We start from the raw sequence: 56,919 nt of genomic DNA, 5'->3' as shown, positions 1-56,919 counted from the left end.
TCGCGCCCACGGTGGAGTTCCTGGTCGCCTTCCGGCTGGCGCAGGGCCTCGCGGGCGCGGCGGCGATAGTGATCGCGCGGGCGGTCGTACGCGACCTCTACGACGGTGTGGCGATGGCCCGCTTCTTCTCGACCCTCATGCTCATCTCGGGCGTCGCCCCGATCGTGGCCCCGCTCATCGGCGGCCAGATCCTGCGCGTGACGGACTGGCGGGGCGTGTTCGTCGTGCTCACGGTCCTCGGGGTGCTGCTCGCCGGGGTCGTCTGGCGCAAGCTCCCCGAGACACTCCCACCGCAGGACCGGCACAGCGGCGGCGTCGGCGAGGCGCTGCGCGCCATGCGGGGCCTGCTCGCCGACGGGGCCTTCGCCGGGTACACGCTGGCGGGCGGCTTCGCCTTCGCCGCCCTCTTCGCCTACATATCGGCGTCGCCCTTCGTGATCCAGGAGATCTACGGGGCCTCGCCGCAGACCTTCAGCCTGCTGTTCGGGCTCAACTCCGTCGGCCTGGTGATCGTCGGCCAGATCAACGGCAAGGTGCTGGTGGGGCGGGTCAGCCTGGACCGGGTGCTGGGCGTGGGCCTGGCGATCGTCATCCTGGCGGCGACGGCGCTGCTGCTGATGTCGCTCGGCGTCTTCGGCGAGGTCTCACTGGCCCCCGTGGCCGCCGCGCTCTTCGTCCTGATGTCGGCGATGGGCGTCACCCTCCCCAACACCCAGGCCCTCGCCCTGCTCCGCACCAAGCAGGCCGCCGGGTCCGCCTCCGCGCTCCTCGGCACCTCCTCCTTCCTCATCGGCGCGATCGCCTCGCCCCTCGTGGGCATCGCGGGGGAGGACACCGCCGTCCCGATGGCGGTCGTCCAACTGGCCGCAGCACTGGTGGCGCTGGCCTGCTTCATGGGAATGTGCCGTCCCTGGAACAAACGTACGGATGCGGAGGGAGCAGAGAACTGAGCGCGCCGAGACTGCGCGGGGACACGCCGGAAAGGGCCGGACTCGACCCCGAGGAGATCCGTCACCTCGTCCGAGAGGTCCACGACCTCACCACCGGCCCGCGCCCCTGGGCAGCCGGGACCGTGCTGGTCGTCGGGCGTGGCCCGTACCTCGCCGTCGAGGAGGCGGCGGGCTGGGCGGTGCGGTACGCCGCCTACGACGAGGAGAAGGACGCCGGGGTGGAACTGCCGCCCGAGGCACAGATCCCGATGACCACGGACACGCCCTTCGACCTGGCCTCCCTCACCAAACTCTTCACCGCCGTCGCCGCCGTGCAGCAGATCGAACGCGGCACGCTCGGCATCGACGCCCGGATCGGGGCGTATCTGCCGGACTTCCGCGGGGCCGCCCGGCACGACGTCACGGTGCGCCAGCTGCTCACCCACACCTCGGGGCTGCGCCCCGAACTCCCGCTGTACGACTGTGCCGACGACGCCGAACGGCTGGAGCGGCTGCGGGCGGAGGTGCCGGTCGGGGTGCCCGGCACGTACTGCTACTCGGACCTGAACCTCCTCCTGCTCCAGCACGCCCTGGAACGCATCACCAGCCGCACGCTCGACGTCCTCATCCACGACGGCATCACACGCCCGCTCGGCATGACGGCGACCCACTTCGGCCCCTGCCCCCGGGCGGCGGCGACCGAGGACCAACGGCGTCCCTGGGCCAAGGCGGACCGGGGGATGCTGCGGGGTGCCGTCCACGACGAGAACGCGTGGGCGCTCGGGGGCGTCGCCGGCCACGCGGGCCTGTTCTCGACCGGCCGCGACCTCGCGGTGTTCTGCCGCGCCCTGCTCTCCGGCGGCGCCTACGGCCCCGCCCGCATCCTCGGCCCCGACTTCGTGGAACTGCTCCTGACCCCGCCCGGGTTGGGCTTCGCGGTCGACCAGCCGTGGTTCATGGGGGAGCTGGCGGGGCGGGGGGCGGCGGGGCACACCGGGTTCACGGGGACGTCGCTGGTGCTGGATCCGGTGACGGACGTGTTCGTGGTGCTGCTGGCGAACACGGTCCATCCACGGAGACGGGCGCCGGACAGCGGGCCTCGGGCGGGGGCGGGGACGCGGGTGGCGCGGGCGGTACGGGAGCTGTAGCGAGACCGGGTTTCTCGCCCCCGCCGCCCCTACCCGTCCCATCCCAGGGGGCTCCGCCCCCTGGACCCCCGCTCCTCAAACGCCGGAGGGGCTGACGTACTCAGCCTGTCCGGCGTTTGAGGACGAGGCCCGTCAGGGCCGACGGCGGGGGTCTGGGGGCGGCAGCCCCCAGGGGACGGGAATGGGTAGGGGCGGCGGGGGCGAGGAAAACTGAGGCCCACCCCGACGCCGCGCACCCCCGTAGAATCACCGGGTGAACGCCCCCGTATCCCCGGCAGACGCCCTCCGCACCAGTCTCGCCACCCTCCTCGACGGCCTCCCGCCCCGCCAGGCCACCCAGGCCGTCGACCGGCTGATCGCCAATTACCGGGGCACCACCCCCACCGACGCCCCCATCCTCCGCGACCGCGCCGACGTAGCCGCCTACGCCGCCTACCGCATGCCCGCCACCTTCGCGGCGGTCCACTCCGCACTGGAGGCGTTCGCCGAGGCAGTACCGGACTGGACCCCCACCAGCCACACCGACGTAGGCGGCGGCACCGGCGCCGCGACCTGGGCGGTCACAGCCACCTGGCCGGGCAGGCGCAGCGTCACCGTGCTCGACTGGGCCGAGCCCGCCCTCGCCATCGGCCGGGAGATCGCCACCGCCAACCCGGCCCTGAAGGACGTCCACTGGCAGCGCACCCGGATCGGCTCCGCGCTCACCCTCGATCCCACCGACCTGGTCACCGTCTCCTACGTCCTCAACGAGCTCACCGCCCACGACCGCACCGCCCTCCTCGACACCGTCGCGTCCGCCGCGCAGACCGTCGTGATCGTCGAACCCGGCACCCCCGACGGCTACACGCGCGTCATCGAGGCCCGCGACCGCCTGATCGCCGCCGGCTTCCACATCGCCGCCCCCTGCCCGCACAGCGCCGCCTGCCCCATCGCCCCCGGCACGGACTGGTGCCACTTCTCGGCCCGGGTCAGCCGTTCCTCCCTGCACCGCCAGATCAAGGGCGGCTCGCTCGCCTACGAGGACGAGAAGTTCAGCTACGTCGCCGCCACCCGCCTCCCGGTCACCCCGGCCCCGGCCCGCGTCGTACGCAAACCCCAGATCCGCAAGGGCCAGGTACTCCTCGACCTGTGCGAAACCGAGCCCTCCCTACGCCGCACCACGGTCACCAAACGCCACGGCGACCTCTACAAGACGGCCCGCGACACAACCTGGGGCGACACCTGGCCCCCGGCGGCACCAAGCCGGTAACGCGTCCACATCCCCAGCCCAGGCGTTCGAGGACGGGGCCGCACAGCCATTCCGGCCCGTCCGGCGTTTGAGGACGAGCCCCGAAGGGCCGAAGCGGGGGTCCAGGGGGCGGAGCCCCCTGGGAACGGGGTCGAAGGGGCGGAGCCCCTGGGGATGGGACGGGTAGGGGCGGCGGGGGCGAGAAACCAGGCGTCCCGCTACACCCCGCGGCGAGCGAGACGCTCCGTCTTGCCAACCTGATAAATTCGCCCCATGGCAGCCCAGAAGTCCGCCCAGTCCACCCGCTCCAGCCAGCCCACCCCCAACTCCACCCGCCGCAGCGAGCGATCCCGCCGGGCCATCTACGACGCCGCCCTCGCCCTTGTCGGGGAGATCGGCTACCCGAGGACCACCATCGAGGGCATCGCCGCCCGCGCAGGCGTCGGCAAGCAGACGATCTACCGGTGGTGGCCGTCGAAGGCCGAGGTGCTGATGGAGGCGTTCCTCGACCTCGCGGAACAGGCCGCACAGGAAGCCGGCCAGGAGCCGTACGTCATCCCGGACACCGGAGACCTCGCGGCCGATCTGAAGGCCGTACTGCGTCTCACCGTCGACCAGCTGCAGGACCCCCGCTTCACCGCCCCGTCCCGCGCCCTCGCCGCGGAGGGGCTGGTCAACGAGCCGCTCGGCCGGGAGTACGTGGCCAAGCTCCTCGAACCCTCCCTCCAGCTCTACGTCGACCGGCTGCGCTCCGCACAGGAGGCCGGCCAGATGCGCCCCGACCTCGACCCGCGCATCGCGCTCGAACTCTTCGTCTCGCCCCTCGCCCAGCGCTGGCTCCAGCACACGGGCCCGATCTCGTACGAGTACACCGACACCCTCGTCGACTACGCGCTGCACGGTCTCGCTCCACGCTGAGCCCCCGCACCCCCCACGCGCCGCCCCCCACGCACCCCTCGCGCACACGGGGCCCCGCACTAGGGGGGTAAATCCCGCCAAAACACCCCATGCCGTCTGATTCAGGTGCCGTGTACGCCTCGCCCCACCTACCCCGGTTGTCCGCTACCGCCCCCCGGAGCGCACGATGGTGGGACCATAGGGCATGCTGTTCCGCACGACAGCGAGGCGAGGGGATAGATGAGCGCGGAGTTGGGCGGCCGGACCGGCCTGCGGGGCAAACTCTCCCAGTGGCTGCGCGGAGGCCGCCCGAAGGACGCCGCCGCGGACGACGGCGGCCGGGAGGCCCTGCTGATCGCCGCCGCCGCGACAGGACTGCCGCTCGCGCCCGCCGCGCACCCCGCCCCCGGCTACCGATGTTCCTGCGACCGGGTCGGCTGTCCCACCCCCGCCCGGCACCCCGTGTCCTTCGCCTGGCAGACGCAGTCCACCACCGACCGCGCCCAGATCGAGCGCTGGGCCCGCCACCAGCCCGAGGCCAACTTCATCACCGCGACCGGCATGGTGCACGACGTCCTCGACGTACCGCTCGAGGCCGGGCGCGCGGCGCTGGAGCGGCTGCTCGGCGCAGGGATCGAGGTCGGGCCCGTCGCCGAGAGCGACGACGGCCGTCTGCTGTTCTTCACCCTCACCCGCGGCACCCCCGAGGACGAGGACGAGTGGTGGCCCTGCGAGCTGGACTGCCACCCCGAGACCATGGACGAACACCACGGACTGCGCTGGCACTGCCGCGGGTCCTACGTCCTCGTACCGCCGGCGCGACTGCCCGGCGACGGCCAGGGCGTGCACTGGGTGCGCGGGCTCGAACACCCACTGCCCGACCCGCTGAGCCTGCTGGAAACCCTCACCGACGCCTGCGCCCGCTACGCCGGCCAGGAGCCGGACCACGTCTCCGCGGCCTGGCCCCTGCGCCACTGAGCTGTCACTGAGCTGCCACCGAGGCGCCGCAGCGGGCGGCGTTACTCGCCCTTCGCCGACGTCAGGCCCTGGGTACGGCCGATGACCTCCACCTTCCCCGATCCCTTCGGGATCAGGGCCACCTCGTTCGAGACGATCTCCATCGTCAGCGACTGCTTTATCTCGCCCTTCGTCAGCGCCTCCACCCCCTTGCCCGGGGAGGGGACGCTGGTGCCCGCATAGGCCGTCTGCTTCTCGTAGTAGCGCGTGGTGAAGAACACCATCGCGCCGCCGTCCGTGGTGCGCAGCGCCAGCGGGGCGTAGTCGCCGCTCGTCAGCGGCTCGTCGATGAACTGGCTGACCAGACCCGGCCTCTTCGCGGCCTTCGCCCGGTCGGCACGCCACCCGCTGGTGTGGCGGCCGGGGGCGAAGACGCCCTTGCCGTCCTTGAGGTAGGCCGCGTAGTCCTTGCTCAAGTCCCCAGGGGGTACGGCCAGTTCGGCCGAGTTCGCGGCGACGGCCTCGGCCCAGCCGTCCTTGTCGGTCTTGAACTTCGGTACGTCGCCGGGGGCCACCAGCGTCAGATACGCGGCTTCCCACGGCTCGTTCAGGCCGCCCCGCGTGAACGCGAAGATCCAGCGCGCGGTGCCGAACTTGTTGCCGGCCGCGTCGGCCACGAACCAGCGTGGCCAGCCCGCCTTCTTCGGGATCGTGTACTTGACGTCCGACAGCACCAGCGGGGTGTGCGCCGAGTTGCCGCCGGGGCTGAGCGCCTTGCCCGCCTTCAGCCGGGCCGCGTCGATGTCGCTGAGGGCCCCGGCGACGTAGTCGGCGTCGAGAGAACTGTCGTACGCCTTGTCCGCCTTGTTGTACGCGGTTGTGAACTGCTGGAGCGCCTTGGCGGCCTCCGCCTTGGTGGCCGAGGGGAGAATCTCCTTCTCCCCGTGGACCACCACGCATCCGCTCGCCGTCAACGACAAAGCGGTCACTGAGGCCGCTATCAGTGCGCTCCGGTCAAGCCTGCGGAGCTTTCGAGGGCCGCGATCCCTGCTCATCAGGTTGCTTCACCTTCCCCTTCCCGGAGGCGAACCCTACCGGGGCCAGGAACAGCGCGAGCGTCGGGATCAGGTACAGCAGCCACACTGTGACCTGGAGGACGGTCGGGTCCGGCTGGAAGTTGAACACGCCCTTCAGCAGGGTGCCGTACCAACTCGACGGATCGACGGTGTCGCTGATGTCGAAGGCACGGTCGCTCAGGCCGGGCAGCCAGCGCGCCTCCTGCAGGTCGTGGAAGCCGTACGCCAGCACGCCCGCCGCCACGACGACCAGCATGCCGCCGGTCCAGGTGAAGAACTTGGCGAGGCTGATGCGCAGCGCGCCGCGGTAGAACAGCCAGCCCAGGACGATCGCCGTGGCGATGCCGAGGGCGACCCCGACCAGGGGGCGCGGGCTGCCGTCGCCGGCCGCGCGGACCGACGCCCACACGAACAGGGCCGTCTCCAGGCCCTCCCGGCCGACCGCCAGGAACGCGGTCGCCACCAGCGCGCCCGTGCCCATCCGCAGGGCCGCGTCCAGCTTGCCGTGCAGCTCCGCCTTCAGGTGCCGGGCGGTGCGCCGCATCCAGAACACCATCCACGTCACCAGGCCGACCGCGAGGATCGACAGGGAGCCGCCGAGGGCCTCCTGCGCCTCGAACGTCAGCTCCTGGGAGCCGAATTCGAGCGCGCAGCCGAAGCCGAGCGCGAGGGCGACGGCGACGCCGATGCCGATCCAGATGGGCCTCAGCGCGTCCCGGCGTTCGGTCTTGACCAGGTAGGCGATGAGGATGCAGACGACGAGGCTGGCCTCCAGCCCTTCGCGCAGGCCGATCAGATAGTTGGAGAACACGAGTCCTCACGCCTCCTTGGCGAACAGGGTGCTGCCCCACCAGTCGTCCTTGTCGCGGACGCCGGGCGGCACCGCGAAGAGCGCCGAACCCACGTGCTGGATGTACTCGTTGAGCGAGTCGAGGGCCAGGTTGCGCTGGATCCGGATGAACCCGGTGCGCGGGTCCTTCTGGTAGGCGAGGAAGAACAGGCCCGCGTCCAGCCGCCCCAGACCGTCGGTGCCGTCGGTGAAGGAGTAGCCGCGGCGCAGGATCGTCGCCCCGTCATTGGAATCGGGGTGAGCGAGCCGGACGTGCGCGTCGGGCAGCATCGCCTTCAGGAACGGCTCGTCGCGCTCCTTGGCCTTGCCGACCGGGGCGCCCTCGCCCTTGTCGCGGCCGATGATGTCCTCCTGCTCCTGCAGGGAGGTGCGGTCCCAGGTCTCGATGTGCATGCGGATGCGCCGGGCGACGAGATAGGACCCGCCGGTCATCCACCGCGGGCCGTCCTTCCCGCCGACCCACACGAACTTCTCCAGCCGGTCCGTCTGCGTCCCCGCGATGTTGCGGGTGCCGTCCTTGAACCCCATGAGATTGCGCGGGGTCTGCTCCTCGGGGGTCGTGGAGGAGGTCTTCCCGAAGCCGAGCTGGGACCACTTGATGACGACCTTGCCGAAGCCGATCCGGGCCAGGTTGCGGATCGCGTGCACGGCGACCTGCGGGTCGTCCGCGCAGGCCTGGATGCACAGGTCGCCGCCGCTGCGGTTCCTGTCGAGGTTGTCGCCGGCGAACTTCGGCAGCTCGACGAGGGCTTCGGGGCGGGCGTCCGCGATGCCGAACGCCTCGCCGTACTTCTCGAACAGGGACGGTCCGAAACCGATCGTCAGCGTCAGCCGCGACGGCTTCAGACCCAGCGCCTCACCGGTGTCGTCCGGCGGCGCCTCGGCCAGACCGCCGTACGCGCCCTCGCCGACCGCCTGCCCGGCGGTCATCCGGCGCGCGGCCGCCGTCCAGTCCTTCAGCATCTGCACGAACTCGGCGCGGTCGTCGGTCTTCACGTCGAACGCGGCGAAGTGCAGCCGGTCCTGCACGGGGGTGGCGATACCGGCCTGGTGAGCGCCGTGGAAGGCGATGGCGGCGCCCGTCTCGGCGCCGGCCGGGGCCGCGTCGCCGGAGTCGCCGTCACGGGCCATCGCCACCGCACCGCCGGCCGCGGCGGCGCCGAGCGCGAGCCCGGCACCGCCCCAGCCGATCAGCGCACGCCGGGACGGTGACTGCGAGGTCTCGGTCATGGGGGTGCCCCTACTTCACGACGACGGCGGCGGCGAGCTTGGACAGCGGCTCCGCGAGGGAGTTGACCCCGTCCGACAGTTCCTTGCGGTCGGCCTCGCCGACCTTGTCGTACGAGGTGAAGTCGTACTGTGCTGCATTCGAATCGTCCGCCCGGAACTTGTCGAGCAGCGTGTTCAGCGCGCCGAACTGCTTGTCGAGCTCGGTGACCAGCGCCGGGTCGTTCTCCTTGGCGACCGGCTTCAGCAGCTCGTACGCCTTCTGCGCGCCCTCGACGTTGGCCTTGAAGTCGACCAGGTCGGTGTGCGAGTAGCGCTCCTCCTCGCCGGTGACCTTGCCGGTGGCGACCTCGTCGAGGAGTTCCTTGGCGCCGTTGGCCATGGAGGTCGGGGTGATCTCGGCCTTGCCGACCCGGTTCTGCCAGTCCTTCAGATCGGTGATGAGCTGATCGGCGAGCTCCTTCTCCCGGTCGCCGATCTTCTTGTCCTGCCACAGCGCCTTCTCCAGGCGGTGCCAGCCGGTCCAGTCGGTGGCCGGGTCCTGGCCCTCCTCCAGGCCGTCCTCGCGGACGTCGACCTTGGGGTCGATGTCGCCGAACGACTCGGCGACCGGCTCGGTGCGCTCCCAGCCGATGCGGGAGGGGGCGTACGCCTTCTTCGCGGCCTCGATGTCGCCGTCCTTGACCGCCTTCGCGAACGCCTCCGCCTTCGGCAGCGTCTCGTCGGCCTGCGCCTGCGCGTACTCACGGTAGGCGGCGACCGCCTTGTCCAGGCGCGGGTCGCGCTTGGCGGCCGCTCCCTTGCCGGTGGCCTTGACCGCCTGCCGGATGCCGTCGCCCTTCATGCCGGGCTTGCAGGCGATGGTGTAGTCGCCCGCCTTCACCTCGGCGGTGACGGTCTGCTTGGTGCCGGGGCCGATGTTCTCGCGCTCGGTGACGATGCGGTCGTCCGGGAAGAGGATGTAGACCTCGGTGACCTTGGAGCCCTTGTTCTCGATGGCGAGCTCGACGTGCCCGGCCGGGAACTCCTTCTTCGACACCTCGCACTTGTCGTCCGTCGCGGTCACGTTGACGACCCGGTCGCCGCCCGCCGCACTGCCCTTCTCGGTGCACCCCGTGACGGCGGCCAGAGCCGCCGCGGTGGCTATGGCAGTGGTGACGGAGAGTCTGACGGCTCGCATGAGGGCTCCAGATGGCCGAAAGTGTGCGTGACGGGCCTCACAGAGAACCAAGGTGAGGCTTGCCTAACGCCCATAAGGATCGCCTAAGTGGCCAAAAACGCACCCATAGAGAGGTCAAAGGGAAGTCAAAGGTTCCGTAGTGGGGTCACCAACAGGCCGCCCGTTCGAGGGTGCGAGAGCACTTCGACGGGCTGGTCGTACACCTCCGACAGCAGCTGCTCGGAGAAGACCTCGGCGGGCGCCCCGTCCGCCGCCACCCGCCCGCCGCGCAGGACGGCGACCCGGTGCGCGTAGGCCGCGGCGAGCCCCAGATCGTGGAGTACGACCACCACCGCGTCCCCGGCCCGCGCCCGTTCCCGGCACAACCGCAGCACCAGTTCCTGGTGCTTGAGGTCGAGGGCCGCGGTCGGCTCGTCGAGCAGCAGCAACGGCGCCCGCTGGGCCAGCACCCGGGCGAGCGCGACACGGGCCCGCTCGCCACCGCTGAGCGCGGAGAACGGCCGTAGGGCGAAGGCGGTCACCTCGGTGGCGGCCATCGCATCGGCGACGGCGAGGTCGTCCTCGGCGGGCGAGGTGGCGTGGGGCGCGCGACCCATCCGTACGACCTCCTCGACCGTGAAGGGGAAGGAGAGGTTCGCCGACTGGGGCAGCACGGCCCGGCGCAGGGCGAGTTCGGGCGCGGACCACTCGCTCGCCGGGCGGCCGTGAATCCGTACGACGCCCTGGGTGGCTGGGAGGTCGGCGGCCAAGGCGCTCAACAGGGTGGACTTCCCGGCGCCGTTGGGTCCGACGAGGGCGAGTACTTCGCCGGCGCGGACGATCGCATCGACGCCCTGGAGTACTTCGCGCCCGCCGAGCCGAACATGGAGCGACTCGGCGCCGGCGAGGACATCGCCGGGTGCGGAGGGGGCGGGAGGGGTCGGACGGTGACGGAGGAGTCTCACGAGAGGGTGTCCTTCGGCGGAGGGTCACGTGCTATCGCGGGTGGGGGTAATGCTTTTAGGGGCGCGGGGAACTGCGCGACCAGCCCCCACACACCCGCACTCGGCCTACGACCTTCAGGCCCACCCCCCTTGCCGCCGCCGAGTCCGCCGCAGCAGCCAGAAGAAGAACGGACTGCCCAGCAGAGCCGTAAGCACCCCGAGCGGCAACTCCGCAGGCGCCGCCAACGTCCGCGCAGCGAGATCCGCCGCGAGCAACACCACCGCTCCCCCCAACGCACTGCCCGGGATGAGGAACCGATGCCCGGGCCCCGCGGCCATCCGTAGCAGATGCGGCACGACAAGGCCGATGAAGCCGATGACCCCGGACACGCTCACCGCGGCAGCGGTCAGCAGCGCGACGACCAGGATCAACGCGACCCGCATCCGCTCCACGTCCACCCCCAGATGCCGGGCGGGCCGGTCGCCGAGCGCGAGCAGGTCCAGGCGGCGCGCGTACAGCGGCGCCACCACCAGCCCCACGACCGCGCACGGCAGGACCGCCGTCACCTTGGGCCAGGTGGACTGGGCGAGGGAGCCGAGCTGCCAGAAGGTGATCTGGTTCACCGCGGCGGTGTCCGCGAGGAAGATGAACAGGCCGATGAGCGCCCCGGCGAAGGCGTTGACGGCGATGCCCATGAGGATCAGGGTGACGACCTCCGTACGGCCGCCCGAGCGGGACATCACGTACACCAGCAGCACGGTGCCGAGCCCGGCGACGAAGGCCATCGCGGGGAGGGTCCAGTTGCCGAGGAAGGTCAGCCCGAGCGAGATGGCGGCCACCGCGCCGACCGCCGCGCCCAGGGAGACGCCGATGGTGCTCGGCTCGGCCAGCGGATTGCCGAACACGCCCTGCATCAGGGCTCCGGCGCACCCCAGCGAGGCGCCGATGAGCAGCGCGAGCACGATCCGCGGGAAGCGGACGTTCCACAGCACCGACTCGGCCACCCGGTCCAACTCCCCGCCGCCGAGCCCGACTTTGTGCTGCACGGAGGCGAGGACGTCCCCGACCGGGATCGGATAGGCGCCGATGCCGGCGGCGACCGGGACGAGGGCGAGGAGGGCGACGCTCATGCCGACGGTCAGCAGCCAGGCGGTGGTGTGCCGTCTGCGGGGCGGCGGCGCTGCGGCCACGGCTTCGGGCGCGGCCTTCTCCAGTACGGTCATGCCGTATCCCCCTCTTCCACGTCCGATGGGCAGAGCTTAGGTTAGCCTTACCTTCAGGTGGGCGACCCTGCGAGCCGCTGGCGCTGCCACCTGGGACGACCTCGCCGCCCGCGTGATGTTTCAATTCCCCCGTGACTGACTACGACGTCCTCCGCGTCTTCTGCGGCCCGACCGGCGGATACGGCAACGAACTCGGCGTCGTCCGCGAGGGCTCCGTGATCCCCGAGCGCAGTGACCGGCAGGCGTTCGCCGGGAAGCTCGGTTTCAGCGAGACCGTGTTCGTGGACGACCCCGAGCGCGGGGTCATCGACATCTACACGCCGACCCTGCGCCTGCCCTTCGCCGGTCACCCCTGCGTCGGCACGGCCTGGCTGCTCGACGTGCCCGAACTGGTCACTCCGGCGGGCGTGGTGGGCGCGCGACTGGACGGGGAGTTCAGCTGGATCGAGGCGCGCGCGGAGTGGGCACCGCCGCGTACATTGCGGCAGTACGCGACGGCCGCCGAGGTGGACGCCCTTCCCGTGCCCTCTCCCGGGGAGTGGATCTACGCCTGGGCCTGGGAGGACGAGGCGGCCGGCCGGGTTCGGGCCCGGGGCTTCCCCGGCCGTGACGACGGCATCGACGAGGATGAGGCCACGGGTGCGGCGGCGCTGCTCCTCACGGACCGCCTGGGCCGCGCCCTCAACATCACCCAGGGCGCCGGGTCGCAGATCCTCACGGCCCCGCAGCCGGGAGGCTGGGTGGAGGTCGGCGGCCGGGTGTTCCTGGAGCATTAGGGTGGGTCCGACAGGGGGCCCGGCCGCTTCAGGCGCTCAGCGGGAACTCCTCGCCCAACGCCCGGAACACCGCCGTGTTCAGCGCGAACGCCCGCTTGCACTCCGCCACGATCCGCTGCTTCTCCAGGTCGTCCGCGCGCACCGCGTCCAGCAGTTCGCGGTAACTCCGCTTGAACGCCGCCGGGTTGGAGATCTCCTCGAAGACGTAGAACCGGACTCCGTCGCCCTTGCGCGCGAAACCCCAGGTCTTCTCCGCCTTGTCGCGGATGATCTGGCCGCCGGAGAGGTCGCCGAGGTAGCGGGTGTAGTGGTGGGCGATGTAGCCGGCCGGCCAGTCGCGGGCGCACTCCCGCACGCGGTCCGCGTAGGCCCGCGTCGCCGGCAGCGCCGACACCCCCGCCCGCCAGTCCGGACCCCGCAGATGCGCCAGGTCCCGCTCCAGCGACGCCAGCCGGAACAGCTCCGGCTGGATGAACGGACCGGTCACCGGGTCCGACGCCAGCCGCTCTGCGCCGCTCTCCAGCGCCTCGTACACGAACCACAGCTGCTCGGTGTAGCGCGCGTACGCGTCCACCCCCAGCCTGCCGCCGAGCAGATCGCTCATGAACGTCGAGGTCTCCGCCTCCACATGCTGCTCGTGGGAAGCGGTGCGGATGACTGTCGAGAAGGAGTCCATGGGTCCATTTTCTGAGGTTAGGCTTGCCTAAGTCAATAGGTTTGCCGACGCCATGTCGGTAAAAGCGTACCGAGAAAACCCGCCCTCCGCAGAGGACGGGTTCTTCGGCGACTTCGGCGACCGCCGGGGTCAGGGGAGGGTGAGGATCTCCGTCCCCGTCTCCGTCACCACCAGCGTGTGCTCGAACTGCGCGGTGCGCTTGCGGTCCTTCGTGACGACCGTCCAGCCGTCGTCCCACATGTCGTACTCGTGCGTGCCCAGCGTCAGCATCGGCTCGATCGTGAAGGTCATCCCGGGCTGGATCACCGTCGTCGCGTGCGGGCTGTCGTAGTGCGGGATGATCAGGCCCGAGTGGAAGGACGAGTTGATTCCGTGGCCGGTGAAGTCGCGGACCACGCCGTAGCCGAAGCGCTTGGCGTACGACTCGATCACGCGGCCGATGACGTTGATCTGGCGGCCCGGCTTGACCGCCTTGATCGCCCGGTTCAGGGACTCGCGGGTGCGCTCCACCAGCAGGCGGCTCTCCTCGTCGACGTCACCCACCAGGTACGTGGCGTTGTTGTCGCCGTGCACCCCGCCGATGTACGCCGTCACATCGAGGTTGATGATGTCGCCGTCGCGCAGCACCGTGGAGTCGGGGATCCCGTGGCAGATCACCTCGTTGACGCTCGTGCACAGGGACTTGGGGAAGTTGCGGTAGCCGAGCGTGGAGGGGTAGGCGCCGTGGTCGCACATGTACTCGTGCGCCACCTTGTCCAGCTCGTCCGTCGTCACACCGGGCGCGATCAGCTTCGCCGCCTCGGCCATCGCCCGAGCGGCGATACGGCCGGCGACGCGCATCGCCTCGACGGTCTCCGGGGTCTGCACCTCCGGACCCGTGTACGGCGTCGGCGCGGGCTTGCCGACATACTCGGGGCGGCGGATGTTTCCGGGCACGGAACGGGTGGGAGACAGCTCCCCTGGGACAAGCAGCGACTGGCCAGACATGCCAGCGAGTCTAACCAGCGGGCGTGGGGGAACATGTGGGTGGCGAGAGGAGCCGCTCATGGCCTTGTTCAAGAAGCGCACGGTCGGTAAACCCGGCGAGTGGTACTACTGCCTCGTGCACAAGAAGGTCGAGGAGGGGCCGGAGTGCCCGGCCAAGGACCGCTTCGGGCCGTACGCCGACCGGCAGGAGGCCCAGCACGCGATGGACCTCGCGCGGGAACGCAACCTGGAGTGGGAGAACGACCCCCGGTGGCACGACGCCCCGACCGGCCCGGCGGACGACGACTGATCAACCTTCCGCGGGCGCCGGCGCGGTTGCCGCCGCCGCCCGCCGCTCGCGCAGCCGTACCGCGTGCTCGTTCGTCCGCGCGTCGTACGTCAGCAGCTTCGGCAGGCACAGCGCCAGCACCCCCACCGCGCCCACGCACAGCAGTCCGCCCGACCAGACGGACGTGCGCACGCCCTGCCAGGCGGCCACGCCGCCCACGTAGGTCTGGCCGAGCTGCGGGCCGACCGAGTACGACAGCAGCTCGATCCCGGCGAGCCGCCCCCGCAGCTCGTCCGGGATCGTCTGGTTCCACATCACCCCGCGGAAGATGCCGCTGACCATGTCGGCGGCGCCGCCGAGGGTCAGGAACAGCAGCACCAGCCAGACGTTCCCCGAGATACCGGCGGCCGCGATCGCCACGCCCCACAGCGCGGCCGACAGCACGACGACCCGCCCGTGCCGGTGCACCCGCGAGGTCCAGCCGCTGGTCAGGCTCACCAGCATCGCGCCCGCCGGGACGGACGCGTACATCAGGCCGAGCGACCACGGGGCGTCCAACTCGTCCGCGAGGAACGGCAGTACGGCGAGCGGCATCGCGAAGAGCATCGCCGCGATGTCGATGACGTAGGTCCCCAGCAACTCCTTCCGGCTCCAGGCGTACCGGGCGCCCTCGGCGATCGCCTTGAGGGACGGCTTCGCGGCCTCGTGCGAGGCGGGGGAGGCGGCGATGCCGAGCGTGAGCAGCACGGAGACGACGAAGGTCAGCAGATCCGCGCCGTACGCCCAGCCGGCCCCCGCGTACGCCACGACCACACCCGCCAGAGCCGGGCCCGCTACGCCACCGACCTGCCAGCGCAGGGCGTTGAGCGAGCCGGCCGCCGGGAGGTGCTCATGGGCCACGATCCGGGGCCACAGCGAGTCGAGTGCGGGCCGCTGGACGGAGACGAGCGCCGAGGACAGGGCGGCGACGGCGTACAGCGGCCAGATGGCGGGGCTCGGCAGCAGGGCGTTGACCAGCAGCGCCGCGCTCAGCACCGCCTGCCCGGCCTCCGTCCACACGATCAGCTTCCGCTTGTCGAGGGCGTCGGCGAGCGCGCCGCCGTACAGCCCGAACACGACCAGCGGGACCAACTCCACGGCCCCGATCGCGCCGACCGCCGCAGCGGACCCGGTCAGCTCCTTGATCTGCACCGGCAGCGCGACGAACGTCAGGAAACTGCCGAAGGACGAGATCAGGCCCGCAAGCCACAACCTCCGGAAGTCGGCGGAGGCCCGCCAGGGGGCGAGGTCGGGCAGTACGGCGCGCAGGCGGGAGGCAGGTGCGGGGGCGGGGGCGGGGGAGTCGTCGGTCACGAGGGGCCATGGTCGGGCGGCGCGGTACCGGAGGCAAACGGTTTTGCGGGTGGGCGGGCAAAGGTCACCAGCGGGCAGGCGGCGGTGCCGTCAGTGACTCCGCCAGCCGTGACAGACGGTCCCGGAACCGTCGGCGCCCGGAGGGCACCGCGTTCTCGCCGGCGGCCGCGCTCACCAGGTGCTGCACGGTGTCCAGGTCCAGCTCGGCGCCCTCCGGCACGGTCAGCGTCTCGTGGGCCATGGCCGTCAGGTCCGACTCCTCGGCGCCGAGCGCCAGCACCGTGGCCCCGGCCCGCCGGACGTCGTGCACCCGTTCCAGGAGCGGCGCCCCGGGCTCGTCCGGCGACACCACCAGCAGCGTCTCCCCGCGCCGCGCCGCCGCCAACCGGCCCAGACCGACGGCCAGATGCGCCGGATCCGAGGGGCGCGCGCCATGCCGTACGAGTGTCGGGGCCAGCTCCGGCGTCCCCGACCACGCGGCCTCGTCCACCAGATGGGCCGCCAGATGCCACGGCTCGTACCGAGGCGTGCCGACCAGCAGCAGCCCGCCCTCGTGCGACACCGCCGACGACCGCAGCGCCCCCGCGAACCGCCGTGTGGCCCCCAACCACTCGGTTCCGGCGAGCACTTCGCGCAACAACGCGACACGTACGGCGTCCATGCGACCGCATCCTGCCGCAACCGACCACTCGTGACCCGGAGTTCACCACGAATTCGCCCGGTATGGGGAAACAGAGGGGCCCGGCGGCCACGTTTGAGGAGTCCGACCATGACCGAGACCAGCGTCCCCTTCCGCGCGGGCCGGGAGGGGTATGCCTCCTTCCGCATCCCGGCCGTCGTCGCCACCGCCACCGGCACGCTCCTCGCGTTCTGCGAGGGCAGGGTCGAATCCGCCGCCGACCACGGGCAGATCGACATCGTGCTCAAGCGGTCGACGGACGGCGGCCGCACCTGGGGGCCCCTGACGGTGGCCGCCGACAACAACTGGCACCTCGCCGGCAACCCCGCCCCCGTGGTCCTCGACACCGGCCGCATCCTGCTCGTCTACATCCGCAACCACGCCAACGCCACCGAGGCCGCCATCCTGCGCGGCGAGGTCAGCGACGCCGACGGTCGCCGGATCTGGGTCCGGTACAGCGACGACGACGGCGTCACCTGGTCCAGCTCGAAGGAGATCACCGCGCAGGTCAAGCGACCCGGGTGGCGCTGGTACGCCACCACGCCCGGCCACGCCATCCAGCTGAGCACCGGCCGGGTCGTCGTCGCCGCCAACCACACGATCCCGCCCACCGGCGACGACATCGGCAACGAGGCCCGGTACAACAGCGGCCACTGCCTGCTCAGCGACGACCGGGGCACCACCTGGCGGATCGGCTACATCGACGAGAACACCGACGGCTACGTCAACGTCAACGAGACCACCGCCGCGGAACTCCCCGACGGCCGCGTCTACTTCAACACCCGCAACGACTCCCCGTCCCCCGGCAACCGGGCCGACGCCCACTCCGCGGACGGCGGCGCGACCCTCGTGAAGCCCTTCCGCCCGCAGGCCGGCCTGACCGCCCCCATCTGCGAGGGCAGCGTGCTGCAGCTGCGCGACCCCGACGTCCTGCTCTTCTCCGGTCCCGCCGACCCCGCCGCCCGCGCCCTGATGACGATCCGCGCCTCCACCGACGGCGGCGTCACCTGGCGGTCCGCGCACACGGTGGACGGTCTGCCCGCCGCGTACTCGGACCTGGTACGGGTCGACGACTCGACGGTCGGACTCCTCTACGAGACCGGCGACTTCGGGCCGTACGAGACCATCACCTTCCGGCGGGTGCCCGTGACGCAGCTCACCTGAGCCGTGGGGGCGGGTGCGGCAGCCGTAAAGTCGGGCCATGACCTCTACCGACAGTGCACAGCAGCCCACCGACGCCCCCGCGAAGGCCCCGGCCAAGGACCCCTGGGACCTCCCCGACGTCTCCGGGCTCGTCGTCGGCGTGCTCGGCGGGACCGGGCCGCAGGGCAAGGGCCTCGCCTACCGGCTCGCCAAGGCCGGGCAGAAGGTGATCATCGGCTCGCGAGCCGCCGACCGCGCCGAGTCCGCCGCCGAGGAGCTCGGGCACGGTGTCGAGGGCGCCGACAACGCCGAGTGCGCGCGGCGCAGCGACATCGTGATCGTCGCCGTTCCGTGGGAGGGCCACGGCAAGACACTCGAGTCCCTGCGCGAGGAGCTGGTCGGCAAGCTGGTCGTCGACTGCGTCAACCCGCTCGGCTTCGACAAGAAGGGCGCCTACGCGCTGAAGCCGGAGGAGGGCAGCGCCGCCGAGCAGGCCGCCGCCCTGCTGCCGGAGTCGCGGGTGACGGCGGCCTTCCACCATCTGTCGGCCGTACTGCTCCAGGACCCGGAGATCGACGAGATCGACACCGATGTGATGGTGCTCGGGGAGGTACGGGCGGACGTGGAGATCGTCCAGGCGCTGGCCGGCCGTATCCCCGGCATGCGCGGCGTCTTCGCGGGGCGGCTGCGCAACGCCCACCAGGTGGAGTCACTGGTCGCGAACCTGATCTCGGTGAACCGTCGCTACAAGGCGCACGCGGGGCTCCGCGTCACGGACGTGTGAGAGCCTGTCCGCAAGCCCCCGTCGTCCGCCCGAAGGGCGATCGCACGCACCGGACGCCGCAGCGCAGGCGGGGGCTTGCGGACAGGCTCTCGGGATGGGGGACACTGGTCGCCGTAGCAGTGTCCCCCGAAGGAGCCGACCGAAATGCCCCGCCTTGGTGTCTATGCCCTGATCGTCTGTCTGCTGGCCGTGGCAGCGGCCGTGATCTCCTTCGTGCAGGGCAGCTGGCTGGGGATCGTGTGGGTGCTGCTGGCCGGGCTGTCGTCGAACATGACCTGGTACTACGTCAAGCGCGCCAAGGACGAGCGGCGGGGCTCCGTCACGAGTTGATCGAGCACAGCTCGTTGGTGTCCCGCCAGAAGCGGAACAGGTCGAAGCCGCAGTACGTGTCGAAGTCGCTGATGCCCAGGCCGCGCAGCACCGCGTCGATCATGTCGAAGAACACGCCGTTGATCTCCGGGACCCACAGCAGTGCGAACACGAACAGCAGGCCGAACGGGGCGAACGGCTCCACCTGGCGCCTGACGCCGTGCGACAGCCAGGGCTCGATCACGCCGTAGCCGTCCAGGCCCGGGACCGGCAGGAAGTTCAGGATCGCGGCCGTGACCTGGAGCAGGGCGAGGAAGGCGAGCGCGAAGCGGAAGTCCCGGGGGACGCCGTCGAGCGCGTCCAGCCAGAACGGGGCGGTGCACACCACGGCGAACAGGACGTTGGTCAAGGGCCCCGCCGCCGAGATCAGGCTGTGCCGCCAGCGCCCCCGGATCCGCCCGCGCTCGATGAACACGGCACCGCCGGGCAGGCCGATGCCGCCCATGATCACGAAGATGACCGGGAGCACGATGCTGAGCAGCGCGTGCGTGTACTTCAGCGGGTTGAGGGTGAGATAGCCCTTCGCGCCGATCGAGATGTCGCCGCTGTGCAGGGCGGTACGCGCGTGTGCGTACTCGTGCAGACACAGGGACACGATCCAGGCGCCGGTCACGAACAGGAACACGGCGAGGCCGGGCTGCTCGGCGAAGCCGGTCCAGGTGGCCCAGCCCGTCACCGCAGTGACGGCCAGGATCCCGACGAAGACGGGGCTGATCCGCCGGTCGCCGGAGCGGGTGATCGCGGTGGTCATGAGGTGGGGCTCCTGTGGGACGGGGCGTCGGGCCTGCCCGACCGTACCGGGCGCAGGGGGAAAACGTCTCGCGGTGGGGTGGTGGTTCCGGGGAGGGTGGGGGCATGGGGCTTTGGCATGTGTTCTACGCGGACTGGCAGATGGAGTGTTGCGGTACGCCGTTCAAGGTGGGGGACGAGGTGAGCTGGCCGCTGCTCTTCGAGTCCGCCGACGAGGCCCTCGGCGGCGGCTGGCACGACCAGCTCACCCAGGTCACAGGTCCGGTGGAGGACCTGCCGGCGGAGGAGGGCGCGGTGCGGGTGCTGCGGGAGGAGAGCGGGCTCGTGGTCGCGCTGCACCAGCATCCGGTCGGCATCGTCGCGCCGGAGGAGCTGGGCGACGTGCGGCCGGGGGACCGGCTGCGCCTGGTCGGCCTGCTCACGGCCGAGTTCCACGGCGACCCCGACCTGCCCGAGACCCGGGGGTGGGTACGGGCGATCCAGGTCCTTCGGCAGGGCTGGGCCGAGATGGCGCCGGGCTCGCTCACCCGGGAGCCGGTGCCCGGGGACCGGTCGCTGCGGCCGGTGTGGGAGTGCCCGAAGTGGTTCGCGGACGCCGACGCGGGCGTGATCGTGACCCTGGAGGTGCCGGGTACGGACTCCCGGCTCTCCCACGCGGTGCGCGAGGCCCGGGGTCTTCCGCACGAGGGCACGGCACCGGGCGCGGAGGTGGCGGGCCTGGCGCCGGCCGCCCTGGCCGAGCTGCTGCAGACCCTGAGCACGGTCCCGGAACGGGGATGACACTGCCGTGACCCTGCGCGCGCGCCGCACACCCCTGCCGCGCCGCGCCACGCAACCCTGTGACCGTCCCGAACCGACCGGAGACAATGGACCCCGTGCGCTATCGCATCCTCGGCACCACCCAGGTACTTCGCCCCGACGGCCGCCCCGTTCCGGTCGGCGGGGCGCGGCTGCGATCCCTGCTGACCGTGCTGGCGTTGCGGGGCGGGCGGACCGTGCCCGCGCCCCTGCTGGTCGACGAGGTGTGGGACGGCGATCCGCCCGCCGACGCGACGGGCGCGCTGCAGGCGCTGGTCGGGCGCCTGCGGCGGGCCCTCGGGGCGGACGCGATCGTCTCGGAGGAGGGCGGGTACCGGCTCGCCGCCGCGCCCGACGACATCGACCTGCACCGGTTCGAGCGGCTGGCCGGCGAGGGCACGCGCGCGTTGGCCGACGGCGACCCCGCCAAGGCCGCCGTCGTCCTCGACGACGCCCTCGCCCTGTGGCACGGCCCCGCCCTCGCCGACCTCCCCGACCGCACCGCCGAGGCGGTCCGCCAGGAGACCCGGCGCCTGGACGCGCTGCGCGCCCGCCACACCGCCGCCCTCGCCCTCGGCCACGCCGAACAGTCCCTGCCCGAGCTGACCGCCCTGTGCGACGCCCACCCCCTGGACGAACCCCTCCAGGCCCTGCGCCTGCGCGCCCTGCGCGACGCGGGCCGTACGGCCGAGGCACTGGCCGCCTACGAGGACGTACGGCGACTCCTGGCGGACCGGCTGGGCTCGGACCCGGGACCGGAACTGCGCGCACTGCACGGCGAGTTGCTCCACCCGACGCAGGGCGGGCCCGCGTCCGGTTCCGTGAACGCCCCTGACGTTCCCCCCACTTCGCCCTCGCCCCCTCCCACCGGCAACCTCCGCGCCCGTCTCACCTCCTTCGTAGGCCGGGAACCGGACATCGAGGCCATCCGCGGCGACCTCGCCACCGCCCGGCTCGTCACCCTGCTCGGCCCCGGCGGGGCGGGCAAGACGCGGCTGTCGCAGGAGGCCGCCGAGAGTGTCCGGGACGGCGCCCCGGACGGGGTGTGGCTGGCCGAGCTCGCGCCGGTCGACGATCCCGAGGCCGTACCGGAGGCCGTACTGACCGCCGTCGGCGCCCGCGAGACCGTGCTGTACGGCGCCGGGGCCGAGGCCATGCGGGCCGGATCCGAGCGGCACGACGACCCCGTCGAGCGGCTCGCCGAGCACTGCGGCAGGCGGCGCATGCTGCTGATCCTCGACAACTGCGAGCACGTCGTGGAGGCCGCCGCCCGGCTCGTGGAGGAGCTGCTGGCGCGCTGCCCGCGGCTGACGGTGCTCGCCACCAGCCGTGAACCCCTCGGCGTACCCGGCGAGTTGCTGCGGCCCGTGGACCCGCTGCCCGAGCCGTTCGCGCTGCGGCTGCTCGCCGACCGGGGCGCCGCGGCCAGGCCGGGGTTCCGGGTCGCCGACGATCCGGAGGCGTGCGCGGAGATCTGCCGGCGGCTCGACGGGCTGCCCCTCGCCATCGAGCTCGCCGCCGCCCGCCTCCGCATGCTGACACCGCGTCAGATAGCGGACCGGCTCGACGACCGGTTCCGGCTGCTCACCTCGGGCAGCCGCACCGTACTGCCCCGCCAGCAGACCCTGCGGGCGGTCGTCGACTGGTCCTGGGAGCTGCTGGACGAGGGCGAACGGGAGGTGCTGCGGCGGCTGTCCGTGTTCGCCGGCGGCTGCGACCTCGCCGCCGCCGAGGCCGTGTGCGGGCCCGTCGCGCTGGAGGCGCTCGGCTCGCTCGTCGACAAGTCCCTCGTGGTGGCCGCCCCTTCGGCGGACGGCGCGATGCGCTACCGGCTCCTGGAGACCGTCGCCGAGTACGCCGGCGAGCGCCTCGACGAGACGGGGCGGCGCGCCGAGGCCGAGCGTGCGCATCTGACGTACTACCGCGAACTCGCCCGCACCACCGACGCGTTGCTGCGCGGGCCCGGTCAGCTCGCCGCCATCGCCCGCCTGGAACGCGAGTACGAGAACCTGCGCACCGCCCTGCGCCATGCCGTCGCCGACCGCGACGAGCAGGAGGGGCTGTGTCTGATCCTGTCGCTGTCCTGGTTCTGGCAGATGCGCGACCTGAAGATCGACGCCCGCAACTGGTCCCGCGAGGTCCATGCCCTCGGCCCCGACCCCTTCCCCGAACCGGCCCGCCGCGCGCGGCCGGTGTGGGAGCGCTGCACCGAAACCCCGCCCCCGTGGAGCGGAGAGGTCCTCGAAGAGGCCCGGCGCGGCGCCCACCTCGTCCATCTCGCCTGCATGGACACCGAGTTGGACGCCTGGCAGACCCCCGCCGCGCAGGCCAAGCTGCGGGCCATCGCCGACACGTACGAGCCCGGCATGCCGCAGACCTGCCGCCTTCCCGGCCTGCTCTGGTTCTACGCCGTCATGCTGACCGGCGACATCGAACGGCTGCGGACGGTCATCGACGCCACCGTCCGCACCTCCCGCGCGACGCCCGGGTACGACTGGGAGCTCGCCGCGAGCCTGCAGTGGCGGGCCAACCTGTACGCCAACCGCAGCGACTGGGCGGGCGACGCCACCCGCGACGCCGAGGAGGCGATGGAGATCTACGAGCGCCTGGGCGACCTGTGGGGCGCCGCCGAGGCCCGTGCCGCGCGCGCCGAGTCATGCGAACGCAAGGGGCAGTGGGAGGCGGCCGTCGCCAACTACGAGGCGGCGATCGAGCGCGCCGAACGGCTCGGCGCCCGCGCCCAGGTGGCCGTCCTGAACGCCCGCCTCGGTGCCGTACTGCTGGAGACCGGCGAGACCGAGCGCGGCGAACGCCTGCTGCGCGAGGTGATCGCCCGGAAGGACGGCGCGCGCAACGACGCGATGCCCGCCGCCCGGATGTTCCTCGCCGGTCACTGCGGCCTGACCGGCCGCATCCCCGAGGCCCGCGAGCAACTGCGGTTGCTGCGCGAGGAGTTCGGCATCGCCCACTTCGTCATCTTCGACGCCTACATCCTCGCCTCGCAGGCCTGGCTGGAAGCCTTCGACGGGTGCTACGAGGAGTGCCTGGCCGTCACCCGCCGGGCACTGGAACGGGCCGCGGACCCGCTGTCCCTGGCCATCGCCCCCACCATGCGCACCCTGCTCCTGCACATCGCCGGGATCGCCCTCGCCGCCGTCGACGGCGGCAGCCGGGCCCGGGACGGCGCCCGCTGCGTCGGGGCCGGCGACGCCCTGCTGCCGACCCGGCATGCCCCGACGACCATCGAGCGCGAGACGCGCGCCAAGGCAAAGCGGGAGCTGCGCGCGGTGCTCGGGGACGAGGCCTACGAGGCGGCGTACGCCGAGGGCGGCGGCCTCTCCCCTGAGGCGGCCGCCGCCCTGGTCTGACACGCACCGGCGGGACGCAGGACGCACCGGCCGGCGGGTCAGTTCTTCGTCCGGAACTTGTGGATCGCGATCGGTGCCATGACCGCCGTGATCGCCACCGACCAGGCCAGCGTCACCCACAGGTCGTGCGCGACCGGCCCGCCCACCATCAGTCCGCGCGCGGCGTCGGCGAGCGTGGACAGCGGGTTGTAGTCGGTGAAGCCCTGCAGCCAGCCCGGCATTGTCGCCGTCGGCGAGAAGATCGACGAGCCGAACTGCAGCGGGAACAGCACCAGGAAGCCCATCGCCTGCACGGACTGCGCGTTCTTCATGATCACGCCCAGGGTGAGGAACACCCACATGATCGACGAGGCGAACACGGTGGACAGGGCCACCGTCGCGAACAGCCCGGGCCAGTTGTTGATCTCGAACCCGACCGCGACGGCGACGATCATCAGCACGGCGGTCGCGAACAGCATCCGCAGCAGTTCCACCGAGATCTTCGCGAACAGCACCGAACCGCGTCCGATCGGCAGGGACCGGAAGCGGTCCATGACACCGGAGTTGAAGTCCTGGCTGAACCCGGTGCCGACGCCCTGCGACAGCGTCATGCTCATCATCGCGATCATGCCGGGGATCACGTACTGCACGTACTGGTCCTGCCCGCCGCCCAGCGCCTGCCCGATCGCGCCGCCGAAGACGAACACGAACAGCAGGGTGAAGATGACCGGCATCAGCAGCGCGTCGGCCATCGACTCCGGGTCCTGCCGGATCCACAGCAGATTGCGGCGGACGAGGGCGCCGGTGTGCCGCAGATGCCCGCGCAGGGTGATGCGGGCGTCGCCGGTGGTCGCGGCGGTGGGGACAGTGGTGATCGAAGGGGCGGCGCGAAGCGCCTCGTTCAGGGCGGTGGTGGGCGACGGGCGGGAGCTCATACGGCGACCTCCTCGCGGTCGTCGGTGGGCACGGTGTCCTGGGGCGCACTGGCGCGGTGGCCGGTGAGGGAGAGGAACACCTCGTCCAGGCTGGGCAGTTCGGTGCTGATGGAGGCGAGCGTGATGCCACGGGAGGTCACGGCGCCCACGACGGCGGTCAGCTGCTCGTCGCTCAGGATCGGCACGAGGAGGGTGCCGGTGTCGGTGTCCACGGTCGTGGTCGCGAGCCCGGTGATGCCGAGATCGTCGAGATAACCGGCGAGCGGGCGCAGCTGCAGCGGGTCGACCGGCCGGATCCGCAGCGTCCGCCCGCCGACCTTGGCCTTCAGCTCCTCGATCCGGCCGCCCGCGATGACCTTGCCCCGGTCGACGACGGTCAGCTCGGAGGCGAGCTGCTCGGCCTCCTCCATGTACTGGGTGGTCAGCAGCACGGTCACCCCGTCCCCGACCATGGCCTTGACCTCGTCCCACACCTCGTTGCGGGTGCGGGGGTCGAGCCCGGTGGTCGGCTCGTCGAGGAACAGCACGGCCGGTCGGCCGATCATGGAGGCCGCCAGGTCGAGCCGTCGTCGCATACCGCCCGAGTAGGTGCTCGCGGGCCGCTTGGCGGCCTCGGTCAGCGAGAACCGCTCCAGCAGTTGGTCGGCACGCGCGCGTGCGTCCTTGCGGGGCAGGTCCAGCAGCCGCCCGATGAGATACAGGTTCTCCCACCCCGGGAGCTTCTCGTCGACGGAGGCGTACTGCCCGGTCAGCCCGATCACCCGGCGCAGCTGCCGAGGCTGCCGTACGGCGTCGTATCCGGCGACGGTGGCCTGTCCGGCGTCCGGTGCCAGCAGCGTGGACAGGATCCGCACGAGGGTCGTCTTCCCGGCCCCGTTCGGCCCGAGCACTCCCATGACGGTGCCCTCGCGCACGTCCAGGTCCACACCGTCCAGCGCCTTGGTCTCGCCGTAGTGCTTGACCAACCCCCGCACGGAGACGGCGGTGCTCACGCCGCCCGGGTTCTTGTCGATTCGCGTCATGACGATGACGGTGTCAGGGCACACCGACAAACGACCGACAGATCACCGACAGGCCCTACAGATCACCGACAGGGCCTACCGGGTCGGAAAAAAGGGGCGCCCGGTGATCACCGGGCGCCCCTTCGCGGATCTCAGTACCGGACCGTCTCGGCCTGCTGTGGCACATGCGTCGCGACCACGCGCTCCCGGCCACCCAGCGGAGCGACCCGGCGCCGGTCCACCGCGTACGCGGCCCCCGCGACCCCGAGCCCGAGCACGGCCAGGGCCGCGCCGGCCAGCGCCGGGGACGTCACGCCGAAGCCCGCCGCGAGGGCGAGGCCGCCGATCCAGGCGCCGCCCGCGTTCGCGAGGTTGAAGGCCGCCTGGTTGGCCGAGGAGGCCAGGGACGGGGCCGACGACGCCTTCTCCATCACCATCAGGTTGAGCGGGGAGCCGGTCACGAACGCGGCCATGCCGAGCAGTGCCACCGCGAGGGCCGCGCTCCACGCCGTGGACATCAGCAGCGGGAACAGGGCCAGCACCGCGGCCAGGGAGAGCAGGCCGCCGAACAGGGTCCCCCGCATCGAGTGGTCCGCCAGGCGCCCGCCCAGCAGGTTGCCGATGGTCGCGCCCACACCGAACAGCGCCAGCAGCAGCGTCACGCTGGCGTCGGCGTACCCGGCGGAGTCGGTCAGCATCGGCGTGACGTAGCTGTACGCGGCGAAGAGCGCGCCGAAGCCCGCGACCGTCGTGCCGAGCGCCAGCCACACCGGCAGGGAGCGCAGGGCGGCCACCTCGCCGCGCAGGCCGGCCGGCGGGGCGGCGGCCACCTCGCCGCGCGGGATGAGCAGCGCCAGCGCCGCCATCGCGGCCAGGCCTATGGTGCTCACGCCGAGGAACGTGGCCCGCCAGCCCAGGTGCTGCCCCATCAGCGTGGCCACCGGCACGCCCGCGACGTTGGCCACGGTCAGACCGAGGAACATCAGCGACACGGAGCGGGCCTTGCGCTCCGGCGCGACCATGTTCGTCGCCACGACCGCGCCGACGCCGAAGAAGGCGCCGTGCGGCAGGCCGCTCAGGAAGCGGGCGGCCACCAGCCAGTGGTAGTCGGGGGCGAACGCGGACAGGGCGTTGCCCGCGACGAACAGGGCCATCAGGCCGATCAGGACGGTACGGCGCGGCATCCGGGCCGTGACCGCCGCCAGCAGCGGGGCGCCGATGACGACGCCCAGCGCGTACGCCGAGACCAGATGCCCGGCGGTGGGAATCGAGATGCCCAGGTCGTTCGCGACTTCGGGCAGCAGGCCCATCATCACGAACTCGGTCGTACCAATGCCGAAGGCGCCGACGGCCAGGGCGAACAGTGCCAGGGGCATGAAGAGCCTTTGCCTTTCAGGGTGGAGAGCGATGTTCCGTACCGACTTCGTATGTTCAGTTACGGAACAAAGCCTCTCAGGCTCAGTATTCCGGCAGATGACGCCCCGGTTGCCGAGACCCGTCCAGACATGGCCGGCCCGTGGCTGACCAGGGGTTTTCAGAGCGCGTCAGGACGCGGATGTGTCGACCTTCACACGCGCCGCCACCGGCAGATGGTCGCTCCCGGTCTCCGGCAGCGTCCAGGAGCTCTCCGGCTCCAGGCCCTTCACCATGATCTGGTCGATCCGCGCCATCGGGAACGACGCCGGCCAGCTGAACCCGAACCCGCTGCCCGCCGCGCCCTGCGTGGAGCGCATCTGGGCGGTGACGGCGTTGAGCGCGCGGTCGTTCATCGTGCCGTTCAGGTCGCCGAGCAGGACCACCTTCTGCAGCTGCTCGTCGGCGATGGCCTCGCCCAGCGCGTCGGCGCTCTTGTCGCGCTGCCGGGCGGTGAACCCGGCCTCCACCTTCACCCGCACCGACGGCAGGTGGGCGACGTACACCGCGACCTGCCCGGCCGGCGTGGTCACCGCGGCCCGCATGGCACGCGTCCAGCCCAGCTTGATGTCGACGGGCTTGACGCCGCTCAGCGGGTACTTGCTCCACAGCCCGACGGTGCCCTGCACCGTGTGGTACTTGTACGTCGACGCCAGCGCGGACTCGTACGTCGGGACCGCGGAGGCCGTCAGCTCCTCCAGGGCCACCACGTCCGCGCCGGACGCGGCGACGTCGCGGGCGGTGCCGGACGGATCGGCGTTGTCCGCGTTGACGTTGTGCGTGGCCACCGTGAGGTCGCCGCCGGCGCCGGTCCGGTCGACGAGGAGGCCGCCGAAGAGGTTCAGCCACACGATCGCCGGTAGCAGCACGGCGATGAGCGCGGTCGCGGACCTGCGGATCAGGGCCAGCAGGAGCAGCACCGGGACGAACAGGCCCAGCCAGGGCAGGAACGTCTCGGTCAGGCTGCCGAGGTTGCCCACCGTGTTCGGGATCTGCGCGTGCAGCAGCATCACCAGGGCGAGGATCACCGCGAGGGCGGCCACCACGATGCCGCGCCGCCAGATGCGCGGGTCGCCGCGCCGGCCCGTCACCAGGCTCTTCAGGCGGTCCGTCAGGCGCCGAAGCCCAGATCCCCGGCGCTCGGGCCCCGAGCCGCCGTTGTCCGTCTCCGTCACGTACGCCTGCTGCGCCATACCGTCGCCTCACTACCTGCCGTGCACACCGTCGTCCCCCCGCGCCCAAAGAAACCCTAGGGGATGATCGGCCTCGTTCCTGCCGTACTCATGACGGCCGTACGGGGGCGAGGACGTACAAGTCGCCTTCACGAGTTCCGACTGCGGCGAGGGAAAGCGCGCTCTGTGACGAAACGCGCACATGCGATCTACAGGGTGCGTGAACTGACGGGCCGTAGACCCTCCAGCACGGCGTCGACCATCTGCTCCGCCAGCCCTTCCGGAAGGTCGGCGTCCGGGCGCATGACGGCGCGTACCAGCATCGGGCCGAAGATCATGTCGTTCATCACGTCGACGTCGATGTCCGTGCGCAACTCGCCGTTCTCCTGCCCGCGGCGCAGGATCGCGTGCTGTTTCCTGCGCCGCGGCTCGACGACGATCGCGTGGTAGGCGTCCCAGATCTTCGGACTGCTCTTCATCTGGGCGATGACGTTGTGCAGGAGCACCGACGAACGCGTCATCAGACCGCGCCTGCGCAACTGCTCCACCAGCGTCACGAGGTCGTCGCGCACCGAGGTGCCGGGCAGTTCGGGGTCCGGGGGTTCGGCGGCCCGCACGACGTCGACGAAGAGCTCCTCCTTGCCGCTCCAGCGGCGGTAGATGGTGGCCTTGCCGACGCCGGCGGTGCGGGCGATGCGCTCGATGGACAGCTCCGCGAGCGGCACGCCGTCCTCCAGCAGCTTGATGACGCCCTCGATGATGGACCGCTCCACGGACTCGCTGCGGGGGCGCCCCCGGGCGGGGCCGTCCTGCCGGGGATGGCTGTCGGCGAGGCTCACTTGGCTCGGTCCTTTCGGTGGGCTGTGCTGATTCTCCCTGGTGTACGGCGGGTACGGCACCGGCGGGCACCAAGCGGCGCGTCGGTGCGCGTCCTGCTCCGCGCTACTCCGCGGCCGCCAACTCCGGCTCCGCCGCCCCCTCCTGAGGCGCCGTCGGCCGTCCCGGCAGGAACAGCGCCACGACGACCGCGCCGAGCACCGCGATGCCCGCACCCCACAGCGCCGTCACGTGCATGGCGTGCAGGAAGGCGTCGTGGGCCGGTCCGACGAGGGCCTCGCCCCGCGGGCCGAGTCGGTCGGCGACGCCGAGCGTGGCCTCGATGGACTCGCCCGCCGTGTGCCGCAGGCCCTCCGGAAGCACCCCGAGCTTGTCCTCGATGCCGCCCCGGTACGCGGTCGACAGGACCGAGCCCAGTACGGCGATGCCGAGCGCGCCGCCGACCTGGCGGAAGGTGTTGCTGAGGGCGGAGGCGGAGCCGGCCTTCTCGCGGGGCATGGCCTGCATGATGACCACGCTGATCGGGGTCATGATGTGCGCCATGGCCGCGCCCATCAGGAAGAACACGACCTCCAGGAGCCAGATCGGCGTGTCCGCCTCGAACGTGGCGAACGCGGCCAGGGTGGCGGCGATGAGCAGCATGGCGCCGGTGGTCGTGGCCCGGTTGCCGAATCGGTCGACGACGAGCCGGGCGCGCGGCGCGAAGATCATCTGGGCGGCGGCGAGCGGCAGCATCAGCAGGCCGGTCTGCAGGGGCGAGTAGCCGCGCACGCTCTGGGTGTAGAAGACCGAGAAGAAGGTCACGCCCATGAGCGCGAAGAAGACCAGCGCGATGACGCCGATCGCGGCCGAGAAGACCTTGTTGCGGAAGTACGTGACGTCGATGGACGGATGGTCGCTGCGCTTCTCGAACACGACGAAGGCGACGAGGACCGCGACACCGGCGGCGATGGTCGCGAGGACCGTGGCGTCCGTGAAGTCGGCGAGCTGGCCGCCCTTGATGATGCCGTAGACCAGCAGGACCAGGCCGACGACGGAGAGCACGACGCCGACCGGGTCGATCCGCCCCGGGTTCGGATCGCGGGAGTCCGGGACCAGCCAGAGCATCAGCGCGAGGGCGAGCAGCACGATCGGCACGTTGATGAGGAAGACCGAGCCCCACCAGAAGTGGTCGAGGAGGACCCCGCCGGTGATCGGCCCGATGGCGATGGCGAGTCCGACACCGCCCGCCCAGATGCCGATGGCCTTGGGCTGCTCCTCGCGCTCGAAGACGTTCATCAGGACGGCGAGGGTGGCCGGCATGACGAAGGCGGCACCCAGGCCCATCACCGCGCGGAAGGCGATGAGCTCGCCGGGCGAGCCGGAGAACGCGGCGAGCGCGGAGCCGATGCCGAACACCGTGAGCCCGCCGAGCAGGACCTTCTTGCGGCCGAGCCGGTCGCCGAGGATGCCTGCGCTGAACAGCAGGCCCGCGAAGACGAGGGTGTAGGCGTTGATCGCCCACTCCAGCTCGCTCTGGGTGGCGCCCAGGCCGGTCGGGGACGGGGTCGAGATGGTCTTGATGGCGACGTTGAGGATGGAGTTGTCGAGGACGACGATCAGCAGGCTCAGCATCAGCACGCCGAGGATCGCCCAGCGGCGCCGGTGCACGGCTTCCGGTATGCGGGGGCCGGTGTCAGGGGCGGGAGGAGTCATGCTGTCGAGCGTAGGGGATTTACGATACGGCACCGTCTCGTATCGTAAATTTTTACCGAGCCCTTACGTCGGGCGACGCGCGGGGCGGAACTCACACGGAGCGGCCTAGCCCTCCCTGGCACGAAGTGCCACCATGGAGGGGAGTCCGGGGACGCCGTCAGGGCGCCTCGAGATGACAGAAGGAGCCGTTGCAATGACGCAGCTTTCGGCTGCCCAGACGCCTCAGGCGAAGCCCTCCGACGGCAGCAAGGCGCTGTACGGGGGGAAGGGCACTCGCCGCATCACCGTCCGGGACATCGCCCTCGCCAAGGAGCGGGGCGAGAAGTGGCCCATGCTCACCGCCTACGACGCGATGACCGCGTCCGTCTTCGACGAGGCCGGCATCCCGGTCATGCTCGTCGGCGACTCGGCGGGCAACTGCCACCTCGGCTACGACACCACCGTGCCCGTCACGCTCGACGAGATGACCATGCTGTCGGCCGCCGTCGTACGGGGCACCTCGCGCGCCCTGATCGTCGGCGACCTGCCCTTCGGCTCCTACCAGGAGGGCCCGGTGCAGGCGCTGCGCTCGGCGACCCGGCTGGTGAAGGAGGCTGGCGTAGGCGCCGTGAAGCTGGAGGGCGGCGAGCGCTCCCACGACCAGATCCGGCTCCTGGTCGAGTCCGGCATCCCGGTCATGGCCCACATCGGCCTGACCCCGCAGTCCGTCAACGCCATGGGCTACCGCGTCCAGGGCCGCGGCGAGGAGGCCGCCCAGCAGCTGCTGCGCGACGCGAAGTCCGTCCAGGACGCGGGCGCGTTCGCGGTCGTCCTGGAGCTGGTCCCGGCGGAGCTCGCGGCCGAGGTCACCCGCGTCCTGCACATCCCGACGGTCGGCATCGGCGCCGGTGCGCAGACGGACGCGCAGGTCCTGGTCTGGACGGACATGCTGGGCCTGACCGGCGGCCGCGTCCCCAAGTTCGTCAAGCAGTACGCCGACCTCCGCGAGGTCATGGGCAACGCGGCGAAGGCGTTCGCGGAGGACGTGGTCGGCGGAACGTTCCCGCTGGAGGAGCACTCCGTCCACTGAGCCCTTCCGGGCTCCGCCCCTCCCTTTGGCCACTGCGGCACCACAGCGCCCCGCCGATCTTCCCCCGTCGGCGGGGCGCCCCTTTGTGCGACCGAGCGTGCGAGCCGGTGGTCAGCGGCGGCGGTACGACTCCACGTAACCGCTCGCCGGTGTACCCACGCCCGTCACGTCGTCGTAGCCCTTCACGGCCCGCAGTGAGCTGTCCTTGCCCAGGCTGCGCACCGATGTGCTCAGGCCGTCCGTCGCGTCATAGCCGTTGACGTAGTCGACGCGGGCCACCGCGAGCCCGGAGCCCGTCGGATTGTCCGTGACGTCGTGGTACGCCTTCGAGCCGTACCTCGCGTAGATCGACGGGTTGGCGAAACCGATCGGCTTCCCGCCGCGCGCCTCCTGCGCCAGGGCCTGGACGGCCGCGATCACCGGCGCGGCGAGCGAGGTGCCGCCGAGGCGGTACTCGTCGTAGGCCTGCGTCCTCCCGTCCGGCATGGTCTGCGTCTGGCCCACCAGGAACCCGGTGTTCGGGTCGGCGATCGCCGCGATGTCCGGCACGACGCGGTTGCCGTCGGCGCTGTTGGCCTTGGCCAGCGCGTCCGGCACGACGCCCTTCTGCCAGTACGGTTCGGCGACCGTCCTGCTGGTGCCGCCGCCCGCACCGGAGTTGAAGGCGCCGGGGAAGTCGGTCCAGCTCTTGCCGTCGGCCGACAGCACCGCCTTCTGCGTGCCCCAGCCGGTCTCCCACAGGTACGTGTCGCCCTTGCCGACCGCCAGCGAGGTGCCGCCGACCGCCGTCACCCACGCCGAACTCGCCGGGATGTCGACCTGCTTGGTGCCGCTGCTGGCGACCTCGTCGCCGTCGTCGCCGGAGGAGTAGTAGAAGCCGATGCCCTCGACCGCGCCGAACTGGAAGACCTGGTCGTAGGCGGCCGCGAGATCCGGCGTCTGGGCGGCCTCCACCTCGCCCCAGGAGTTGGAGACGATGTCGGCGAGATGGTTGTCGACGATCTTGCCCAGGGAGTCCAGCAGGTCCTCGTCGTAGCAGGAGGCGGCGCCCACGTACGTGATCTGCGCGCCCGGCGCGACCGCGTGCACGGCCTCGACGTCGAGGGTCTCCTCGCCGTACCAGCCGGCCGCCGAGCACTCCTTGGTCCGCGTGTACTTCGCGGGCAGGACCTGACGCAACTGGCCGCTGCCGTAGGCCGCCCCGCCGTTCCGCTTCGCGTAGGTGGCCGCGTCGTAGGCGATGGTCGGGGAGGCGTACGCGTCGGTGATGGCGATGCGCACGCCCTTGCCGGTGTGGGTGCCGGCACCGTACGCCGCGCGCAGCTGCTTGCCGGTGTACCCCTTGACGGCGTACGGGATCTTCGTGCCGTAGGCGTCCGGCAGCGTGCTCGCCACGTTCGAGCCGTGGTAAGTCGAGAACGGCCCGGCATTGCGGAACACGGTCTCCGGCGGCGGGAGTTGATCCTTGTGGCTCGCCAGGTGCGGCGCGTTGTCCAGGCCCGTGACGGTCAGCACGGCGTCCTTCACGCTGTCCGGCACCGAGACGGTCGTCGTGGGCGCGCGATAAGTCCTCGCGCCCTTGGTGTAGTTGTGCAGCTGCGTCCCGAACGCCTTCTCCGCGGCGGCCACATCGCCGGTGACCGCGACGTAGTGCTGCGTGACGCCGGTGACCTTCAGCCCGGCCGACGTCAGCCAGTCCTTGACCGCGGCCACTTGGGCCTTCGTCGCCCCGAAGCGGGCCTGCGCCCGGTCGGCGCTCAGGTACTTGCCGTACGACGCCGAGCCCGGGTCCGACACGGCCTTCGCGTAGGCGGCGAGGCCGGCCGCGTCCCGCCCCGCGAGGTAGACGCGTACGGCGACCCGGGTGCTGTCGGAGGTGGCGCCCAGGTCGGCCTTGGTCGTGGCCCACGCGGGCTTGGTTCCCGCGAGCGTGTCCCGCTCCGGCTGGTCCGAGGCGTGTGCGGCGGGTATGCCGAGCGCCAGCGCGCCGGTGAGCAGGGGCAGTGTCGCTGCCAGGCTCACTCCGGCGCGCAGGGTGGCGCGATTGGATCTCATGAAACCCCCTGTGCGGTTCGTCGCGAGTGGATCACTCGAACAGTCGCCACTCTCGCGACGAACCGTTCATGCCAGGGGAATGCGAGGGCCAAGAAGCCCCCAATTAACCTAATGACAAGGCCATTTGAGGATTACGACCGCGGCTTCGCGCCCCGCTCCTTCAGCATGTCCGTCATCAGGTCGATCTCCGACTCCTGCCCCGCGACCATGCCCTGCGCGAGCCGCTTCTCCACCCCGACCGCGCACTTGTCGACACAGCCCTCGGCCATGTGGATGCCGCCCTTGTGATGGTCCGTCATCAGCTGCAGATAGAAGATCTCCGCCTGCTTGCCGCTGAGGCCCTCGAGCTTCTTCAGCTCCGTGTTGGTCGCCATGCCCGGCATCAGCGCGCCGTCCTTGCCGGAGGCCATGCCGCCCATGCCCATCCAGGTCATCGGCGCGTCCGAAGACACCTTCGGCAGCCCCCACAGGTCCAGCCAGCCCAGCAGCATGCCGCGCTGGTTGGCCTGCGTCTGGGCGATGTCGTACGCGAGCCGCCGTACCTCTTCGTCCTTCGTGCGGTCGCGCACGATGTACGACATCTCCACGGCCTGCTGATGGTGCACCGCCATGTCGCGCGCGAACCCGGCGTCCGCCGAGTCGGCGCTCGGCGTACTGCTCGAACCACCGTCCTCGGCGACCGCGTAGGTGATCGCGCCCGCCGCGACGAGCACTGCCGCCGCGGCTCCCGCTGTCCAGCCGACGTGCCACTTCACTCCGACAGACCGCCCGTGCACGCCGCGCCCGGCTCGGGCGTCTGCTTGCCCTGGACGTACGTCTCGAAGAACTTGTTCACATTCGGGTCACCCGCGCTCGTCACCGTGCGCTGGTGACCCCACGCGGTGAGCATGATCGGGTCCTTCTGCTTCTCGTCCGGGCTCATCAGCGTGTACGGCGTCTGCTTCACCTTCGCCGCGAGCGCCTCGACGTCGGCCTTGGACGCCTTGGAGGTGTACGTCACCCACACCGCGCCGTGCTCCAGCGAGTGCACGGCGTGCTCGTTCTTGAGTTCCTTGGTGTAGACGTCGCCGTTGCAGTTCATCCACACCTGGTTGTGGTCGCCGCCGACCGGGGGCTCCGACGAGTACTTCACGCTCTTGCTGACGTGGGTGCGGCCCAGCGTCCCCTCCCAGGTCCGCACGCCGTCCTTGCCGGTCACGAACTTGCCGGTGGTCTTGGAGTCGGCCGCCGCGTCGCTGTTGTCGGACTGCGACCGTACGAGCACGACACCACCGACGACGAGACCGGCGACGATCACCGCGCTGGCCGCGATCGTGAGGATCCGGTTGCGGCGCTCACGGGCCTGCTCGGCACGCCGCATCTCCTCTATTCGCGCCTTGCGCGAAGCGCTGCTCTTGTTCTTGGCGGAGCCCATGAGGTGTGGTCCTTCTGGGGAAAGGGACGGTCGGGTCCGCTGATCGTAATGGGGAAGGTGTGCCCACTCGTAGAGAGGGCACAGGAAAGTCCGGATCGGACCATCGGTCCGACCGGGCGACAGTCACGCGCCCGATGTTTGAATGGATGCAACTCAAAATGGGCCGGGTCCATGGGCCCGGGCATTACGGATGTCGGTCCGAGCAGGCAAGATGGGCGGCAGAGCAGTTCGCCGCGGCGGTACGGCGGGACACCTGCCGTATGCCGGGCGTTCGACCCGAGGTCGCCTCGGCGATCAAGGTGCGCAACGCGCCTGAAATGGTGTTGTGGTGTGATGCTCAGGTGCCCGACCGCCTCCCGCAGTACCGGAGACAGGCGGCCTGACCAGCAAGGATGGGGAAGCGGAAGATGGACAAGCAGCAGGAGTTCGTGCTCCGGACGTTGGAGGAGCGCGACATCCGGTTCGTACGGCTGTGGTTCACGGACGTGCTGGGCTTCCTCAAGTCCGTGGCCGTGGCCCCCGCCGAGCTGGAGCAGGCCTTCGACGAGGGCATCGGCTTCGACGGCTCGGCGATCGAGGGCTTCGCCCGCGTCTACGAGTCCGACATGATCGCCAAGCCGGACCCCTCCACCTTCCAGGTCCTGCCCTGGCGCGCGGAGGCCCCCGGCACGGCCCGCATGTTCTGCGACATCCTCATGCCGGACGGCTCACCGTCCTTCGCGGACCCGCGCTACGTCCTCAAGCGCGCCCTGGCCCGCACCTCCGACCTGGGCTTCACCTTCTACACGCACCCCGAGATCGAGTTCTTCCTCCTGAAGGACCGCCCCCTCGACGGCTCGCGGCCCACCCCCGCCGACAACTCCGGCTACTTCGACCACACCCCGCAGAACATCGGCATGGACTTCCGCCGCCAGGCGATCACCATGCTGGAGTCGATGGGCATCTCGGTGGAGTTCTCCCACCACGAGGGCGCGCCGGGCCAGCAGGAGATCGACCTGCGCTACGCCGACGCGCTCTCGACGGCCGACAACATCATGACGTTCCGCCTGGTCATGAAGCAGGTGGCGCTGGAGCAGGGCGTCCAGGCGACGTTCATGCCGAAGCCGTTCTCCGAGCACCCCGGCAGCGGCATGCACACGCACCTCTCCCTCTTCGAGGGCGACCGCAACGCGTTCTACGAGTCCGGCTCCGAGTACCAGCTCTCCAAGGTCGGCCGCTCCTTCATCGCGGGCCTCCTGCGCCACGCCGCGGAGATCTCCGCGGTCACCAACCAGTGGGTGAACTCCTACAAGCGCATCTGGGGCGGCTCGGAGCGCACCGCGGGCGCCGGCGGCGAGGCCCCGTCGTACATCTGCTGGGGCCACAACAACCGCTCGGCCCTGGTCCGCGTCCCGATGTACAAGCCCGGCAAGACCGGCTCGGCACGGGTCGAGGTCCGCTCCCTGGACTCCGGCGCGAACCCGTACCTGGCCTACGCCGTCCTCCTGGCCGCCGGCCTCAAGGGCATCGAGGAGGGCTACGAGCTGCCGCCCGGCGCCGAGGACGACGTCTGGGCCCTCTCCAACGCCGAGCGCCGCGCGATGGGCATCGAGCCCCTCCCACAGAACCTCGGCGAGGCACTGACCCTCATGGAGAACAGCGACCTGGTCGCCGAGACGCTGGGCGAGCACGTCTTCGACTTCTTCTTGCGCAACAAGCGCCAGGAGTGGGAGGAGTACCGCTCCGAGGTCACGGCGTTCGAGCTGCGGAAGAACCTGCCGGTGCTGTAGGCGCGCTCGGCGGGGGCTCCCCCGCCTGACCGGCCCTCCGGGCCGACGGCGTTCCAGCCGTCGGCCCGAAGCCGTAGGACGTGCCGGCCTACCGCTGTCCGGCCGCCAGCTCCCCCAGCAGCTGGTGCAGCGGCTCAGTCGCCCGGCGCCGGTACTCCTGGATCGACCACCCGTTGCCATCGGGGTCCTTGAAGTACATGAACGTGGCGCCGTCGTCGGGGGAGTACTGGACGGGCTCCGACACCTCCAGCCCCCGCTCCACCAGCTCCGCCCGCGCCGCCTTGATGTCGGCGACGCACAGCTGCAGACCCTGGTAGGAACCGGGCTCGGGCGTGGTCTCGCCCTTGGTCAGGTCCCAGATACTGTCACCGAGCGCGATCGAACAGCCCGAGCCCGGAGGCGTCAGCTGGACGATCCGCATGCCCGGCATGACCTCCTGGTCGATGTCGACGTGAAAACCGACCTTGTCCCGGTAGAAGTCGCGGGCCCGGTCGATGTCGCTCACGGGCAGCGGGATCACTTCGAGCGTGAAGTCCATGGCTAGTCCTCCAAGGTGACGGGTCCGGCGGAACGACTCCCCCTCACCGAAGCGGAAAACGATGCTCTGCGCCACCGAGAACACCAGGTTCCGCCCGTTTCCCGGCACCGGCGCCGACGCGACCCTGCTGGGGGCTGCCGCCCCCAGACCCCCGCTTCGGCCCTGAACGGGCCTCGTCCTCAAACGCCGGACGGGCTGGAGTGCCTGGACCGGCGTCGAGGGGTGAAGCCCCTGGGGGTGGGTCGCGCGGCCCGGCGCTGGCGGGGTGCCGCTGCGCCCACCCGTGCCGCCCCAGCGGCACGACTGCCCGCAGCTACGCGGCTGTGGCCGGCCGGGAATGGCGCGTACCCCCACGGGCCCGCGGTCGCGTACGGCGGGAAGGGGACGGGTCGGGGGGTGTCCGCCCGCAGAGTCCGGTGTCAAGACACGGCACCTCCAGCCCAAGGCCCACCACCGGACCGAGGACGGACACCCCCCGGCCCGGCCCCGACCCACCACACCACCCAAGGCGCTACACGCACCCCCACCGAACAGCAACGGGCCGCCGCAGGCACCCCACCCAAGCCCAGCGCAGCGGTTAGGCTCAACCGCAGTACGACCTTGATCGGACAGGAGGCCGAACATGACGGCGCCGGGACGCAGGAGCAGTACCTTCACACGGCTGCTGCGGCACGGATTCACCGACCCCTCGGCCGCCGAGCGCCTCCTGGACAGCGCCGAGGTCGCGCCGATCAGGAACGACCCGGTGCTCCTCGAGGCCCTGGGCGCCACCGCCGACCCGGACCTGGCCCTGCAAGGCCTCGTACGGCTCCTCGAAGCACAGCCCGACCCCGTCGCCCAGCGGGAACTGCTCGACACGGTGATAGCGGCCAAGCCCCTGCGCGACCGCCTGCTAGGCGTACTCGGCGCCTCCGCCGCGCTCGCCGACCACCTCGCCCGGCACCCGAGCGACTGGCAGGCGCTGGTCATGTACGAGCCGAGGGACCTGCACCCCGAGGTGGAGGAGTTCGAACGCGGCCTCGCCGAGGCCACCGACCCGGTGTCACTGCGCGTCGCCTACCGCCGCTGCCTGCTCTCCATCGCAGCCCGCGACGTCTGCGGCACCACCGACGTCGCCCAGACCGCCGCCGAACTCGCCGACCTCGCCACCGCGACCCTGCGCGCCGCACTCGCCATCGCCCGCGCGGCGGCCCCGCAGGACGCCGCGCAGTGCCGGCTCGCGGTCATCGCGATGGGCAAGTGCGGGGGCCACGAGCTGAACTACGTCTCCGACGTCGACGTGATCTTCGTGGGCGAGGCTGTCGACGGCGCCGACGAGGGCAAGGCACTGCGGTCCGCCACCAAGCTCGCCTCGCACATGATGCGGATCTGCTCCGAGACGACCGTCGAGGGCTCCATCTGGCCGGTCGACGCCAACCTCAGGCCCGAGGGCAGGAACGGCCCTCTGGTACGCACACTCAGCAGCCACCTCGCCTACTACCAGCGCTGGGCCAAGACCTGGGAGTTCCAGGCACTGCTCAAGGCACACCCGGTCGCGGGCGACATCGAGCTGGGCGAGGAGTACGTCGCCGCGCTGGAGCCCCTGGTCTGGAAGGCCGCCGAGCGGGAGAACTTCGTCGCCGACGTGCAGAAGATGCGCCGCCGGGTCGTCGAGAACATCCCCGTCGCCGAGCTGGACCGCCAGCTCAAGCTCGGCCCGGGAGGCCTGCGCGACGTCGAATTCGCCGTACAGCTGCTGCAGTTGGTGCACGGCCGGGACGACACGTCCCTGCGCAGCGGCACCACCCTGGACGCCCTCAGCGCGCTCGCCGCCGGCGGCTACGTCGGCCGCGCCGACGCCGCGCAGCTCGACGCCGCCTACCGCTTCCTGCGCTCCATGGAGCACCGCATCCAGCTCTACCGCCTGCGCCGGACGCACCTGGTGCCCGAGGACGAGGCCGACCTGCGCCGCATCGGCCGCTCCCTCGGCCTGCGCACCGACCCGGTCGCCGAGCTGAACCGCGAATGGAAACGGCACGCGAGCGCCGTACGGCGGCTGCACGAGAAGCTCTTCTACCGCCCGCTGCTCGACGCGGTCGCCCAACTCGCCCCGGGCGAGGCCCGGTTGAGCGCCGAGGCGGCACGGGAACGGATGATCGCGCTCGGGTACGCCGACCCCGCCTCCGCGTTGCGCCACCTGGAGGCGCTGGCCTCCGGCGTCACCCGCAAGGCGGCCATCCAACGCACCCTGCTGCCGGTCCTGTTGGGCTGGTTCGCGGACTCGGCGGACCCGGACGCGGGTCTGCTGAACTTCCGCAAGGTGTCGGACGCGCTCGGCAAGACCCCGTGGTACCTCCGGCTGTTGCGGGACGAGGGCGCCGCCGCCGAGAACCTCGCCCGCGTCCTGTCGGCGGGCCGCCTCGCCCCGGACCTGCTGATGCGGGCACCGGAGGCGGTGGCGCTGCTCGGGGACGGCGACGGCGGCACCGGTCTGGAGCCGCGCTCGCGCAGCCACCTGGAGCAGGAGATCCTCGCCGCGGTGGGCCGCGCGGACGGTGCCGTACAGGGGGTCACGGCGGCGCGCGGCGTGCGCCGCCGCGAGCTGTTCCGTACGGCCGCCGCCGACATCGTCGACTCCTACGGCACCGAGACGAAGCCCGCCGAGGCCGACCAGGGCGCCCTGGTCGACCGCGTCGGCGCCGCGGTGTCGGACCTGACGGCGGCGACACTCGCGGGCACGCTGCGGGCCGTCGTCAGGGAGGGCTGGGGCGACACGCTCCCCACCCGTTTCGCGATCATCGGCATGGGCCGCTTCGGTGGGCACGAGCTGGGCTACGGCAGTGACGCGGACGTTCTGTTCGTGCACGAGCCGCGGGACGGCGTGGAGGACCAGGAGGCCGCGCAGGCCGCGAACCGGGTGGTCGCGGAGATGCGGCGGCTGCTGCAGATCCCGAGCTCGGATCCGCCCCTGCTGATCGACGCCGACCTGCGGCCGGAGGGCAAGTCGGGGCCGCTGGTGCGCACGCTGAAGTCGTACGAGGCGTACTACCGCCGCTGGTCCCTGGTCTGGGAGTCGCAGGCGCTGCTGCGGGCCGAGGCGGTGGCCGGGGACGAGGATCTGGGGCGCCGTTTCATCGAACTGATCGATCCTCTGCGCTATCCCGCGGAGGGACTCGGAGACGACGCCGTGCGGGAGATCCGCCGGCTGAAGGCCCGTATGGAGTCCGAGCGCCTTCCGCGCGGCGCCGACCCCAAGCTGCACACCAAACTCGGTCCCGGCGGGCTCTCCGACGTCGAGTGGGCCGTCCAGCTCTTCCAGCTGCAGCACGGCTGGGTCGAGCCGGGTCTGCGGACGACGCGGACGCGGGACGCCCTCGCCGCCGCGTGTGCGGCCGGGCTCATCCCGGCCGAGGAGGCGGCGATCCTCGACGAGGCGTGGGTGCTGGCGACACGGGTGCGCAACGCCGTGATGCTCGTGCGGGGGCGGGCCGGCGACACGTTCCCCTCGGACGCTCGTGAGCTGGCGGCCGTGGGGCGCTACCTGGGGTGCGAGCCCGGTCACGTGGGCGACATGCTCGACGCGTATCGGCGTACGGCGCGGCGGGCTCGGGGTGTGGTGGAGGAGCTGTTCTACGGCGCGTGATGCCTCCGGCGGTTGCGCGGGGTGCCTGCGGCGGCCTGTGTGGGTGCCTTCGGCGGTTGCGCGGGGGGCCTGCGGCGGCCTGTGCGGGTGGGTGGGGGTGCGCCTCGATGCCTGCGGCGGCCTGTGCCGGTTCGGTGGGGGTGCGCGTCGCGCCTAGGGGCGGGTGGTGGGGCGGGGCCGGGGGGGGGGGGGGGGGGGGGGGGGGGGGGGGGGGGGGGCGGGGGGGGGGGGGGCGGGGGCGGGGGGGGGGGGGGGGGGGGTGGGGGAGGAGGTGCTGTGTCTTGACGCCCGACTCTGCGGGCGGACACCCCCCGGCCCGTCCCCTTGCCGCCGTGGGCGACTGCGGCACCAGTTTCGGCAGGGCGTGCGGCAGCGCCCCGTACCAGAGGCGGGCCACTGTGAAGCCGAAGGTCAGGCACAGGATGCCGCCCACCGCGTCCAGCCAGAAGTGGTTGGCCGTGGCGACGATCACCAGGAGGGTCACTGTGGGGTAGAGGAGGCCCAGGACGCGGATCCAGGGGATTTTCGCCAGGGCGAAGATCGTCAGGCCGGACCAGACGGACCAGCCGATGTGCATCGACGGCATGGCGGCGTACTGGTTCGACATGTTCTTCAGGTCGCCCGAGGCCATCGAACCCCAGGTGTCGTGGACCAGCACCGTGTCGATGAAGGCGGTTTTGGTCATCAGCCGTGGGGGAGCGAGCGGGTACAGGTAGTAACCGATCAGGGCCACGCCTGTGGTGGCGAACAGGACCAGGCGGGTCGCCGCGTAGCGGCCGGGGTGGCTGCGGTACAGCCAGACCAGGACGGCCAGGGTGACGATGAAATGCAGCGTCGCGTAGTAGTAGTTCATGCCGACGATGAGCCAAGTCACCGAGTTCACGGTGTGGTTGATCGACTCCTCGACGGCGATGCCGAGGTGGTGCTCCAGCTGCCAGAGCCAGTCGGCGTTGCGCAGGGCCTCGGCCCGCTGTTCCGGTACCGCGTTGCGGATCAGTGAGTAGGTCCAGTAACTCACCGCGATCAGCAGGATCTCGAACCAGAGGCGGGGGCGGCGAGGAGTGCGCAGGCGGCGCAGGGGGCTCCGCCCCGTCTCGTCCGCGACGGGGGGCGGAACGGCCGCTTCCCGGCCTTCCAGTGTCGTCACGGTGGTGTCACCCATGGGCACAGAGTCTGCCAGAAAAGACTTCCCCGACCGATCATCCTCCGGTCGGGCTCGGGGTGCACGTTGTACGGCGGGCGGACAGCTCCGGTCTCCTGCCGACGCAGTGCCGGATGCGGGGATTCTCCGCCTTACGGACGACTTAGGGATGGTTCCTGTTACCTGGTGCCGAAGCTGTCGAACCGCGCACCACCAGCTCCGGCATGAACACGAACTCGCTGTGGGGGGCCGGCGTCCCGCCGATCTCTTCGAGGAGCGTGCGTACCGCGGCCTGGCCCATCGCCGGGACCGGCTTGCGGACCGTGGTCAGGGGAGGGTCGGTGAAGGCGATCAGGGGGGAGTCGTCGAAACCGACGACCGAGATGTCCTTCGGGACCTCCAGGCCGCGCTGCCGGGCCGCCCGTATCGCACCCAGCGCCATCATGTCGCTGGCGCAGACGACCGCGGTGCAGTCGCGGTCGATGAGAGCCGTGGCGGCGGCCTGGCCGCCCTCCAGGGTGTACAGGGAGTGCTGGATCAGCTCGGTCTCTATGACGTGCGCCGGCAGGTTGAGCTGCTCCTGCATCGTGCGGACGAAGCCCTCGATCTTGCGCTGGACCGGGACGAAGCGCTTCGGGCCCAGTGCGAGGCCGATGCGGGTGTGGCCCAGGGAGGCGAGGTGCGTGACCGACAGGTTCATCGCGGCGCGGTCGTCGGGGGAGATGAAAGGTGCCTGGACCTTGGGGGAGAAGCCGTCGACCAGGACGAAGGGGACACCTTGGGCGCGCAGGCGTTCGTAGCGCTGCATGTCGGCGGTGGTGTCCGCGTGCAGGCCCGAGACGTAGATGATGCCGGCCACTCCGCGGTCGACGAGCATCTCCGTCAGCTCGTCCTCGGTCGAGCCGCCCGGGGTCTGGGTGGCCAGCACCGGGGTGTAGCCCTGCCTGGTCAGCGCCTGGCCGATGACCTGGGCCAGCGCCGGGAATATCGGGTTCTCCAGCTCCGGGGTGATCAGGCCCACCAGGCCCTCGCTGCGTTGTCGCAGCCGCACCGGGCGCTCATAGCCGAGCACGTCGAGTGCGGCCAGTACGGACTGGCGGGTGGTGGCGGCGACGCCCGGCTTGCCGTTGAGGACGCGGCTGACGGTCGCTTCGCTCACCCCCGCCTGAGCAGCGATGTCGGCAAGCCGTGTGGTCACGCCACTGGACTGTACCGGCCGCATGTCGCCTTGCACACCAATCGGACGCCTGGGGCGACCGGTTGGCCGGCCCGGTCCGGGTTGCTGCGTCATCGCGCTCCCTCGTGAAAGTGGTAGCAAGAGCTTGCAGAGTCTTGCACAAGTGGGTCGCGTGGCGCTCCACCCTTGTAAAGAAGCGTCTCACGCCGGTCGCCGACTGGTCACGCACGGATAACTTCGGAGACCTCTTGCACTTTTTTTCTGCAAGGTCTTTCGTAAGTCTTTCAACGCTGTTACGTTCACGTCGCCCGGCGGCCGCAACGGCGCAGTCGGCAGACGGCAGGGACAGGCAGACGGGGCCGTCCTTGTCACCACACGGGCTTTCACCCTCAAGGAGATCTCATGCGGCGTGGCATAGCGGCCACCGCGCTGGTGGCGTCCCTCGCCCTCGCGGCGACGGCCTGCGGCGGAAGTGACAGCGGCGACAGCGCCGACGGGCCGGTCACCATCACCTGGTGGGACACCTCCAACGCCACCAATGAGGCGCCGACGTACAAGGCCCTGATCAAGGAGTTCGAGGCCGCCAACAAGGACGTCAAGGTCAAGTACGTCAACGTCCAGTTCGACCAGGCGCAGAACAAGTTCGACACCGCCGCCGGCTCCAAGGGCGCCCCGGACGTGCTGCGCTCCGAGGTCGGCTGGACCCCCGCCTTCGCCAAGAAGGGCTACTTCGCGCCGCTGGACGGCACCGAGGCCCTCGCGGACAAGGACAAGTTCCAGCCCAACCTGATCGAGCAGGCCCAGTACGAGGGCAAGACCTACGGCGTCCCGCTGGTCACCGACACCCTCGCCCTGGTCTACAACAAGGCCCTCTTCGAGAAGGCCGGCATCGAGGCCCCCAAGACCTGGGACGACCTGAAGAAGGCCGCCGCCACGATCAAGACGAAGACCGGCGTCGACGGCTACTGGGGCGCGGTCGACCCCTACTACGCCCAGCCGTTCCTCTACGGCGAGGGCACCGACACCGTCGACGCCGCCGCCAAGAAGATCACCGTGAACTCGGCCGCGGCCAAGAAGGGCTACAGCACCTACCTGAGCCTCTTCGACGGCAAGGGCCTGCACAAGGCGGACACCACCGCCGAGGCCTACGCGCACATCCAGGACGCGTTCATCAACGGCAAGGTCGCCGCGATCATCCAGGGCCCGTGGGAGATCACCAACTTCTACAAGGGCTCCGCGTTCAAGGACAAGGCCAACCTCGGCATCGCCACCGTCCCGGCCGGCTCCACCGGCAAGGCGGGCGCCCCGACCGGCGGCCACAACCTCTCCGTCTACGCCGGCTCCGACGAGGCGCACCAGAAGGCGGCCATGAAGTTCGTCAACTTCATGACCTCCGCCAAGAGCCAGACGCAGATCGCGCTGAAGAACTCCACGCTGCCGACCCGCGACGACGCCTACACCGCCGAGGTCAAGGCCGACCCGGGCATCGCCGGCTTCCAGACGGTCCTCCCCGCCGCCCAGCCGCGCCCGGAGCTGCCCGAGTACAGCTCCCTGTGGGGCCCGGTGGGCACCGAGCTGCCCAAGATCGTGACGGGTAAGGAGTCCCTGGACAAGGGCCTGAGCAACGCTGAGACCGCCATCGCCAAGCTGGTGCCGGACTTCAGTAAGTAAGCCCCGAGCGGCCGCCGGATCCCCCGACCATGGGGGGAGGGATCCGGCGGCCATCGGCCTGCGAGCCGTACACCCCTTGAACCTCCCAGAAGGTGTCGAACCATGACAGTCGCCATCGACCGCGCGACCGGCAAGCGCCGCGGTGACCGGCCGCAACGCCCCGGTCTCGGGCAGCGCCTGAAGCACGGCTACCAGAAGCACTGGTACGCCTACGCGATGATCGCCCCGGTGGCGGTCGTGCTCGGTGTCCTCGTGCTGTACCCCCTGGTGTACGGCCTCTACCTCACGCTCACCGACGCCAACAGCCTCAACACGGCGCGCACGATCGGCGTCAACCACATCGACGCCACGTACAAGTTCATCGGGCTGGACAACTACGCCGACATCCTGTGGGGCGACACCGCGTACGACCGCTTCTGGTCGCACTTCATCTGGACGATCGTGTGGACGGCCGCCTGTGTGGCCCTGCACTACGGCATCGGACTCGGCCTCGCCCTGCTGCTCAACCAGAAACTGCGCGGCCGTACCTTCTACCGGCTGATCCTGATCCTGCCGTGGGCCGTGCCGACCTTCGTCACCGTCTTCGGCTGGCGGTTCATGCTCGCCGACAGCGGCATCATCAACAGCTTCCTGGGCACCCTCCATCTGCCGACACCGTCGTGGCTGGAGGACACCTTCTGGCAGCGGTTCGCCGCGATCATGGTCAACACCTGGTGCGGTGTGCCGTTCATGATGGTCTCGCTGCTCGGCGGCCTGCAGTCCATCGACTCCTCGCTGTACGAGGCCGCCGAGATGGACGGCGCCAATGCCTGGCAGCGGTTCCGGTACGTCACCCTGCCCGGGCTCAGGTCCGTCAGCTCCACCGTCGTACTCCTCGGCATCATCTGGACCTTCAACCAGTTCGCCATCATCTTCCTGCTGTTCGGCGACACCGCCCCAGACGCGCAGATCCTCGTCACCTGGGCGTACTACCTCGGCTTCGGACAGCAGCCGCGTGACTTCGCCCAGTCGGCCGCGTACGGCATCCTGCTGCTGGCCATCCTGATCGTCTTCACCTCCTTCTACCGCCGCTGGCTGAACCGCAATGACCAGCAGCTCGCGATCTGAGGCAGGAGCTCCCATGAGTACGACCACCGTTGAGAACTCCGCCACCGTGGGCAAGGAGCGCCCCGAGGCCCCCCGGAAGGTGCGCGGGCGCGAGGAGCGCGGCCCCCTCGCCTCGCTCCTCTCCCACGGCATCCTGATCGTCGCGAGCCTCATCGCGCTGTTCCCGATCGGCTGGCTGGTGTTCCTGTCCCTCGGCCCGGACAAGGACGACTACCTTCACCCGGGCGGTATCTGGGACAAGATGACGCTGGACAACTACGCGTTCGTCCTGCAGCACACGAGCTTCTTCGACTGGCTGAAGAGTTCGCTGATCGTCTCCCTCGGCACCACCGTGGTCGGCGTGTTCGCCGCCGCCACCACCGGCTACGCGGTCTCCCGCATGCGGTTCCCCGGCTACAAGAAGCTCATGTGGATGCTTCTGGTCACCCAGATGTTCCCGATCGCCGTACTCATCGTGCCGATGTACCAGCTCCTCGTCGAACTCCAGCTCATCGACACCTACCTCGGGCTCATCCTCGTCTACTGCGCGACCGCGGTCCCGTACAGCGCGTGGCTGCTCAAGGGCTACTTCGACACCATTCCGTTCGAGATCGACGAGGCGGGACGCGTCGACGGACTGACCCCCTTCGGCACGTTCTTCCGGCTGATCCTGCCGCTCGCCAAGCCGGGCCTGGCGGTCGCCGCGTTCTACAACTTCATCACCGCCTTCGGTGAAGTCGCCTTCGCCACGACGTTCATGCTCGACGACCAGAAGTACACGCTCGCGGTCGGTCTGCAGAGCTTCATCAGCGAGCACGACGCGCAACGCAATCTGATGACCGCGGCGGCGGTGCTGATCGCGATACCGGTGTCGGCGTTCTTCTACCTCGTGCAGAAGAACCTGGTGACCGGCCTCACGGCGGGCGGCACCAAGGGCTGACGCCGGTTCGGCAGCGCCCCTTCAGGGGCGCGGGGCTGCATCGATGTGCGGCTCCGCCGGGTGGGCGCGACCAGCCACGACGACGCCGCACGATACTCACCTGCCCCATCACCCTCAGACCCGAGGCGGCCGCGGTGTCCATCCGACCCCGCTGTCACCGCGGCCGCCTCGCCGCTCGACGCCCCCATGACCCACTTACGTATCAAGGACGCCATGAGCCAGCAGCACTACGCCACCGCCCCGGCACAGACTCTCGCCAAAGCCCAGCGCAGCGACTGGTGGCGGGACGCGGTGATCTACCAGGTCTATCCGCGCAGCTTCGCCGACAGCAACGGCGACGGCATGGGCGACCTGGAGGGCATCCGCTCCCGACTGCCGTACCTGCGCGACCTCGGCGTGGACGCCGTGTGGCTCAGCCCCTTCTACGCCTCCCCGCAGGCCGACGCCGGCTACGACGTCGCCGACTACCGGGCCGTGGACCCGATGTTCGGCAACCTGCTGGACGCGGACGCGCTGATCCGTGACGCGCACGAGCTGAACCTGCGGATCATCGTCGACCTGGTCCCGAACCACTCCTCCGACCAGCACGAGTGGTTCAAGCGGGCCGTGGCCGAGGGCCCCGGCTCCCCGCTGCGCGACCGCTACCACTTCCGCCCCGGCAAGGGCGAGAACGGCGAACTCCCGCCCAACGACTGGGAGTCGATCTTCGGCGGCCCGGCGTGGACGCGGGTCACAGAACCCGACGGCTCGCTCGGGGAGTGGTACCTCCACCTCTTCGCCCCCGAACAGCCCGACTTCAACTGGGAACACCCGGCGGTCGGCGACGAGTTCCGCTCGATCCTCCGCTTCTGGCTGGACATGGGCGTCGACGGCTTCCGTATCGACGTGGCGCACGGCATGGTCAAGGCGGAGGGCCTGCCGGACATCGGCGGCGCCGGCGATCAGCTCAAGCTGCTGGGCAACGATGTCATGCCGTTCTTCGACCAGGACGGCGTGCACGCCATCTACCGCCAGTGGCGGCTCATCCTGGACGAGTACGCGGGCGAGCGAATCTTCGTCGCGGAGGCCTGGACGCCGACGGTCGAGCGCACCGCGAACTACGTTCGCCCGGACGAGCTCCACCAGGCCTTCAACTTCCAGTACCTGGGCACGGACTGGGACGCGGCGGAACTCCGCAAGGTGGTCGACCGCACCCTGGACGCGATGCGCCCCGTCGGCGCCCCGGCCACCTGGGTCCTGTCCAACCACGACGTGACCCGCCACGCGACGCGCTTCGCGAACCCGCCCGGCATGGGCACCCAGATCCGCGAGGCGGGCGACCGGGAGCTGGGCCTGCGCCGGGCGCGCGCGGCCACGCTGCTGATGCTGGCGCTGCCGGGATCGGCGTACATCTACCAGGGCGAGGAACTGGGCCTCCCGGACGTCGTCGACCTCCCCGACGAGGTCCGCCAGGACCCGGCCTACTTCCGCGGCGAGGGCCAGGACGGCTTCCGCGACGGCTGCCGCGTGCCGATCCCGTGGACGCGGGAGGGGGCGTCGTACGGCTTCGGCAGTGGCGGCAGCTGGCTCCCGCAGCCCGCGGGCTGGGGGGAGCTGAGCGTCGAGGCCCAGACCGGTACGGCGGGTTCGACCCTGGAGCTGTACCGCGAGGCCCTCTCCGCCCGCCGCTCCCACCCCGACCTGGGCGCCGGCGAGTCGGTGGAGTGGCTCCGCGCCCCCGAGGGCGTCCTCGCCTTCCGTCGCGGCGAGTTCGTCTGCGTCGCGAACACGAGCGGCGAGTCGGTGACCACCCCGTCGTACGGCCGGGTCCTGCTGACCAGCGGTGAGATCACCGAGGCGGACGGCGAGACGAAGGTCCCGTCGGACACGACGGTGTGGTGGACGACGGCCTGACCGTCCCACCAGGTTTCCAGGGCCCGTTGCCTCTCCAGGCGGCGGGCCCTGACCTGTTGGGGAACCCGGCCGGGGCGGTGCCACCCCGGTGCCTCACGTAATCTCTCAGCTCGTGGAGATCGCACGGATGATCAGGGGCCGCTCGTGGGAGAGGGCAGCCGTGCAACGCCTCGACCGGCTCTGGCAGGAGGGCGAGTACGAAGAGCTGGAGGCCCAGGCCAGGGAGTTCGCGGCCGAGGCGGGGCGGCTGCGCGGACGGGGCCGACGCCTCGCGCTCGGGTGGTACGCCAGAGCCATGGCGACGGGGGCGGCGTGTGCCCACGGACGCGGGGCGCGGGTGCTCGGCGAGCTGGAATCCCTCGCGGCAGAGCTGCGTGAGGCGGACGGGACGCCGATGCAGGAACTCCTGCTGATGCTGCGGTGCAACCGCATGGTGATCCTCAACGACGAGGGGCGCCACGCCGAGGCCGAGGCGGAAGGGCTGGACATATTGCGCGGCGTGACCCGGCTGAAGCATCTCACCTCGGTGTGGGGCATCGAGCTGTCCGTGCTGGACAACCTGGTTTCCGCGCTGTGCGGACAGGGCCGCCACGAGGAGGCCGAGGCCATCGCCCGCGGAAACCTTCCCCGCGCCGAGGGGAACACACTCGCCGCACTGCAATGCGGCCTGGTGCGCAGCCTGAACGGCCAGGGGCGGTACGACGAGGCCCTCACCGAGGCACGCCGGTACAACCCGCCCTGGGTACGGGGGCACAGCGGGGGCCTGGGTCTGGTCACGGCCGTGGCCCTGCACGGTCTGGGCCGACGAAGCGAGGCCGAGGCGGCGGCGCGGCAGGCCCTGACCGACTGCGAGCGCTTCCTGCACCCGGAGCACCCCCGGATCCGCAGAGCCCGCACCCTGCTGGCCGAGATCACCGCCAACGACCCGCCGGCCGAAAAGGCCGCTCCGTGATCGAGCGGCCCCTCCGGTCAGGCAGGTTTCAATTCCAGGTGTCGCTCGCGGTGTAGCCCGACGAACCGCCCGTCGAGTACGCGCGGTTCGTGCCGGACTCCCAGGTCACGTTCCCGGAACTGTCCTTCTTGATGTACTTGTACTCGAAGGACGCGCTCTTCGGCACGATCACCGACTTGCTCCACGTCGGGTACGAGGCCGACGAGAGCGGGATCGCGTCGCTGGTGTTCCAGGAGCCGAGCGAGGCGATCGAGCCGACCACGTAGACGTTGGTGCCCAGCGTGGTCGTGGCGTTGACGTTGAAGGTGACGTCGGTGGCGTTGGCGGTCGCCACGTTCCAGGCGCTGTTGACGGCGAGTGCCGAAGTCGTCGTGGCTGCCGTCCTGTTGGCGTTGGACTCCCAGGTCACGTTGCCGGAGCTGTCCTTCTTGATGAACTTGAACTCGAACGACGTGTTGACCGGCAGGCTCACCGCACCCGACCAGACCGGGTAGCCGGAGGACGACAGCTTCACCGCCTTCGATGTGTCCCAGCTGCCCAGCGCCGCGAGGGAGCCGACGACGTGGACGTCCTGGCCGGACGTCGTCGCCGCGTACTCGTTGAACGTCGCCGTGACCGTCGACGTCGAGTCGTCGTCATCGTCCTCGCACGTTGTGCACGGCGTGAACTCACCGTCGTAGAAGGCGATCGCGCTCTTCGCGGGGATCGTCAGGGTCGCGTTGCCGCCCGACACCGTCACCGTCGTCGCGCCGTTGTCCGTCACGTTCGCGTACGTGCCGTCCGCCATGCCCGTCGCGAAGGTGTACGTCGCCGCCGACGAGCCGTTGTTGATCGCCACGTAGCCCGCGGTGCCCCGCCCGAAGCCGATCACGCTCGACGACTTCGTGGACCAGTTGGTCACCGACTCGGAGCCCACCGCGTTGTGCCACTTCACCATGCCGCTGATGGCGGTGTCCCGCTGGAGGCAGTACCAGCCGCCGGCGCAGTTCGTGTCCGTCACGAAGCCGGAGGAGTTCGGCGGGGCCTGGTCCGAGGAGGAGAACTCGAAGCCCGAGTAGACCGTCGGCGTCGACCACTTGTAGGCGAGCTGGAAGATGTTCGCCAGCCGGTACGTGTCGCCGTCCTTGTAGCTCATGTGCAGGCCGTTGCGCTCGGTGTCGTGGTTCGTCACGAAGGACACCGAGTTCGCCGGGGTCAGCACACCGGACGAGGACAGCGACTCCAGGTCGCTCACATTGCCCTGGAACGCCGACTTCAGCTTGCTCGCGTAGGTGAAGTCGAGGACGTCACCGGCGGAGTAGTAGTCGGAGGCCGTCGGCGTCGAACCCGGGTACACCTCCTGGAAGATGTACGGCTCCGCACCCGAGGCCGTGTTGTCGAGCTTCGACCGGATCGCGTTGAGGTCGGCGACCGGCATGTGCTTCGCCGCGTCGATCCGGAAACCGTCCACGCCGAGTGCGATCTGCTTGTTCAGGTAGGCCGCGATGCCGGAGCGGACGTCGTCGTCCTCCGTCTCCAGGTCCGGCAGACCCAGCAGTTCGCAGTTCTGGATCTCGTTGAGGTTCGACCAGTCGTCGATGATCAGGTCGGAGTCCGAGCACTCCGCCGACGTGTGGAAGTCGTCCGGGTCCCAGTCGGGGGTGTCGTACTTGTTGGTGATCGTGGTGCCGTTGTAGCCGGTGCCGGTCTGGGCCGCGGTGTGGTTGATCACCGCGTCCGTATACACCTTCACACCCGCGTCATGGCAGGCGTCCACCATCGAGGCGAACTGCGTCGCCGTCCCGAAGCGGCCGTTGAGGTCGTAGGAGTAGGGCTGGTAGACGTCCCACCAGTAGTAGTTGGTCTGCTTCAGGGACTCGGCCGGCGGGGCCACCCACACCGCGCCGTAGCCGTTCGGTCCGAGCACGTCCGTGCACTCGGAGGCGACCGAGTCCCAGTTGTAGGACCAGAGGTTGGCGATCACATCGCCCGAGGTGGTGGCGTCGGCCTGGGCGGTTGCGGCGGGCAGGGCGGTCACGTCGGCGAGTACCAGGGCGCCGACCGCCATGGCTCTTGTGGTGCGGCCCAGTACGCCCGGTCTGACGGTCATCTGCGGCTCCGGGAAGGGGAGGGGGCTGAAGTCGATCAAACGTCAGGGTTTCAACAACTGGTGAGACTGGGGCAGTTGAGAGGCCGCGTCAAGACAGGTTGTGAAAGTTCTTTCTGTGAGTTTCAAGCCTCTTGCTGTAAACCTTTCGTCAGGGGTACGTTCACGCCGACGTCGGGCAAGGGTGCCTGGCCGTCACGCAAGGAGCCCCCACGTGATATCGAGATGGTCCACCAGCGCATCCGTCACCGCGCTCGCCGCAGCCGCGGCCCTCATCGCCCCCACGACCACCGCCCACGCCTCCCCGCCCGGCACCAAGGACGTCACCGCCGTCCTCTTCGAGTGGAACTTCGCCTCGGTCGCCAAGGAGTGCACCAACACCCTCGGCCCCGCCGGTTACGGCTACGTCCAGGTGTCCCCGCCCGCCGAGCACATCCAGGGCTCGCAGTGGTGGACGTCGTACCAGCCCGTCAGCTACAGGATCGCCGGGCGCCTCGGTGACGCCACCGCCTTCAAGAGCATGGTCGACACGTGTCACTCGGCCGGTGTGAAGGTGGTCGTCGACACCGTGATCAACCACATGTCCGCGGGCAGCGGCACCGGCACCGGCGGCTCGTCGTACACCAAGTACAACTACCCCGGCCTGTACTCCTCCCCCGACTTCGACGACTGCACCGCGACGATCAGCGACTACACCAACCGCGGGAACGTCCAGAACTGCGAACTCGTCGGCCTCGCCGACCTGGACACCGGTGAGGGGTACGTCCGTTCCGCCATCGCCGGCTACATGAACACCCTGCTCGGCTACGGCGTCGACGGCTTCCGCATCGACGCGGCCAAGCACATCCCGGCCACCGACCTCGCCAACATCAAGTCGCGGCTCTCCAACACCTCCGTGTACTGGAAGCAGGAGGCCATCTACGGCAGCGGAGAGGCCGTCCAGCCCACCGAGTACACGGGCAACGGGGACGTGCAGGAGTTCCGTTACGCGTACGACCTCAAGCGGGTCTTCAACAACGAGAACCTCGCCTACCTGAAGAACTACGGTGAGGGCTGGGGGTACATGAGCAGCTCGGTCGCCGGTGTCTTCGTCGACAACCACGACACCGAGCGCAACGGCTCCACCCTCAACTACAAGGACGGCGCCAACTACACCCTGGCCAACGTCTTCATGCTCGCCTACCCGTACGGCGCCCCGGACATCAACTCGGGCTACGAATGGTCCTCCACCGACGCCGGACCGCCCAACGGCGGCTCTGTCACCGCCTGTTGGCAGGACGGCTGGAAGTGCCAGCACAACTGGCCGGAGATCAAGTCCATGGTCGCCTTCCGCAACGCCACGCGCGGCGAGTCGGTCACCAACTGGTGGGACAACGGCGCCGACGCCATCGCCTTCGGCCGCGGCAGCAAGGGCTACGTCGCCATCAACCACGAGTCGAGCAGCCTGAGCCGCACCTACCAGACGTCCCTCGCCGCCGGGACGTACTGCAACGTGCAGAACAACACGACCGTGACCGTGAACTCCAGCGGTCAGTTCACCGCCACCCTGGGCGCCAACACCGCCCTGGCGATCTACGCGGGCAAGTCCAGCTGCTGAGCCGACCGCACCGACACCCGGACCTCACTTCAGGGGTCCGGGTGTTCCCCTTGGCGCCGCACGGTGCGCAGCGCGACGGCGACCACCCGGTCCAGCGGGAAATAGCCGATCTCCCGTGAGTCCACGCTCTCTGCGAGATTGTCGCCGAGCACCACCGCCACGCCGGGCGGCACGATGCCGGCGCCCAGGCGCTCGCGGGCGGCGGCCGGGACGGGCTGGCCGGGGAGGGCGGCGAGCCGTTTGATCATCAGATGCCGGGAGCGCTCGGGCCACGACCAGGACTGCCAGTCCGCGCCGGGGTCCGGCTTCTCCACGACGACTATCTGCCCGGCGCGCAGCCGCCGCGCCGGGACCCGCCGGCCGATCAGGACGTCCCCGCCGTACAGCGTGGGCCGCATGCTGACGCCCTTCACCGTGATCACCAGGGTGCGGCGGCGGACGTACAGCAGGGCGGCGGCCGCGCCGCACGCGAGGAGCGCGGCGATCACCGCGCGTACCCCGCCGCCTGGCGCCGGAACAGCCCCGCGTACCGGCCGTTCGCCGCGAGCAGCTCCGCGTGTCCGCCCCGCTCGGTGACCGTACCGCCCTGCAGCACCACGATCAGGTCGGCCTCGCGCGCGCTGCCGAGCCGGTGCGAGATCAACAGGCTGGTACGGCCCCGGCGGTGGCGCCGGATCGCCTCGTGGACCTGGTGCTCGGCCTCCGGATCGAGGCCCGACGTCGGCTCGTCGAGGATCAGCAGATCGGGGTCGTCGCGGAGCAGGGCGCGGGCCAGGGCGACCCGCTGCCACTGGCCGCCGGACAGCTCGACGCCGTCCTCCTCGCCGAAGGACCGGGTCAGCAGCGTGTCGTAGCCGCGGGGGAGTGCGGCCAGCGTGTCGTGGATGCCGGCCGCCCGGGCGGCATCGGTGACCTGGTCGGCCTTGTCGAGCTGCCCGAGCGCGATGTTCTCGGCGGCCGTCATGTCGTACCGCACGAAGTCCTGGAACACCGCCCCGATACGGCGGCGCAGTTCCGCCGGGTCGAAGTGGCGGATGTCGGTGCCGTCCCACAGGACGCTGCCGCGCGTCGGGTCGTAGAACCGGCAGAGCAGTTTGACCAGGGTGCTCTTGCCGGCGCCGTTGTCGCCGACCAGGGCGAGGGTGCGGCCGTAGGGGATGGTGAGGCTCACCCCGCGCAGCACCCAGTCGTGCTGGTCGGAGTAGCGGAACCAGACGTCGCGCAGCTCGATGCCGCGCTTCAGCGGCTCGGCCGGGCGGGCCGGGGCGAGCACCGGCAGATCCGGGGGCGCCGTGAGCACGTCGAGGTAGTGGGCGAAGAGCAGCAGATGCTGACGGGCCACGGCGGCCGCGGCCGCGATGCCGGTCAGACCGCCCTGGACGGCGGCGATCGCCGAGATCAGTACGGCCAGGTCGCCGACGGTGAGCCTGCCGCGCGCGGCGGCGTGCACCCCCCAGACCAGGCTGCCGGCCGCGATGCCCGCCGACACGGCCGCGGGCAGCCCCTGGGCGGCGGCGGTGCGCAGTTCCATACGGCGGCGGGTGGCGTTGATGGCCGTACGGTCCCGGCGCATCCGCTCGCGCAGATGGCCGCCGGTCCCGAACAGCCGTATCTCCTTCGCCGCCTGCACACTGCCCAGCAGATGCGCGTAGAAGGACTCCCGGCGCTCCAGCGGAGTGGTGTGCAGCGTGGCCTCGGACCAGGCGCGCGCGAGCCGCAGTTCGGCGGCCAGCGCGGGCAGCGCGCCGAGGAGAACGGCCACCGCGAGCCACGGACTGATCAGCCACAGTGACGCCACGAACCCCGTGACGGTGACCGCCGACTGCGTCAGCGCCACCGCCGCACCCACCACCTGCACCGGGGTGTCCTGCCCGCACTGCTCCGCCAGCCGCAGCCGGTCGAGCCGGGCCGGGTCCTCGAAGCGGGCGAGCCCGGTGAAGCCGTTGACCTTGGCGTAGAGCCGGTCCTGCGCCAACAGGCCGACTCTGCGTCCGAGTTCACCGCACAGCAGCCGGTCGACATGGGGCAGCACGGCGGCGCTCACCCCGACGGCGGCCAGCAGCGCCGCCGGGACCCCGATCGCCGGGGCGGTCCCGTGCGCGCCGGCCAGCCGGTCCAGGACATCACGGGTCAGCCAGGCGGCCGCGACCGGCAGCGCGGCGGTGAGCAGCGCGGTCAGGACGAGGCCCAGCAGCGGGAGCGGCGCGGCACGCAGGGCGAGCCCGAGCACGGCCCGCACGGCGGCCACCCGGCCCCCGGGTTCCGCCGGTCCACGCGGCCTCATACCGTCACCGGAAGCGTCAGCTCGCGCAAGTCCCGGGCGAGCGCGGTGAGTTCGCCCGTCCCGCGCACCCGGCACACCACGGGGTACGCGTTCACCCCGAAGGCCGCCTCGACCGTACGGGCCAGGTCCCCGGTCACCACCGTGGCCACCGTGGAGAGCGCGTCCGTGTACGCCTCGGCGTTCTCCGTGCCGGGGACGACGACCGCGAGGACCTTCTCGACCGGCCGGCGGTTGTGGGCGAGGGTTTCGACGAAGTGCGGGAGAAGCTCCGCGCAGGGACCGCAGCCCGGTGAGAAGAACGCGACCACCGTGTCCTCCGGCAGGGTGCGGTCGGAGATCTCCCGGCCGTCTTCCGTCCGAATGCTGAATTCCTGAACGGCCGTCCCGAGACTCTCCGCGTCCGTCACCGGAAAGGGAAGGGCCGGTGTACTTCGCTTTTCCGACCGGAGTCTGCGGATGACCCCGTACGACAGGGTCAGATTCAGCAGACCCAGGGCGATCGCGAAGGTCACGGCGGCAGCGAGAACCGACATTGGAATTTCCTAACTCTGCGGTGCGAAAAGGTCGACGACATCGTCGAGACGGACCACCAGGCTCGCCGCGACCGCGCCGGTCAGCACGGCCAGCAGCACGCCGCCCGCCGCGGCGGAGCCCGGCCCGTTCGTGGCGAGGCCGGTCACGGCCACGGCGACGAGCACTCCGTTGCGGGCGAGATGACGCACCCCGAACGGCGTCGCCGCGGCGCCGAAACACGGGCAGGACGCCCGGGTGCCACGCCTCAGGACCAGCGCGATCGCGCCGGTGAACACCGCGAGCAGCAGGACGGCGAGCCCCAGCCCGGCCGCTGTCGTGGCCGGCGCCGCGAGCAGCACCGCCACCGCGGCCTCCGTGCCGACCACCGCCGCGGCCACCGGCCGCACCCATGCGCCGGGTACCACCTCCATGGCGCCCAGGCCCGCCGCGAACTCCCCGAAAGCCCGCCGCCCGCGCAGTTTCCCGAACG

Annotated in this window: 48 protein-coding genes and 1 pseudogene (2 of these 49 running past the window's edge); 21 read left to right on the top strand and 28 right to left on the bottom strand. The window is 70.9% G+C overall.

Going from position 1 to position 56,919, the window contains the following annotated elements; translation table 11 throughout:
- The 5 genes from ACIREI_RS05440 to ACIREI_RS05420 form a co-directional block, all read left to right on the top strand.
- Positions 1 to 950 carry the 3' portion of a multidrug effflux MFS transporter gene (locus ACIREI_RS05440; RefSeq protein WP_403327592.1) on the top strand. Its footprint begins 382 nt before the window's first position, so 950 of the gene's 1,332 nt are visible here — the last part of the coding sequence; its start codon lies off the left edge, out of view; its stop codon occupies positions 948 to 950.
- Positions 902 to 2,077 carry a serine hydrolase domain-containing protein gene (locus tag ACIREI_RS05435; protein ID WP_403327590.1) on the top strand — a complete coding sequence of 392 codons (1,176 nt, stop codon included), beginning with the start codon at positions 902 to 904 and terminating at the stop codon, positions 2,075 to 2,077. Before ACIREI_RS05440 ends, ACIREI_RS05435 begins: the two co-directional genes overlap by 49 nt.
- A 253-nt stretch (positions 2,078 to 2,330) precedes the next feature.
- On the top strand, positions 2,331 to 3,326 hold the full coding sequence (locus ACIREI_RS05430; RefSeq protein ID WP_403327588.1) for a small ribosomal subunit Rsm22 family protein: 996 nt from the start codon (positions 2,331 to 2,333) through the stop codon (positions 3,324 to 3,326).
- A gap of 252 nt (positions 3,327 to 3,578) precedes the next feature.
- Positions 3,579 to 4,223, top strand: coding sequence for a TetR/AcrR family transcriptional regulator (locus tag ACIREI_RS05425; protein ID WP_403327586.1), 645 nt, complete (start codon positions 3,579 to 3,581; stop codon positions 4,221 to 4,223).
- Between the two features lie 219 nt (positions 4,224 to 4,442).
- Positions 4,443 to 5,180 (top strand): bifunctional DNA primase/polymerase, encoded by a 738-nt coding sequence (locus ACIREI_RS05420; protein ID WP_403327584.1) that lies wholly within the window; start codon positions 4,443 to 4,445, stop codon positions 5,178 to 5,180.
- Positions 5,181 to 5,221: 41 nt separating this feature from the next.
- Here ACIREI_RS05420 and ACIREI_RS05415 read toward each other — a convergent pair whose 3' ends face one another.
- From ACIREI_RS05415 to ACIREI_RS05390, 6 genes are all read right to left on the bottom strand, one after another.
- Entirely contained in the window at positions 5,222 to 6,214 is a 993-nt protein-coding gene (locus ACIREI_RS05415; protein WP_403327582.1) for a hypothetical protein, read from the bottom strand.
- On the bottom strand, positions 6,174 to 7,046 hold the full coding sequence (efeU, locus tag ACIREI_RS05410) for an iron uptake transporter permease EfeU (protein WP_403327580.1): 873 nt from the start codon (positions 7,044 to 7,046) through the stop codon (positions 6,174 to 6,176). Before efeU ends, ACIREI_RS05415 begins: the two co-directional genes overlap by 41 nt.
- Before the next feature lie 6 nt (positions 7,047 to 7,052).
- Positions 7,053 to 8,315, bottom strand: a complete 1,263-nt coding sequence (gene efeB / locus ACIREI_RS05405) for an iron uptake transporter deferrochelatase/peroxidase subunit (protein WP_403327578.1) — start codon at positions 8,313 to 8,315, stop codon at positions 7,053 to 7,055.
- Positions 8,316 to 8,325: 10 nt separating this feature from the next.
- On the bottom strand, positions 8,326 to 9,492 hold the full coding sequence (gene efeO, locus ACIREI_RS05400; RefSeq protein ID WP_403327576.1) for an iron uptake system protein EfeO: 1,167 nt from the start codon (positions 9,490 to 9,492) through the stop codon (positions 8,326 to 8,328).
- 125 nt (positions 9,493 to 9,617) lie between these two features.
- Positions 9,618 to 10,436, bottom strand: a complete 819-nt coding sequence (locus ACIREI_RS05395) for a heme ABC transporter ATP-binding protein (protein WP_403327574.1) — start codon at positions 10,434 to 10,436, stop codon at positions 9,618 to 9,620.
- 114 nt (positions 10,437 to 10,550) lie between these two features.
- On the bottom strand, positions 10,551 to 11,639 hold the full coding sequence (locus tag ACIREI_RS05390) for a FecCD family ABC transporter permease (RefSeq protein ID WP_403327572.1): 1,089 nt from the start codon (positions 11,637 to 11,639) through the stop codon (positions 10,551 to 10,553).
- 131 nt (positions 11,640 to 11,770) lie between these two features.
- On the opposite strand from ACIREI_RS05390, the gene ACIREI_RS05385 reads away from it, so the two are divergent.
- Complete coding sequence (locus ACIREI_RS05385) at positions 11,771 to 12,415, top strand: PhzF family phenazine biosynthesis protein (protein WP_403327570.1); 645 nt, start codon at positions 11,771 to 11,773, stop codon at positions 12,413 to 12,415.
- Between the two features lie 28 nt (positions 12,416 to 12,443).
- Here ACIREI_RS05385 and ACIREI_RS05380 read toward each other — a convergent pair whose 3' ends face one another.
- Positions 12,444 to 13,091, bottom strand: coding sequence for a heme oxygenase (biliverdin-producing) (locus ACIREI_RS05380; RefSeq protein ID WP_403327568.1), 648 nt, complete (start codon positions 13,089 to 13,091; stop codon positions 12,444 to 12,446).
- Between the two features lie 129 nt (positions 13,092 to 13,220).
- Complete coding sequence (gene map / locus ACIREI_RS05375) at positions 13,221 to 14,078, bottom strand: type I methionyl aminopeptidase (protein WP_126391806.1); 858 nt, start codon at positions 14,076 to 14,078, stop codon at positions 13,221 to 13,223.
- Positions 14,079 to 14,136: 58 nt separating this feature from the next.
- On the opposite strand from map, the gene ACIREI_RS05370 reads away from it, so the two are divergent.
- Positions 14,137 to 14,367 (top strand): hypothetical protein, encoded by a 231-nt coding sequence (locus ACIREI_RS05370; protein ID WP_302001210.1) that lies wholly within the window; start codon positions 14,137 to 14,139, stop codon positions 14,365 to 14,367.
- On the opposite strand, the gene ACIREI_RS05365 is transcribed toward ACIREI_RS05370, so the two are convergent.
- Complete coding sequence (locus ACIREI_RS05365) at positions 14,368 to 15,699, bottom strand: MFS transporter (RefSeq protein ID WP_403327565.1); 1,332 nt, start codon at positions 15,697 to 15,699, stop codon at positions 14,368 to 14,370. It abuts the gene before it with no gap.
- Between the two features lie 64 nt (positions 15,700 to 15,763).
- Positions 15,764 to 16,360, bottom strand: coding sequence for a hypothetical protein (locus tag ACIREI_RS05360; protein ID WP_403327563.1), 597 nt, complete (start codon positions 16,358 to 16,360; stop codon positions 15,764 to 15,766).
- Between the two features lie 108 nt (positions 16,361 to 16,468).
- Between ACIREI_RS05360 and ACIREI_RS05355 the strand changes: the two genes are divergently transcribed.
- From ACIREI_RS05355 to ACIREI_RS05345, 3 genes are all read left to right on the top strand, one after another.
- Positions 16,469 to 17,542, top strand: coding sequence for an exo-alpha-sialidase (locus ACIREI_RS05355; protein WP_403327561.1), 1,074 nt, complete (start codon positions 16,469 to 16,471; stop codon positions 17,540 to 17,542).
- A gap of 37 nt (positions 17,543 to 17,579) precedes the next feature.
- Positions 17,580 to 18,305 (top strand): NADPH-dependent F420 reductase, encoded by a 726-nt coding sequence (gene npdG / locus ACIREI_RS05350; protein WP_403327559.1) that lies wholly within the window; start codon positions 17,580 to 17,582, stop codon positions 18,303 to 18,305.
- 144 nt (positions 18,306 to 18,449) lie between these two features.
- Complete coding sequence (locus ACIREI_RS05345) at positions 18,450 to 18,635, top strand: hypothetical protein (protein WP_403327557.1); 186 nt, start codon at positions 18,450 to 18,452, stop codon at positions 18,633 to 18,635.
- Here ACIREI_RS05345 and ACIREI_RS05340 read toward each other — a convergent pair.
- Entirely contained in the window at positions 18,625 to 19,425 is an 801-nt protein-coding gene (locus tag ACIREI_RS05340; RefSeq protein WP_403327555.1) for a site-2 protease family protein, read from the bottom strand. The genes ACIREI_RS05345 and ACIREI_RS05340 overlap by 11 nt on opposite strands.
- A 104-nt stretch (positions 19,426 to 19,529) precedes the next feature.
- Here ACIREI_RS05340 and ACIREI_RS05335 point away from each other — a divergent pair, with 104 nt between their 5' ends.
- Positions 19,530 to 20,204 (top strand): DUF6578 domain-containing protein, encoded by a 675-nt coding sequence (locus ACIREI_RS05335; RefSeq protein ID WP_403327553.1) that lies wholly within the window; start codon positions 19,530 to 19,532, stop codon positions 20,202 to 20,204.
- Between the two features lie 86 nt (positions 20,205 to 20,290).
- Positions 20,291 to 23,590 (top strand): BTAD domain-containing putative transcriptional regulator, encoded by a 3,300-nt coding sequence (locus tag ACIREI_RS05330; protein WP_403327551.1) that lies wholly within the window; start codon positions 20,291 to 20,293, stop codon positions 23,588 to 23,590.
- A gap of 38 nt (positions 23,591 to 23,628) precedes the next feature.
- On the opposite strand, the gene ACIREI_RS05325 is transcribed toward ACIREI_RS05330, so the two are convergent.
- The 6 genes from ACIREI_RS05325 to ACIREI_RS05300 form a co-directional block, all read right to left on the bottom strand.
- Positions 23,629 to 24,504 carry an ABC transporter permease gene (locus ACIREI_RS05325; protein WP_403327550.1) on the bottom strand — a complete coding sequence of 292 codons (876 nt, stop codon included), beginning with the start codon at positions 24,502 to 24,504 and terminating at the stop codon, positions 23,629 to 23,631.
- Entirely contained in the window at positions 24,501 to 25,526 is a 1,026-nt protein-coding gene (locus tag ACIREI_RS05320) for an ATP-binding cassette domain-containing protein (RefSeq protein WP_403327548.1), read from the bottom strand. Before ACIREI_RS05320 ends, ACIREI_RS05325 begins: the two co-directional genes overlap by 4 nt.
- A 131-nt stretch (positions 25,527 to 25,657) precedes the next feature.
- A complete protein-coding gene (locus ACIREI_RS05315; protein ID WP_403327546.1) occupies positions 25,658 to 26,881 on the bottom strand; it encodes an MFS transporter in 1,224 nt (407 codons plus the stop codon).
- Between the two features lie 168 nt (positions 26,882 to 27,049).
- Positions 27,050 to 28,111: an endonuclease/exonuclease/phosphatase family protein gene (locus ACIREI_RS05310; RefSeq protein ID WP_403327544.1), complete on the bottom strand. Its 1,062-nt coding sequence runs from the start codon at positions 28,109 to 28,111 to the stop codon at positions 27,050 to 27,052.
- Positions 28,112 to 28,299: 188 nt separating this feature from the next.
- Positions 28,300 to 28,929: a TetR/AcrR family transcriptional regulator gene (locus ACIREI_RS05305; RefSeq protein WP_403327542.1), complete on the bottom strand. Its 630-nt coding sequence runs from the start codon at positions 28,927 to 28,929 to the stop codon at positions 28,300 to 28,302.
- A 103-nt stretch (positions 28,930 to 29,032) separates the two neighbouring features.
- Positions 29,033 to 30,622: an MFS transporter gene (locus ACIREI_RS05300; protein WP_403327540.1), complete on the bottom strand. Its 1,590-nt coding sequence runs from the start codon at positions 30,620 to 30,622 to the stop codon at positions 29,033 to 29,035.
- A gap of 193 nt (positions 30,623 to 30,815) precedes the next feature.
- Here ACIREI_RS05300 and panB point away from each other — a divergent pair, with 193 nt between their 5' ends.
- Positions 30,816 to 31,691: a 3-methyl-2-oxobutanoate hydroxymethyltransferase gene (panB, locus tag ACIREI_RS05295; protein ID WP_403327538.1), complete on the top strand. Its 876-nt coding sequence runs from the start codon at positions 30,816 to 30,818 to the stop codon at positions 31,689 to 31,691.
- Positions 31,692 to 31,802: 111 nt separating this feature from the next.
- Here the strand turns inward: panB and ACIREI_RS05290 are convergent, their stop codons facing one another.
- From ACIREI_RS05290 to ACIREI_RS05280, 3 genes are all read right to left on the bottom strand, one after another.
- Positions 31,803 to 33,746, bottom strand: a complete 1,944-nt coding sequence (locus tag ACIREI_RS05290) for a protease pro-enzyme activation domain-containing protein (protein WP_403327536.1) — start codon at positions 33,744 to 33,746, stop codon at positions 31,803 to 31,805.
- A gap of 131 nt (positions 33,747 to 33,877) precedes the next feature.
- A complete protein-coding gene (locus tag ACIREI_RS05285; RefSeq protein ID WP_403327534.1) occupies positions 33,878 to 34,501 on the bottom strand; it encodes a DUF305 domain-containing protein in 624 nt (207 codons plus the stop codon).
- On the bottom strand, positions 34,498 to 35,160 hold the full coding sequence (locus ACIREI_RS05280; RefSeq protein ID WP_403327532.1) for a DUF3105 domain-containing protein: 663 nt from the start codon (positions 35,158 to 35,160) through the stop codon (positions 34,498 to 34,500). Before ACIREI_RS05280 ends, ACIREI_RS05285 begins: the two co-directional genes overlap by 4 nt.
- 407 nt (positions 35,161 to 35,567) lie before the next feature.
- Here ACIREI_RS05280 and glnA point away from each other — a divergent pair, with 407 nt between their 5' ends.
- A complete protein-coding gene (glnA, locus tag ACIREI_RS05275; protein ID WP_403327530.1) occupies positions 35,568 to 36,929 on the top strand; it encodes a type I glutamate--ammonia ligase in 1,362 nt (453 codons plus the stop codon).
- Positions 36,930 to 37,017: 88 nt separating this feature from the next.
- Here the strand turns inward: glnA and ACIREI_RS05270 are convergent, their stop codons facing one another.
- Positions 37,018 to 37,467 (bottom strand): VOC family protein, encoded by a 450-nt coding sequence (locus ACIREI_RS05270; protein ID WP_403327528.1) that lies wholly within the window; start codon positions 37,465 to 37,467, stop codon positions 37,018 to 37,020.
- 622 nt (positions 37,468 to 38,089) lie between these two features.
- On the opposite strand from ACIREI_RS05270, the gene ACIREI_RS05265 reads away from it, so the two are divergent.
- Positions 38,090 to 41,089, top strand: coding sequence for a bifunctional [glutamine synthetase] adenylyltransferase/[glutamine synthetase]-adenylyl-L-tyrosine phosphorylase (locus ACIREI_RS05265; protein WP_403327526.1), 3,000 nt, complete (start codon positions 38,090 to 38,092; stop codon positions 41,087 to 41,089).
- Between the two features lie 316 nt (positions 41,090 to 41,405).
- Here ACIREI_RS05265 and ACIREI_RS05260 read toward each other — a convergent pair.
- A pseudogene (locus ACIREI_RS05260) lies at positions 41,406 to 42,251 on the bottom strand (phosphatase PAP2 family protein); the annotation flags it as partial.
- A 142-nt stretch (positions 42,252 to 42,393) separates the two neighbouring features.
- Positions 42,394 to 43,428 (bottom strand): LacI family DNA-binding transcriptional regulator, encoded by a 1,035-nt coding sequence (locus tag ACIREI_RS05255; protein WP_403327524.1) that lies wholly within the window; start codon positions 43,426 to 43,428, stop codon positions 42,394 to 42,396.
- Positions 43,429 to 43,809: 381 nt separating this feature from the next.
- Here ACIREI_RS05255 and ACIREI_RS05250 point away from each other — a divergent pair, with 381 nt between their 5' ends.
- From ACIREI_RS05250 to ACIREI_RS05230, 5 genes are all read left to right on the top strand, one after another.
- The gene (locus ACIREI_RS05250) at positions 43,810 to 45,078 is read left to right on the top strand and encodes an extracellular solute-binding protein (protein ID WP_403327522.1); all 1,269 of its coding nucleotides are present in this window, start codon (positions 43,810 to 43,812) and stop codon (positions 45,076 to 45,078) included.
- A 102-nt stretch (positions 45,079 to 45,180) separates the two neighbouring features.
- Positions 45,181 to 46,185, top strand: a complete 1,005-nt coding sequence (locus tag ACIREI_RS05245) for a carbohydrate ABC transporter permease (RefSeq protein WP_403327520.1) — start codon at positions 45,181 to 45,183, stop codon at positions 46,183 to 46,185.
- Positions 46,186 to 46,198: 13 nt separating this feature from the next.
- On the top strand, positions 46,199 to 47,104 hold the full coding sequence (locus ACIREI_RS05240) for a sugar ABC transporter permease (RefSeq protein ID WP_403327518.1): 906 nt from the start codon (positions 46,199 to 46,201) through the stop codon (positions 47,102 to 47,104).
- Between the two features lie 213 nt (positions 47,105 to 47,317).
- Complete coding sequence (locus ACIREI_RS05235; protein ID WP_403328051.1) at positions 47,318 to 48,997, top strand: glycoside hydrolase family 13 protein; 1,680 nt, start codon at positions 47,318 to 47,320, stop codon at positions 48,995 to 48,997.
- A 160-nt stretch (positions 48,998 to 49,157) separates the two neighbouring features.
- Positions 49,158 to 49,949: a tetratricopeptide repeat protein gene (locus tag ACIREI_RS05230; protein WP_403327516.1), complete on the top strand. Its 792-nt coding sequence runs from the start codon at positions 49,158 to 49,160 to the stop codon at positions 49,947 to 49,949.
- A gap of 28 nt (positions 49,950 to 49,977) precedes the next feature.
- Here ACIREI_RS05230 and ACIREI_RS05225 read toward each other — a convergent pair whose 3' ends face one another.
- Positions 49,978 to 52,038 (bottom strand): carbohydrate-binding module family 20 domain-containing protein, encoded by a 2,061-nt coding sequence (locus ACIREI_RS05225; protein WP_403327514.1) that lies wholly within the window; start codon positions 52,036 to 52,038, stop codon positions 49,978 to 49,980.
- Between the two features lie 211 nt (positions 52,039 to 52,249).
- On the opposite strand from ACIREI_RS05225, the gene ACIREI_RS05220 reads away from it, so the two are divergent.
- Complete coding sequence (locus ACIREI_RS05220) at positions 52,250 to 53,632, top strand: alpha-amylase family protein (RefSeq protein ID WP_403327513.1); 1,383 nt, start codon at positions 52,250 to 52,252, stop codon at positions 53,630 to 53,632.
- Positions 53,633 to 53,661: 29 nt separating this feature from the next.
- Here ACIREI_RS05220 and ACIREI_RS05215 read toward each other — a convergent pair whose 3' ends face one another.
- The 4 genes in view from ACIREI_RS05215 to ACIREI_RS05200 are tightly spaced (at most 9 nt apart) and all read right to left on the bottom strand, a layout consistent with a single transcriptional unit that may run on beyond the window.
- Positions 53,662 to 54,120: a S26 family signal peptidase gene (locus ACIREI_RS05215; RefSeq protein ID WP_403327511.1), complete on the bottom strand. Its 459-nt coding sequence runs from the start codon at positions 54,118 to 54,120 to the stop codon at positions 53,662 to 53,664.
- Entirely contained in the window at positions 54,117 to 55,916 is a 1,800-nt protein-coding gene (locus tag ACIREI_RS05210; RefSeq protein WP_403327509.1) for an ABC transporter ATP-binding protein, read from the bottom strand. The genes ACIREI_RS05215 and ACIREI_RS05210 overlap by 4 nt, the downstream gene beginning before the upstream one ends.
- Positions 55,913 to 56,449, bottom strand: coding sequence for a TlpA family protein disulfide reductase (locus ACIREI_RS05205; RefSeq protein WP_403327507.1), 537 nt, complete (start codon positions 56,447 to 56,449; stop codon positions 55,913 to 55,915). The genes ACIREI_RS05210 and ACIREI_RS05205 overlap by 4 nt, the downstream gene beginning before the upstream one ends.
- A gap of 9 nt (positions 56,450 to 56,458) precedes the next feature.
- On the bottom strand, positions 56,459 to 56,919 hold the 3' portion of the coding sequence (locus tag ACIREI_RS05200) for a MauE/DoxX family redox-associated membrane protein (protein WP_403327505.1). 58 nt of this gene lie beyond the right edge of the window; only the last 461 of its 519 coding nucleotides appear in the window; its start codon lies off the right edge, out of view — the gene reads right to left on this strand; the stop codon is at positions 56,459 to 56,461.

Origin of the sequence: Streptomyces sp. NPDC093591 (assembly GCF_044764885.1) — a bacterium.
In the GTDB taxonomy this organism is placed as follows: Bacteria; Actinomycetota; Actinomycetes; order Streptomycetales; family Streptomycetaceae; genus Streptomyces.
This window is presented reverse-complemented; position numbering and strand designations above follow the sequence as displayed.

Coding starts and splice junctions, on each gene's coding strand:
- ACIREI_RS05425 (WP_403327586.1), top strand. CDS start 3,579: ATGGCAGCCCAGAAGTCCGCCCAGTCCACCCGCTCCAGCCAGCCCACC.
- ACIREI_RS05420 (WP_403327584.1), top strand. CDS start 4,443: ATGAGCGCGGAGTTGGGCGGCCGGACCGGCCTGCGGGGCAAACTCTCC.
- ACIREI_RS05415 (WP_403327582.1), bottom strand. CDS start 6,214: ATGAGCAGGGATCGCGGCCCTCGAAAGCTCCGCAGGCTTGACCGGAGC.
- efeB (WP_403327578.1), bottom strand. CDS start 8,315: ATGACCGAGACCTCGCAGTCACCGTCCCGGCGTGCGCTGATCGGCTGG.
- efeO (WP_403327576.1), bottom strand. CDS start 9,492: ATGCGAGCCGTCAGACTCTCCGTCACCACTGCCATAGCCACCGCGGCG.
- ACIREI_RS05390 (WP_403327572.1), bottom strand. CDS start 11,639: ATGACCGTACTGGAGAAGGCCGCGCCCGAAGCCGTGGCCGCAGCGCCG.
- ACIREI_RS05380 (WP_403327568.1), bottom strand. CDS start 13,091: ATGGACTCCTTCTCGACAGTCATCCGCACCGCTTCCCACGAGCAGCAT.
- map (WP_126391806.1), bottom strand. CDS start 14,078: ATGTCTGGCCAGTCGCTGCTTGTCCCAGGGGAGCTGTCTCCCACCCGT.
- ACIREI_RS05370 (WP_302001210.1), top strand. CDS start 14,137: ATGGCCTTGTTCAAGAAGCGCACGGTCGGTAAACCCGGCGAGTGGTAC.
- ACIREI_RS05360 (WP_403327563.1), bottom strand. CDS start 16,360: ATGGACGCCGTACGTGTCGCGTTGTTGCGCGAAGTGCTCGCCGGAACC.
- ACIREI_RS05355 (WP_403327561.1), top strand. CDS start 16,469: ATGACCGAGACCAGCGTCCCCTTCCGCGCGGGCCGGGAGGGGTATGCC.
- npdG (WP_403327559.1), top strand. CDS start 17,580: ATGACCTCTACCGACAGTGCACAGCAGCCCACCGACGCCCCCGCGAAG.
- ACIREI_RS05345 (WP_403327557.1), top strand. CDS start 18,450: ATGCCCCGCCTTGGTGTCTATGCCCTGATCGTCTGTCTGCTGGCCGTG.
- ACIREI_RS05340 (WP_403327555.1), bottom strand. CDS start 19,425: ATGACCACCGCGATCACCCGCTCCGGCGACCGGCGGATCAGCCCCGTC.
- ACIREI_RS05335 (WP_403327553.1), top strand. CDS start 19,530: ATGGGGCTTTGGCATGTGTTCTACGCGGACTGGCAGATGGAGTGTTGC.
- ACIREI_RS05330 (WP_403327551.1), top strand. CDS start 20,291: ATGGACCCCGTGCGCTATCGCATCCTCGGCACCACCCAGGTACTTCGC.
- ACIREI_RS05325 (WP_403327550.1), bottom strand. CDS start 24,504: ATGAGCTCCCGCCCGTCGCCCACCACCGCCCTGAACGAGGCGCTTCGC.
- ACIREI_RS05320 (WP_403327548.1), bottom strand. CDS start 25,526: ATGACGCGAATCGACAAGAACCCGGGCGGCGTGAGCACCGCCGTCTCC.
- ACIREI_RS05315 (WP_403327546.1), bottom strand. CDS start 26,881: ATGCCCCTGGCACTGTTCGCCCTGGCCGTCGGCGCCTTCGGCATTGGT.
- ACIREI_RS05310 (WP_403327544.1), bottom strand. CDS start 28,111: ATGGCGCAGCAGGCGTACGTGACGGAGACGGACAACGGCGGCTCGGGG.
- ACIREI_RS05300 (WP_403327540.1), bottom strand. CDS start 30,622: ATGACTCCTCCCGCCCCTGACACCGGCCCCCGCATACCGGAAGCCGTG.
- panB (WP_403327538.1), top strand. CDS start 30,816: ATGACGCAGCTTTCGGCTGCCCAGACGCCTCAGGCGAAGCCCTCCGAC.
- ACIREI_RS05290 (WP_403327536.1), bottom strand. CDS start 33,746: ATGAGATCCAATCGCGCCACCCTGCGCGCCGGAGTGAGCCTGGCAGCG.
- ACIREI_RS05280 (WP_403327532.1), bottom strand. CDS start 35,160: ATGGGCTCCGCCAAGAACAAGAGCAGCGCTTCGCGCAAGGCGCGAATA.
- glnA (WP_403327530.1), top strand. CDS start 35,568: ATGGACAAGCAGCAGGAGTTCGTGCTCCGGACGTTGGAGGAGCGCGAC.
- ACIREI_RS05270 (WP_403327528.1), bottom strand. CDS start 37,467: ATGGACTTCACGCTCGAAGTGATCCCGCTGCCCGTGAGCGACATCGAC.
- ACIREI_RS05265 (WP_403327526.1), top strand. CDS start 38,090: ATGACGGCGCCGGGACGCAGGAGCAGTACCTTCACACGGCTGCTGCGG.
- ACIREI_RS05250 (WP_403327522.1), top strand. CDS start 43,810: ATGCGGCGTGGCATAGCGGCCACCGCGCTGGTGGCGTCCCTCGCCCTC.
- ACIREI_RS05245 (WP_403327520.1), top strand. CDS start 45,181: ATGACAGTCGCCATCGACCGCGCGACCGGCAAGCGCCGCGGTGACCGG.
- ACIREI_RS05240 (WP_403327518.1), top strand. CDS start 46,199: ATGAGTACGACCACCGTTGAGAACTCCGCCACCGTGGGCAAGGAGCGC.
- ACIREI_RS05235 (WP_403328051.1), top strand. CDS start 47,318: ATGAGCCAGCAGCACTACGCCACCGCCCCGGCACAGACTCTCGCCAAA.
- ACIREI_RS05225 (WP_403327514.1), bottom strand. CDS start 52,038: ATGACCGTCAGACCGGGCGTACTGGGCCGCACCACAAGAGCCATGGCG.
- ACIREI_RS05210 (WP_403327509.1), bottom strand. CDS start 55,916: ATGAGGCCGCGTGGACCGGCGGAACCCGGGGGCCGGGTGGCCGCCGTG.
- ACIREI_RS05205 (WP_403327507.1), bottom strand. CDS start 56,449: ATGTCGGTTCTCGCTGCCGCCGTGACCTTCGCGATCGCCCTGGGTCTG.